General features: G+C 68.3%; 49 protein-coding genes (1 of these 49 running past the window's edge). 17 read left to right on the plus strand and 32 right to left on the minus strand.

What is annotated here, in order from left to right:
• The 3 genes from AC5Y5E_RS21825 to AC5Y5E_RS21835 all read right to left on the minus strand — a co-directional run.
• Positions 1 to 404 carry the 5' portion of a peptidoglycan endopeptidase gene (locus AC5Y5E_RS21825; RefSeq protein ID WP_499904924.1) on the minus strand. It extends 139 nt beyond the left edge of the window, so the window shows 404 of its 543 coding nt (coding positions 1-404); the start codon lies at positions 402 to 404; its stop codon lies beyond the left edge, outside the window.
• Positions 405 to 540: 136 nt separating this feature from the next.
• Positions 541 to 1,038, minus strand: a complete 498-nt coding sequence (locus AC5Y5E_RS21830) for a nitroreductase family deazaflavin-dependent oxidoreductase (RefSeq protein WP_499904925.1) — start codon at positions 1,036 to 1,038, stop codon at positions 541 to 543.
• On the minus strand, positions 1,035 to 2,192 hold the full coding sequence (locus tag AC5Y5E_RS21835; RefSeq protein WP_499904926.1) for an aromatic ring-hydroxylating oxygenase subunit alpha: 1,158 nt from the start codon (positions 2,190 to 2,192) through the stop codon (positions 1,035 to 1,037). Before AC5Y5E_RS21835 ends, AC5Y5E_RS21830 begins: the two co-directional genes overlap by 4 nt.
• A gap of 66 nt (positions 2,193 to 2,258) precedes the next feature.
• Here AC5Y5E_RS21835 and AC5Y5E_RS21840 point away from each other — a divergent pair, with 66 nt between their 5' ends.
• A complete protein-coding gene (locus AC5Y5E_RS21840; protein WP_499904928.1) occupies positions 2,259 to 2,867 on the plus strand; it encodes a TetR/AcrR family transcriptional regulator in 609 nt (202 codons plus the stop codon).
• Positions 2,868 to 2,892: 25 nt separating this feature from the next.
• Here the strand turns inward: AC5Y5E_RS21840 and AC5Y5E_RS21845 are convergent, their stop codons facing one another.
• The 3 genes from AC5Y5E_RS21845 to AC5Y5E_RS21855 all read right to left on the minus strand — a co-directional run bounded on the left by AC5Y5E_RS21845 (position 2,893) and on the right by AC5Y5E_RS21855 (position 4,135).
• On the minus strand, positions 2,893 to 3,291 hold the full coding sequence (locus tag AC5Y5E_RS21845) for a VOC family protein (protein WP_499904929.1): 399 nt from the start codon (positions 3,289 to 3,291) through the stop codon (positions 2,893 to 2,895).
• 77 nt (positions 3,292 to 3,368) lie between these two features.
• Entirely contained in the window at positions 3,369 to 3,731 is a 363-nt protein-coding gene (locus tag AC5Y5E_RS21850; protein WP_499904930.1) for an Mtp family mycobacterial-type pilin, read from the minus strand.
• A gap of 14 nt (positions 3,732 to 3,745) precedes the next feature.
• Positions 3,746 to 4,135 carry a hypothetical protein gene (locus AC5Y5E_RS21855; protein WP_499904932.1) on the minus strand — a complete coding sequence of 130 codons (390 nt, stop codon included), beginning with the start codon at positions 4,133 to 4,135 and terminating at the stop codon, positions 3,746 to 3,748.
• Between the two features lie 119 nt (positions 4,136 to 4,254).
• Between AC5Y5E_RS21855 and AC5Y5E_RS21860 the strand changes: the two genes are divergently transcribed.
• Entirely contained in the window at positions 4,255 to 4,734 is a 480-nt protein-coding gene (locus tag AC5Y5E_RS21860; protein WP_499904934.1) for a hypothetical protein, read from the plus strand.
• A gap of 13 nt (positions 4,735 to 4,747) precedes the next feature.
• Here the strand turns inward: AC5Y5E_RS21860 and AC5Y5E_RS21865 are convergent, their stop codons facing one another.
• From AC5Y5E_RS21865 to ychF, 3 genes are all read right to left on the minus strand, one after another.
• Complete coding sequence (locus AC5Y5E_RS21865; protein WP_499904936.1) at positions 4,748 to 5,176, minus strand: hypothetical protein; 429 nt, start codon at positions 5,174 to 5,176, stop codon at positions 4,748 to 4,750.
• Between the two features lie 142 nt (positions 5,177 to 5,318).
• Positions 5,319 to 5,855 carry a nuclear transport factor 2 family protein gene (locus AC5Y5E_RS21870; protein ID WP_499904937.1) on the minus strand — a complete coding sequence of 179 codons (537 nt, stop codon included), beginning with the start codon at positions 5,853 to 5,855 and terminating at the stop codon, positions 5,319 to 5,321.
• Positions 5,856 to 5,870: 15 nt separating this feature from the next.
• Positions 5,871 to 6,944, minus strand: a complete 1,074-nt coding sequence (ychF, locus tag AC5Y5E_RS21875; RefSeq protein ID WP_499904938.1) for a redox-regulated ATPase YchF — start codon at positions 6,942 to 6,944, stop codon at positions 5,871 to 5,873.
• Positions 6,945 to 7,075: 131 nt separating this feature from the next.
• Here ychF and AC5Y5E_RS21880 point away from each other — a divergent pair, with 131 nt between their 5' ends.
• Complete coding sequence (locus AC5Y5E_RS21880) at positions 7,076 to 8,227, plus strand: DUF6542 domain-containing protein (protein ID WP_499904940.1); 1,152 nt, start codon at positions 7,076 to 7,078, stop codon at positions 8,225 to 8,227.
• On the opposite strand, the gene AC5Y5E_RS21885 is transcribed toward AC5Y5E_RS21880, so the two are convergent.
• Positions 8,224 to 9,222, minus strand: coding sequence for a 4-hydroxy-3-methylbut-2-enyl diphosphate reductase (locus AC5Y5E_RS21885; RefSeq protein ID WP_499904942.1), 999 nt, complete (start codon positions 9,220 to 9,222; stop codon positions 8,224 to 8,226). The two genes, AC5Y5E_RS21880 and AC5Y5E_RS21885, sit on opposite strands and share 4 nt — an antisense overlap.
• 65 nt (positions 9,223 to 9,287) lie before the next feature.
• Between AC5Y5E_RS21885 and AC5Y5E_RS21890 the strand changes: the two genes are divergently transcribed.
• From AC5Y5E_RS21890 to AC5Y5E_RS21905, 4 genes are read left to right on the plus strand one after another with little or no spacing between them, the layout of a single operon-like run.
• Entirely contained in the window at positions 9,288 to 9,878 is a 591-nt protein-coding gene (locus AC5Y5E_RS21890) for a lipid droplet-associated protein (RefSeq protein WP_499904944.1), read from the plus strand.
• On the plus strand, positions 9,875 to 11,125 hold the full coding sequence (gene xseA, locus AC5Y5E_RS21895) for an exodeoxyribonuclease VII large subunit (protein WP_499904945.1): 1,251 nt from the start codon (positions 9,875 to 9,877) through the stop codon (positions 11,123 to 11,125). Before AC5Y5E_RS21890 ends, xseA begins: the two co-directional genes overlap by 4 nt.
• Positions 11,115 to 11,360, plus strand: coding sequence for an exodeoxyribonuclease VII small subunit (locus AC5Y5E_RS21900; RefSeq protein WP_499904947.1), 246 nt, complete (start codon positions 11,115 to 11,117; stop codon positions 11,358 to 11,360). The genes xseA and AC5Y5E_RS21900 overlap by 11 nt, the downstream gene beginning before the upstream one ends.
• 48 nt (positions 11,361 to 11,408) lie before the next feature.
• Positions 11,409 to 12,494: a 3-beta-hydroxysteroid dehydrogenase gene (locus AC5Y5E_RS21905; protein ID WP_499904948.1), complete on the plus strand. Its 1,086-nt coding sequence runs from the start codon at positions 11,409 to 11,411 to the stop codon at positions 12,492 to 12,494.
• Here AC5Y5E_RS21905 and AC5Y5E_RS21910 read toward each other — a convergent pair.
• A complete protein-coding gene (locus AC5Y5E_RS21910) occupies positions 12,491 to 13,834 on the minus strand; it encodes an adenylate/guanylate cyclase domain-containing protein (protein ID WP_499904949.1) in 1,344 nt (447 codons plus the stop codon). The two genes, AC5Y5E_RS21905 and AC5Y5E_RS21910, sit on opposite strands and share 4 nt — an antisense overlap.
• Before the next feature lie 195 nt (positions 13,835 to 14,029).
• Between AC5Y5E_RS21910 and AC5Y5E_RS21915 the strand changes: the two genes are divergently transcribed.
• A complete protein-coding gene (locus tag AC5Y5E_RS21915) occupies positions 14,030 to 15,160 on the plus strand; it encodes an AI-2E family transporter (protein WP_499905051.1) in 1,131 nt (376 codons plus the stop codon).
• Here AC5Y5E_RS21915 and AC5Y5E_RS21920 read toward each other — a convergent pair.
• The 3 genes from AC5Y5E_RS21920 to AC5Y5E_RS21930 are packed head-to-tail and all read right to left on the minus strand — an operon-like array spanning position 15,157 to position 18,201.
• The gene (locus AC5Y5E_RS21920; RefSeq protein ID WP_499904951.1) at positions 15,157 to 16,692 is read right to left on the minus strand and encodes a carboxylesterase/lipase family protein; all 1,536 of its coding nucleotides are present in this window, start codon (positions 16,690 to 16,692) and stop codon (positions 15,157 to 15,159) included. The two genes, AC5Y5E_RS21915 and AC5Y5E_RS21920, sit on opposite strands and share 4 nt — an antisense overlap.
• Positions 16,693 to 16,706: 14 nt before the next feature.
• Complete coding sequence (locus AC5Y5E_RS21925) at positions 16,707 to 17,504, minus strand: dienelactone hydrolase family protein (RefSeq protein ID WP_499904952.1); 798 nt, start codon at positions 17,502 to 17,504, stop codon at positions 16,707 to 16,709.
• 13 nt (positions 17,505 to 17,517) lie between these two features.
• On the minus strand, positions 17,518 to 18,201 hold the full coding sequence (locus AC5Y5E_RS21930) for a DUF4245 domain-containing protein (RefSeq protein ID WP_499904954.1): 684 nt from the start codon (positions 18,199 to 18,201) through the stop codon (positions 17,518 to 17,520).
• A 56-nt stretch (positions 18,202 to 18,257) separates the two neighbouring features.
• On the opposite strand from AC5Y5E_RS21930, the gene glpX reads away from it, so the two are divergent.
• Genes glpX through AC5Y5E_RS21945 form a run of 3 tightly spaced genes read left to right on the plus strand, consistent with a single transcriptional unit; the run spans position 18,258 to position 21,784 of the window.
• Positions 18,258 to 19,292, plus strand: coding sequence for a class II fructose-bisphosphatase (gene glpX, locus AC5Y5E_RS21935; protein ID WP_499904956.1), 1,035 nt, complete (start codon positions 18,258 to 18,260; stop codon positions 19,290 to 19,292).
• Between the two features lie 42 nt (positions 19,293 to 19,334).
• On the plus strand, positions 19,335 to 20,741 hold the full coding sequence (locus tag AC5Y5E_RS21940; RefSeq protein WP_499904958.1) for a class II fumarate hydratase: 1,407 nt from the start codon (positions 19,335 to 19,337) through the stop codon (positions 20,739 to 20,741).
• A 17-nt stretch (positions 20,742 to 20,758) separates the two neighbouring features.
• Entirely contained in the window at positions 20,759 to 21,784 is a 1,026-nt protein-coding gene (locus AC5Y5E_RS21945) for a hypothetical protein (protein WP_499904960.1), read from the plus strand.
• Position 21,785: 1 nt separating this feature from the next.
• On the opposite strand, the gene AC5Y5E_RS21950 is transcribed toward AC5Y5E_RS21945, so the two are convergent.
• The 5 genes from AC5Y5E_RS21950 to glyA all read right to left on the minus strand — a co-directional run bounded on the left by AC5Y5E_RS21950 (position 21,786) and on the right by glyA (position 28,109).
• On the minus strand, positions 21,786 to 23,258 hold the full coding sequence (locus AC5Y5E_RS21950; protein WP_499904962.1) for an adenylate/guanylate cyclase domain-containing protein: 1,473 nt from the start codon (positions 23,256 to 23,258) through the stop codon (positions 21,786 to 21,788).
• Between the two features lie 95 nt (positions 23,259 to 23,353).
• Positions 23,354 to 24,229 carry a polysaccharide deacetylase family protein gene (locus AC5Y5E_RS21955; RefSeq protein WP_499904964.1) on the minus strand — a complete coding sequence of 292 codons (876 nt, stop codon included), beginning with the start codon at positions 24,227 to 24,229 and terminating at the stop codon, positions 23,354 to 23,356.
• A gap of 133 nt (positions 24,230 to 24,362) precedes the next feature.
• Positions 24,363 to 25,664: an RNA 5'-3' helicase PhoH2 gene (gene phoH2, locus AC5Y5E_RS21960; RefSeq protein ID WP_066941045.1), complete on the minus strand. Its 1,302-nt coding sequence runs from the start codon at positions 25,662 to 25,664 to the stop codon at positions 24,363 to 24,365.
• 251 nt (positions 25,665 to 25,915) lie between these two features.
• Positions 25,916 to 26,743 (minus strand): acyl-ACP desaturase, encoded by an 828-nt coding sequence (locus AC5Y5E_RS21965; protein WP_499904966.1) that lies wholly within the window; start codon positions 26,741 to 26,743, stop codon positions 25,916 to 25,918.
• Positions 26,744 to 26,828: 85 nt separating this feature from the next.
• The gene (glyA, locus tag AC5Y5E_RS21970; protein WP_499905052.1) at positions 26,829 to 28,109 is read right to left on the minus strand and encodes a serine hydroxymethyltransferase; all 1,281 of its coding nucleotides are present in this window, start codon (positions 28,107 to 28,109) and stop codon (positions 26,829 to 26,831) included.
• A gap of 116 nt (positions 28,110 to 28,225) precedes the next feature.
• Here glyA and coaA point away from each other — a divergent pair, with 116 nt between their 5' ends.
• Positions 28,226 to 29,164 (plus strand): type I pantothenate kinase, encoded by a 939-nt coding sequence (gene coaA / locus AC5Y5E_RS21975; protein ID WP_499883016.1) that lies wholly within the window; start codon positions 28,226 to 28,228, stop codon positions 29,162 to 29,164.
• A 30-nt stretch (positions 29,165 to 29,194) separates the two neighbouring features.
• On the opposite strand, the gene AC5Y5E_RS21980 is transcribed toward coaA, so the two are convergent.
• The 4 genes from AC5Y5E_RS21980 to AC5Y5E_RS21995 all read right to left on the minus strand — a co-directional run bounded on the left by AC5Y5E_RS21980 (position 29,195) and on the right by AC5Y5E_RS21995 (position 33,136).
• Positions 29,195 to 29,611, minus strand: a complete 417-nt coding sequence (locus AC5Y5E_RS21980; protein WP_499904968.1) for a hypothetical protein — start codon at positions 29,609 to 29,611, stop codon at positions 29,195 to 29,197.
• A gap of 140 nt (positions 29,612 to 29,751) precedes the next feature.
• On the minus strand, positions 29,752 to 30,837 hold the full coding sequence (locus tag AC5Y5E_RS21985) for a methyltransferase (RefSeq protein ID WP_499904970.1): 1,086 nt from the start codon (positions 30,835 to 30,837) through the stop codon (positions 29,752 to 29,754).
• Between the two features lie 111 nt (positions 30,838 to 30,948).
• Complete coding sequence (locus AC5Y5E_RS21990; protein WP_499904972.1) at positions 30,949 to 32,328, minus strand: hypothetical protein; 1,380 nt, start codon at positions 32,326 to 32,328, stop codon at positions 30,949 to 30,951.
• Positions 32,329 to 32,347: 19 nt separating this feature from the next.
• Complete coding sequence (locus AC5Y5E_RS21995; RefSeq protein ID WP_499905054.1) at positions 32,348 to 33,136, minus strand: (2Z,6E)-farnesyl diphosphate synthase; 789 nt, start codon at positions 33,134 to 33,136, stop codon at positions 32,348 to 32,350.
• Between the two features lie 136 nt (positions 33,137 to 33,272).
• Here AC5Y5E_RS21995 and trhA point away from each other — a divergent pair, with 136 nt between their 5' ends.
• Positions 33,273 to 34,025, plus strand: coding sequence for a PAQR family membrane homeostasis protein TrhA (trhA, locus tag AC5Y5E_RS22000; RefSeq protein ID WP_499904974.1), 753 nt, complete (start codon positions 33,273 to 33,275; stop codon positions 34,023 to 34,025).
• A 9-nt stretch (positions 34,026 to 34,034) separates the two neighbouring features.
• On the opposite strand, the gene AC5Y5E_RS22005 is transcribed toward trhA, so the two are convergent.
• The 4 genes from AC5Y5E_RS22005 to mca are packed head-to-tail and all read right to left on the minus strand — an operon-like array spanning position 34,035 to position 37,608.
• Positions 34,035 to 34,418 carry a nuclear transport factor 2 family protein gene (locus AC5Y5E_RS22005; RefSeq protein ID WP_499904976.1) on the minus strand — a complete coding sequence of 128 codons (384 nt, stop codon included), beginning with the start codon at positions 34,416 to 34,418 and terminating at the stop codon, positions 34,035 to 34,037.
• A 22-nt stretch (positions 34,419 to 34,440) separates the two neighbouring features.
• Complete coding sequence (locus AC5Y5E_RS22010) at positions 34,441 to 36,465, minus strand: thioredoxin domain-containing protein (protein WP_499904978.1); 2,025 nt, start codon at positions 36,463 to 36,465, stop codon at positions 34,441 to 34,443.
• The gene (locus AC5Y5E_RS22015; RefSeq protein WP_499904979.1) at positions 36,452 to 36,739 is read right to left on the minus strand and encodes a hypothetical protein; all 288 of its coding nucleotides are present in this window, start codon (positions 36,737 to 36,739) and stop codon (positions 36,452 to 36,454) included. The genes AC5Y5E_RS22010 and AC5Y5E_RS22015 overlap by 14 nt, the downstream gene beginning before the upstream one ends.
• On the minus strand, positions 36,736 to 37,608 hold the full coding sequence (gene mca, locus AC5Y5E_RS22020) for a mycothiol conjugate amidase Mca (protein WP_499904981.1): 873 nt from the start codon (positions 37,606 to 37,608) through the stop codon (positions 36,736 to 36,738). Before mca ends, AC5Y5E_RS22015 begins: the two co-directional genes overlap by 4 nt.
• Before the next feature lie 138 nt (positions 37,609 to 37,746).
• Here mca and AC5Y5E_RS22025 point away from each other — a divergent pair, with 138 nt between their 5' ends.
• Positions 37,747 to 38,181: a DUF4307 domain-containing protein gene (locus AC5Y5E_RS22025; protein WP_499904983.1), complete on the plus strand. Its 435-nt coding sequence runs from the start codon at positions 37,747 to 37,749 to the stop codon at positions 38,179 to 38,181.
• A gap of 221 nt (positions 38,182 to 38,402) precedes the next feature.
• Complete coding sequence (gene greA / locus AC5Y5E_RS22030) at positions 38,403 to 38,897, plus strand: transcription elongation factor GreA (protein WP_067011431.1); 495 nt, start codon at positions 38,403 to 38,405, stop codon at positions 38,895 to 38,897.
• A gap of 98 nt (positions 38,898 to 38,995) precedes the next feature.
• On the opposite strand, the gene AC5Y5E_RS22035 is transcribed toward greA, so the two are convergent.
• The 4 genes from AC5Y5E_RS22035 to AC5Y5E_RS22050 all read right to left on the minus strand — a co-directional run bounded on the left by AC5Y5E_RS22035 (position 38,996) and on the right by AC5Y5E_RS22050 (position 43,509).
• A complete protein-coding gene (locus AC5Y5E_RS22035; protein WP_499904984.1) occupies positions 38,996 to 40,162 on the minus strand; it encodes a cystathionine gamma-synthase in 1,167 nt (388 codons plus the stop codon).
• Positions 40,163 to 40,222: 60 nt separating this feature from the next.
• Positions 40,223 to 40,876, minus strand: a complete 654-nt coding sequence (locus AC5Y5E_RS22040) for an RDD family protein (RefSeq protein ID WP_499904985.1) — start codon at positions 40,874 to 40,876, stop codon at positions 40,223 to 40,225.
• Between the two features lie 106 nt (positions 40,877 to 40,982).
• The gene (locus AC5Y5E_RS22045; RefSeq protein ID WP_499904987.1) at positions 40,983 to 42,389 is read right to left on the minus strand and encodes a cystathionine beta-synthase; all 1,407 of its coding nucleotides are present in this window, start codon (positions 42,387 to 42,389) and stop codon (positions 40,983 to 40,985) included.
• 40 nt (positions 42,390 to 42,429) lie between these two features.
• Positions 42,430 to 43,509 carry an alpha/beta hydrolase gene (locus tag AC5Y5E_RS22050; protein WP_499904988.1) on the minus strand — a complete coding sequence of 360 codons (1,080 nt, stop codon included), beginning with the start codon at positions 43,507 to 43,509 and terminating at the stop codon, positions 42,430 to 42,432.
• 243 nt (positions 43,510 to 43,752) lie between these two features.
• Here AC5Y5E_RS22050 and AC5Y5E_RS22055 point away from each other — a divergent pair, with 243 nt between their 5' ends.
• Both AC5Y5E_RS22055 and AC5Y5E_RS22060 read left to right on the plus strand, forming a co-directional pair.
• On the plus strand, positions 43,753 to 44,718 hold the full coding sequence (locus AC5Y5E_RS22055) for an SGNH/GDSL hydrolase family protein (RefSeq protein WP_499905055.1): 966 nt from the start codon (positions 43,753 to 43,755) through the stop codon (positions 44,716 to 44,718).
• A 74-nt stretch (positions 44,719 to 44,792) separates the two neighbouring features.
• Positions 44,793 to 46,010 carry an acetyl-CoA C-acetyltransferase gene (locus AC5Y5E_RS22060; RefSeq protein WP_499904989.1) on the plus strand — a complete coding sequence of 406 codons (1,218 nt, stop codon included), beginning with the start codon at positions 44,793 to 44,795 and terminating at the stop codon, positions 46,008 to 46,010.
• Here the strand turns inward: AC5Y5E_RS22060 and AC5Y5E_RS22065 are convergent.
• On the minus strand, positions 46,007 to 46,416 hold a 410-nt coding region (locus AC5Y5E_RS22065; protein ID WP_499904991.1), incomplete at its 5' end, for a nuclear transport factor 2 family protein. The two genes, AC5Y5E_RS22060 and AC5Y5E_RS22065, sit on opposite strands and share 4 nt — an antisense overlap.

Below are 46,416 nucleotides of genomic sequence, written 5' to 3' on the forward strand. Positions count from 1 at the left end.
GCGTCGGGCGGCGGCGCCAGCGCGACGTCGCCGTCCGGCATCGGCAGGAACATGTGGTGCGTGAATCCGGCCTGGTAGGCCCCCGCACCACCGATGCGCACGCCACCGCGTTCACCGCTGGACACGGGCGTGCCGTCCGGCAGTGTCACGGCGGTGTGACCGCCGTTCCAGCCGATCACCAACGCGTTGGGGGCGGTCCCGTACTGGAAGCCGCGCTGCAACAGGGCGGATTCCTCGTTGCCGGTGTTGAACCTGCTCCCGAAGACCGGCCTATCGGTCGCCGCGTTGGCGACCCAAGAAGCGAGCCCAGAGCAATCGGTCCCGGCGGGAGAATCTCCACCCGGAATATAGGGCGTCCCGGAGACCTGATTGATGAGCGACATCAACGTTGCTAAAACAACCATGGGCAGGCACGCTAGCAATTACATTCAATGCGAGCCAAAATTTGTGGCCTTCGTCATGCGTAAATTCGACAATGGCGTGCGCCACATCGATAGCGAACCGATAACGAGCCAGCAAATTTCTAGAAGAGAAACTCGGTCAGCCGGCGGGGCTCCCCGAGCGCGGCCGCAAGACCACGACCGGAATCTCGCGTTCGGTCCAACTCTGATAGGTGTCGAAGTCCGCGTAGAGCTCGACCAGTCGCGGCCACAGGCGGCTGCGCTGCGCTACGTCGGCGGTCACCGCGCGCACCGGCCGCCGCTCGCCCCCGATTTGCACGGTCGTATCGGGGCCGGCGACCAGATTGCGATACCACTGCGGATGGTTCGGCAGCCCCCCTTGGGAGGCGACCACGACCACGTCCGGTCCATCGCGTAGATAGAGCAGCGGCACCGTGAACAGCTTGCCCGATTTGCGGCCCCGGTGTTCGAGCAGCAGCGTCGGCACCGGTTTGCGGAAGCCGGCGCCAATCCGCCACTTGCCCCCGATGCGGCCCTTCGTCTTGCGGTACACCCACACCTGCGCTCTGCTCATGTGGCGGAAGATGACCGGCAGCAGCGCCGAATCCAGCTGCTGGGGCCGCTTGGGTGCCGTCATTGCAGCGCCACGCCGAGTTCTTGGCCGAACACTTTGATCATGTGCTGGACGCCAATCTCGTTGCGGCCGATGATCATGTGGTCGTGCTGGCCGCGCCGGACGCCCTCGCCGCACTGGGGCAGCATCGCGAAGTCCTCGTCGCGAACGGCCGCGTGCACCCCTTCGTAGACCGCGTCGTAGCCGGCCCTCATGTCGTCGTCGGTTGCCGGGACGCGGGCCATCCAGCTGTGCCGGACCGTGCAGCGCGTCGGCTCGCCATCGGGCAAGATGTCGATAATTTCCACGCCCACAGGGCTGTTCGCGAGGATGAGGTTCGGATAGACCCAATAGATCACGCCCATGTTCATCAGCGGTTCCGTCGACACGGTGGGGTCGGCGTCGACGTTGGTGATCCAGTTGAACGGGAAGCCGATGCGGTGATGCTTGCCGAACTCGTCGTAGACCATGGTATTGGCCAGCGTGTTCTGTCCGATGAGGCTGCCGCCGTGGACATAGGGAAAGTGGTATCCCTCGGCGAACGCCTCCAACGCGCCCTTCCATGACACCTCGGATGTGAACTCGCGCTGCGTGTGGTACCCGTAGGCCTCGTAGTTCCACAGCGCCAGCTCGGCGTCGAGGGCGCCCAGGTGCGCGTCGACGTCGATGGTCGCATCGGCGGCCAGCACCGCCCAGATGAAGCCGTGGCGCTCCTCGGACGGCAGTTCGACCAACCCGTATTCCTTCGGATCCATGGAATCGAAGCCGGCCTTGCCCGGAACCATGAACAGCTCGCCGGTGTTCCGGTATGTCCAGGCGTGATAGGGACATACGAATCGCGACGCGTTGCCCGATCCGCACGCGGGCATGGCCCCGCGGTGGCGGCAGTAGTTGAGCAAGACGTGGCTGGCGCCAGTGCGGTCCCGGGTCACCAGCAGCGAATCGCCCAGCACCGAGCGGACCACGTAGTCGTTCTTCTCCGGCACCTGCGCCGACGGAACGATAGCCAACGGCACCCTGCGCAGGATCTGCGACTCCTCGATCTCGGTGATCTTCGGATCGCGGTAATAGTGCAGCGGCACCCTCAGTTCCCGATCGGCCAGGTCCGTCGTGCCATCCAGGGCGTGGCGCAGCCCGCGCCGTGTCAGAGTCTCGTCGGTGCTACTCACAGGAGCCATCTGACCATACAATCATGACAGTTTGTATTGTCAAGCCTCGAGGCCCCGTTGTGCGACGATCACGCAATGCGACGACACGGCTGGTCGGGAGACATCCCGGCGGACGACGACGAAGCGGTCGCTCGCATCATCGACGCGGCACGGACCGCCATCGACGAGAGCGGCACCGTGAGCGTCTCCGAGGTCGCCCAAAGCCTGGGCGTCACGCGTCAGACCGTCTATCGCTACTTTCCTACCCAGGAGGCGCTCTTGGGTGCGACGGCCCTTTCGGCCGTCGAGGGATTCCTGGATCGGCTTGCCGCCCATCTGGGGTCGATCACCGACCCCACCGAGGCCGTCGTGGACGGCATCGCCTACACCTACGAGCAGATCGCCCACGACAAGTACCTCAGCCTGGTCATGCAGCCTGGTAAGGCCAGCGCGCTGACGGCCGGGGTGACCTCGGACATGGCGATCTCGTTCGGTCGGTCGATCTTGCAGCGGTTCGAAGTCGATTGGGCTGCAGCGGGATTCGCGGAAAGCAAGCTGGATGAACTCGTCGAGGTCATGCTGCGCGTGCTGCAGTCGCTCATCGTGGACCCCGGACGCCCCGCACGCACGGGAAGGAGGCTCCGCAGCTTCCTCGAGGACTGGATCGCCCCGTCGGTGCGTGCGCATGCCGCCAAGCGGCGCTGACTCGTCGAAACCTATTGCGCGACAGTCACACTCCGAACTTGGCGCGGGCCGCGTCCGTGACGGGCGTGAACAGGTTGACCAGATTGCCGTCCGGATCGCGGAACAACAGCGCCCGGTTTCCCCACGGCATGGTCGTCGGTTCGGTCACCACCTCGCCGACCCCGCCGCGAAGCCGCTCGTATTCCGCGTCCACGTCCTCGACCAGGAATTCCACGATCGCGCTGCGGTTGGCCGCCGGCTCGGCGGATCCCGCCCCGAACAGCGGCACCGTCTTGTCGCTGCCGATGGCCAACGTGCCAACCGGGGTCGGAATCTCGGCGAAAAGCTCGTTCGCCCATGCCGCGGACACCCCGGTGACCATTTCGTAGAAGTTGACGAGCCTGTTGACGTCGGCGGTGATGATGCGGGTCGAAACGAACTTCATGGAGCCCTCCCTGTGGCGATCGGCGCGCGGTGTTCTGCGTCGACGGCAAGGCTAGGCGGAGGCCCCGACAATTACGGCTAGATCGAGGTCCAGACCCCGTTGTTCCAGAATCCCCAACTATTGAGCGTCGGATTCCACATCAACCGAGCCCCGGGCGCCCAGGACGGTGGGGGCGGCTGCGGCGGTGCCCACCCCGGCGGGGGGCCCCATGGTCCCCAGCCGGCCGGATCCGGCAGGCCCTGCCAGTCGTGGCAGTGGTTCCAGTCCCAGTTGTAGGCGGTGCCCCAGCCCGGGTCCCACGGATCGCCCGGGCACCAGTGATTGCCGGGGACGGGGGCCGGGGCCGCCTGGGCCGACGGGCTCGGGCCGGCGGTCAGTCCGAAGGCCAAGAAGGCCAACCCGCCCAGCGCGCCCGCAACCCACGGTTCTACGTTCGCCATGCCCCAGGAGCCCACTATTTCGCGTTCCCTTCCTCCAGCGACGACGCGAGATGCTGCAGGCCCCGTCGTGTCTCGGCAACCGCACGCCTGATTTCGGCGTTCTCCCGTTTGGCGGCGGCGCGCTCGCGCTCCGCCCCTTCGTCGACGCGGCGCAGTCGCGCGCGCTCGCGCTGCGCGGTCGCACCCTCGCGTTCGTCCGCGCGCACCTCGCGGTCGTCGGCCGCCTGCTCACGATCGTCGGCGATGCGGTCCCGCTCGTCGGCGACGCGATCGCGCTCGTCGGCGACCCGCTCGCGCCTGGACAGCTCGCTCTCGCGCCGCGCGAGAGCCTCTTCGCGGTTATCCAACTCGGCTGCACGCGGTCCGAGTTCGCCCAACGCCTCGGCGCCGCTGTCTACGACCACGCCTTACCTTAACGCCGCATTCCGCGAATGCCGATCGCAGCAAACCCATTCCCGGGCCTGTTTTTTCCGCTGACATGGTCGTATCGTGCTGCCGGAGGGCTACCAAGTTAGGAATGCCGATGAGGAAGATCCGCGTAACGACCGTCGCGCTGGCCGCCATGGCTATCCCGCTCGCGGCGCCTGCATCGGCCGACCCGGTGATGGCCGCCGACGAGGTGGTGAACGGGATGTATACCGTCCACTTCGTCGACGGAAGCCTGCAGGATCTGACATTCAAGGCCACGTCGTGCGGTATCGGCTGCACCCAAGTCACTTTCTCCAACTCCTCGGGCCGGGCCCAGTTCTACGCCGATCGGTGGCATCTAGCCCTTCCGCCGAATCCCGCGGCGTGGCGGTGCAATGACGGCACGACGCATCGGGGCTTCGAAGAATGGACGTGGGACCCCAGCGCGGGGACGGGCACGATGGTCGTCGTCCGCACCGAGGCCGCCTGCGGATATACGGACCACAGCAGCCAACCCATTGCGCACCGCTTTACCCTGACCAAGACGAGTAGCCAGTCGGGGGAGCCAAGCGTTCTTCCGCCCGCCATCGCGTAGCGGCACCGTAGGATTACTGCTGCCCTTCCAACAGATGGGCATACGGGTCCGCTTCGGCACCAACGGATTCCGGCATCGGATAGTACGTCTTGATGAGCAGGTTGCCGTCGTCGTCCCAGGCAAACGTCTCGATGCTGTAAGCCATTTGGACGTTCGGCTCGGTACCAAAGTGGTTCTCGCAAACCCAGGCCATCTCGTTTCCGTTGACCTGCACCGTGATCATCTTGATCGTCAAGATCGACTGGAACATGTCGAAAGCCTCCGAGGTGGCGGTGGCGAAACCGTGCTTCTCCTCGGTGCCGACGGGGTCGAACATGCGGACCTCACCGGGGCAGATCGTGCGCCACGACGCGACCCACTCGTCCTTCTTGCCCTGATTCCACAGGTCGGCGTGTTTGGAAGCGTGCGCCAAACGAGCCTCGCGGCTCGGAACCTTGCTCATCTCAGACCGTCTCCGCTCACATCAACGTGAAGGTCACGATAGCTGGACACCTGTCCAGTTGGAAGGGCCTACTTCTTGGGCCACTGACTAGACGTTGAACCGGAACTCCACCACGTCGCCGTCAGACAGTACGGTCGCGGCTTTACCAACTGATATCGGGCCGCCACATTTCGTAGCCGTTTTCCCGAATGATCAGTCCATCTTGGATGTGAAAGTTGTGCACGACCCTGAGCGCAATCCGGGTGCCAACCGGCAGTGGGTGATTGGGAAACCCTTCGCCATCGATCAGCTTGAAGGTCATCTCGAGATCGTCGAACACGCGCTCGGGTGTGCCATAGCGTTCGACCGGAACGACCTTCGGCTCCGCGCAACTCGCGAAGATCTTCGCATAGTTTTCCAGCACGTCCTTCTTACCGCGGTGAATCACTCGGCGGGAGGGAACCTCCCACACGATCTCGTCGTGGTAGAGCTGTTCGAGCATCGGCAGCTGGTCTGGGTTCTCGAACTGAAAGTGCCAATGAGCGAGCCAGAGCGCGTGCTCGGTGGTGCCGAGTGGCGGTGGTGAGTCCCAGTCGCTGACGCCGACTATTGATGATTCGCTTTCCATCGCGCCTTCCCAGAAGAGATGCCCTGGCGAAATGTTCGCATGCAGGGACGACAGCTGGAGGCCCTTCTGCATTACTTCTTGGGGCGACTAGACGTTGAACCGAAACTCCACCACGTCGCCGTCGGCCATCACGTAGTCCTTGCCCTCCATGCGGACCTTGCCGGCCGCTTTGGCCGCCGCCATGGACCCCGCGGCGATCAGGTCGTCGTAGGACACGATCTCGGCCTTGATGAAGCCCTTCTCGAAGTCGGTGTGGATCACCCCGGCGGCCTTGGGCGCGGTGTCGCCCTGATGAATTACCCACGCCCGCGCCTCTTTTGGCCCCGCCGTCAGGAACGTCTGCAGCTTGAGCGTGTGAAATCCCGCTCGGGCCAGCGCGTCGAGGCCGCGCTCGGTCTGCCCGATCGACTCCAGCAGCTCGGCGGCCGACTCGTCGTCGAGCTCGACCAGCTCGGATTCGATTGCGGCGTCGAGGAATACGGCGTCGGCCGGTGCGACGAGCTGGCGCAGCTGGGCGACCCGCGCGGCGTCGGTCAGCACCGCCTCGTCGGCGTTGAAGACGTACAGGAACGGCTTGATGGTCAGCAGGTTCAGCTCCCGCAGCAGGGAGACGTCAGCCCCCGCGGCGAACAGCGTCTTGCCCCCGTCCAGCACCGACTGCGCGGCGACGGCCGCGTCGTGCACGGGCTTGCGCTCCTTGCTGGTGCGCGCTTCCTTCTCCAGCCGCGGCAACGCGCGCTCGAGGGTCTGCAGGTCGGCCAGGATCAACTCGGTCTCGACGACCTCGATGTCGGACTTGGGATCCACCTCGCCTGCGACGTGGGTCACATCGTCGTCGGAAAAGACCCGCACCACCTGGCAGATGGCGTCGCATTCGCGGATGTGGGCCAGGAACTTGTTGCCCAGTCCGGCCCCCTCCGACGCGCCCTTGACCAGCCCGGCGATGTCGACGAACGTGACCGGCGCCGCGACGATGCGCTCGGAGGAGTAAAGCTCCGCCAGCTTGGCCAGCCGCGGGTCGGGCAGCGAAACCACACCCTCGTTCGGTTCGATCGTCGCGAACGGATAGTTCGCCGCCACCACGTTGTTGCGGGTCAGCGCGTTGAACAGCGTCGACTTGCCGACATTGGGCAGGCCCACGATTCCAAGGCTGAGGCTCACGGGGAACCAAGTCTAAGGGGCCGGCCGTGGCGGTTCGTTCGTGCGTGCGGCTTTGATATTGCGGGGGCACGCCAGCCGTCGCTAACAAGGTCTTTACGAGCGTTTCGGCTCATTCCCGGTACGGTCTACATGTGTCAGCACAGCGGGAAAGATCGGCGGTTGCGGCCAACCACCGCTCGGTCCACCCCGGGATCCCAGGTGTGCCGTGGTGGGCGGCCCTGCTCATCGCGGTGTCCACGACCGCCATCGGTTACGCGGTCGACGCCGGAATGGGTCACAAGGACCTGACGCACATCTTCGCGGCCTTCTATATAGCCGGTTGCGTGGCCGCGGTGCTGGCCGTGCGGCAGGAGGGCGTGTTCACCGCGATCATTCAGCCACCGCTGATTCTTTTCTGCGCGGTCCCCGGCGCCTACTGGATGTTCCACGGACGCAAGCTCGGCAACCTCAAGGACCTCCTGATCAACTGCGGCTATCCGCTCATCGAGCGCTTCCCGCTGATGCTGGGCACCGCCGGCGGGGTGCTGCTGATCGGCCTGGTGCGCTGGTATTTCGGGAAGTCGCAGGGCACGTCGGTCGCCGCGGACGACGCCGCGGGAGCGGCTAACGGATCCCCGTCGTTTGTCGGAGCCGTTGGGGCGAAACTGAATTCGTTTTTCGGCGTCAGTGCTCGCGAGGACGATGCCGAGGACGCACCGGCCACGCCCAAACGAGCCCGGTCCGCCAGGGCCTCCGCCCGGGACGGCCGGACGACCGCGCGCGGCAGGCGGTCCGGCACACGGTCCAGCCGAAGCCACTCCCGGCACGGGCGCCCGCCGCTGGAGGACGACCACGCAGATCCCACGACGGAGCGGCCGCGGCGCCGGCGCCCGGCACCGCCCCGTGACTTCGATCCCGCCGAGCCCCCGCCGCGGCCGCGGCGCCGCCCCAGGCCGCCGGGCGATCCCGACCCGCGGGTCCAGCCGCCGCGCGACACCCGCCGCGAGTCCCGCGCCCGCCGCGATCCCTACGACCGGCCGGCGCCACGGAGCAGCCGGTTCGACGGCTACGAGCCGTACGAGCCGCCCGGCGCGCCCGAGCGCTTCGACCGGTACCAGTCGTACGAGTCGTACGAGCCCCGGCGTCGTCGTCCCGCACCGAGCGGTAATGGCAATTCGACACACCACCCGATCTCACGGGTGCGCTACCGCGGGGATGCCCCGCTGGACGAGGACGCGGTTCAGCCGCGTTCCGAACGCCGGAGCCCTACACGGTCGGCACGACCCTGGGAGTACGAGGGCTAGCGGCGCGACCGGATTTCCCGGGGCAGCGCGAACACCAACGTCTCCTGGGCCGTCGTCACCGGCTGCACCACGTCGAAGCCGCAGTCGGCGAGCCGCTCCAGCACACCGCGCACCAGCACCTCGGGCACCGACGCACCGGAGGTGACGCCGACCGTCGTGACGCCCTCCAGCCACGCCGGGTCGATGTCGTCGGCGCAGTCGACCAGGTGGGCGGCCGCCGTGCCGCCGCCCAAAGCCACCTCGACCAGCCGCACCGAATTCGACGAGTTGCGCGACCCGACGACGATGACCAGCTCGCACTCGGGCGCCATCGCCTTGACCGCGACCTGGCGGTTCTGGGTCGCGTAGCAGATGTCGTCGCTGGGCGGGTCCTGCAGCTTGGGAAAACGTTGCCGCAGCCGCTCGACAATCTCCATCGTTTCGTCGACCGAGAGCGTGGTCTGCGAGAGCCACACCACCTTGTTCTCGTCGCGCACCGTGACGTCGTCCACGGCGGCCACGCCGTCGACCAGCTGCACGTGCTCGGGCGCCTCGCCGGCCGTCCCGATGACTTCCTCGTGCCCCTGGTGGCCGATGAGCAGGATGTCGTAGTCGTCCCGCGCGAAGCGCCTGGCCTCGTTGTGCACCTTCGTCACCAGCGGGCAGGTGGCATCGATGGTCTGCAGGTTGCGTTCGGCGGCCGCGGCGTAGACGGTCGGCGCGACGCCGTGCGCGGAGAAGACGACGATGGCGCCCTCGGGGACCTCGTCGGTCTCCTGGACGAAGACAGCGCCGGCCTTTTTCAGCGTGTCGACGACGTGCCGGTTGTGCACGATCTCGTGGCGCACGTAGACGGGGGCGCCGTGCTTCTCCAGGGCGCGCTCCACCGTCTCGACGGCCCGGTCCACGCCCGCGCAGTAGCCACGCGGCTCCGCCAGGAGCACCCGTTTGCCGATCGGGTCGCTGGCAACCGAGCTGGCTGCACCGGGAATTCCCATGTCAACGGTCGGCGGCATGACATTCAGGGTACCGGCCGGCGGTCGGCTTGGACTTATCCGCCGGTTGAGGCAGTCTTGGACCCATGGCTACTGCACCGTACGGAGTTCGGCTGATAGTCGGCGCGGCGACAGTCGCTGTCGAGGAGACCATGAAGCTGCCGAAAACCATCCTGATGTACCCCATGACGCTGGCCAGCACGGCGGCGCACATTGTGATGCGGTTTCAGCAGAACCTCGCCGAGCTGGTGATCAAGGGCGACAGCACCCTAGAGTCGATCTTTCCGCCCAAGGACGAGAAGCCGGAGTGGGCGACCTTCGACGAGGACCTGCCCGAAGACGACGGGATCCCAGCGGCGGACGGCGACGAAGCCGACCGGCGCGCCGAGGGCCGGTTCGCGCTGTACTCGGTGGCCGATGCCCACGAGGACGCTAGCGCGCTCGTCAATCCCGCGAAGCAAGCCAAGAAGCCGGCGGCGAAGCCCACGGTCGCGCAGCCCGCGGTGGCGACCGAACTCGACTACCCGGCGCTGACGCTGGCCCAACTGCGCGCCAGGCTGCAGTCGCTGAGCGTCGACGAGCTCGAGGCCCTGCTGTCCTACGAACAGGCCACCAAGGCCCGGGCGCCGTTCCAGACGCTCCTCGCCAACAGGATCACCCGCGCGAACGCGAAGTGACCCGAGCGTCTGGTCCCGAACCCAACTCCGCGGAGAACCCCTTTCCGGTGCGCGCGGTGGCGGTCCGCGTCGCGGGCTGGATCGACAGGCTGGGCATCGTCTGGGTCGAGGGGCAGCTGGCCCAGATCACGATGCGGCCCGACTCGAAGACGGTGTTCATGGTGCTGCGCGACCCGGCGGCCGACATGTCGCTGACCGTGACGTGTTCGCGCGACCTGGTGGCAAACGCACCGGTGAAACTCGCCGAAGGCACCCAGGTGGTGGTCTGCGGCAAGCCGTCGTTCTACACCGGCCGCGGCACATTCTCGTTGCGGCTCAGTGAGATTCGCGCGGTCGGCATCGGCGAACTGCTGGCCCGCATCGACCGGCTCCGCCGGCTGCTCGACGCCGAAGGACTGTTCGACCCTCGACTCAAGCGACCAATCCCCTTCCTGCCCAACATGATCGGGCTGATCACCGGCCGGGCCAGCGCCGCCGAACACGACGTGACGACGGTGGCCGCCGCCCGCTGGCCCGGCGTGCGTTTCGCCGTGCGCAACACCGCCGTGCAGGGGCCCAACGCGGTCGCGCAGATCGTCGAGGCGCTGGCCGAACTCGACCGCGACGCCGACGTCGACGTGATCGTGGTGGCCCGGGGTGGCGGCAGCGTGGAGGACCTGCTGCCGTTCTCCGACGAGACCCTGTGCCGCGCGATCGCTGCCTGCCGCACCCCGGTGATCAGCGCGATCGGGCACGAGCCCGACAACCCGCTGTGCGATCTGGTCGCCGACCTGCGGGCCGCGACCCCCACCGACGCCGCCAAGCGGGTGGTGCCCGACACCGCCGCCGAACAGCGGCTGATCGATGACATGCGCCGGCGCAGCGCGCAGGCCCTGCGCAACTGGGTGTCCCGCGAACAACGCGCGCTGACCCAGCTGCGCAGCCGCCCCGTGCTGGCCGAGCCACTGACGGCCCTGGCCACCCGTGCCGACGAGATCCACCGCGCCCGCTCGGCGGTGCGCCGCGACATCAGGCGCCTCGTCGCGGCCGAGGCCGACCGCGTCGGACACCTGGGCGCGCGGCTGGCCACGCTGGGCCCGGCGGCGACCCTGGCCCGCGGCTACGCCGTCGTGCAGGCCGTCCCCCAAGCGGGACCCGCGGCGGTGCTGCGTTCGGTCGCCGACGCGCCGCCGGGAACGCGGCTGCGGGTGCGGGTGGCCGACGGCGCCGTGGCGGCGGTGAGCGAGGGGGTTTCTGATGGCGCCTAACGATGAGGAATCGGTCGAATCAATTACTCCCATTAGTCAGCTTGGCTATGAGGCGTGCCGCGACGAGCTGATCGAGGTGGTGCGGCTGCTGGAGCAGGGTGGGCTGGACCTCGACGCGTCGCTGCGGCTGTGGGAAAGGGGCGAGCAGCTGGCCAAAAGGTGCGAAGAGCACTTAGCTGGCGCGCGCAAGCGGGTCGAGGACGCGCTGGCGGCCGGCGAGCCCGGCGAGGGCTGAGGGCGCCCGACACTGGAACACGTTCCAGTGGACTATGCTTCGCGAACTATGGGTGATCCATCACTGACAACCGAACTCGGGCGCGTCCTGGTCACCGGCGGCTCGGGGTTTGTCGGCGCGAACCTGGTGACCAGCCTGCTCGACCGCGGATACCAGGTGCGTTCCTTCGACCGCGCCCCCTCGCCGCTTGAGGCGCATCCGCAGCTGGAGGTCCTGCAGGGCGACGTCACCGACGCGGGCGTCTGCGCCGCGGCGGTCGACGGCATCGACACGGTGTTCCACACCGCCGCGCTGATCGAGCTGATGGGCGGGGCGTCGGTCACCGACGAATACCGTCAGCGCAGTTTCGCGGTCAACGTCGGCGGCACGGAGAACCTGGTGCACGCCGGGCAGCGGGCCGGGGTGAAGCGGTTCGTCTACACCTCGTCGAACAGCGTGGTGATGGGCGGGCAGAACATCGCCGGGGGTGACGAGACGCTGCCGTATACCAACAGGTTCAACGACCTCTACACCGAGACCAAGGTGGTCGCCGAGCGATTCGTGTTGGCGCAGAACGGTGTTGGGGACATGCTGACCTGTGCTATCCGGCCCAGCGGCATCTGGGGCCGCGGCGATCAGACGATGTTTCGCCGGCTGTTCGAAAGCGTGATCGCCGGGCACGTCAAGGTGCTGATCGGCCGAAAGTCGGCGCGACTCGACAACTCTTACGTGCACAACCTGATTCACGGTTTCATCCTGGCCGCCCAGCACCTGGTCCCCGGCGGGACGGCGCCCGGTCAGGCGTACTTCATCAACGACGCCGACCCGATCAACATGTTCGAGTTCGCCCGGCCCGTGGTGGAGGCCTGCGGCGTGAACTGGCCCCGGGTGCGCGTGAACGGCCCGATGGTGCGCGCGGCGATGAGCGGTTGGCAGCGGCTGCATTTCCGGTTCGGGATACCCGCGCCGCTGCTGGAGCCGCTGGCCATCGAGCGGTTGTATCTGGACAACTACTTCTCGATCGACAAGGCACGGCGCGACCTCGGATACGAGCCGCTGTTCACCACCGACAAGGCGATGTCCGAATGCCTCCCGTACTACGTGGACCTGTTCGGCCAGATGAAGAGTCAGGCCGCGGCGGGCGGAAAGAACTAGCCTGGGCCGCTTGTCGGTGCGGTGAGCCGGTAGACGTCGACCTCTTCCGGTAGGCCTTTGAGGCGTTGTGGTCCAAGGCTTTCGAATGTAAGGCCCGATCCGGCGGACAGATCGCGGACGGTGCGGCTGGCCAATACCTCACCCGCGCCCGCCAACGCGCCGATCCGCGCGCCGGTGTGCACGGCCATGCCGCTCCACTCATTGCCGCGTCGCTGGCATTCACCAGTGTGCACACCCGCCCGGATGCGGATGCCGCGCGTGGCGAGGGCCGGCACCATTTCCAACGCGCAGCGGGCCGCCTTGGTCGGCCCGTCGAAGAGCGCGAAGACCCCGTCTCCCGTGTGCTTCTCTCGGCGGCCGCCGTACTTCTCCACCAGCCAGTCGACGGCTTTGTCATGCGCATCGAGCTGGCGACGCCAGTGAGCATCGCCACGAGCGCTGAGCAGCTCGGTGGAACTGGCGATGTCGGTGAACAGCACCGTCTTGACCACACGTTCGTCGACGGCGACACCCGATGTGCCGCAGACGAAGTCGAGGATCGCCGCACCCACCACCTCGTCCACCTGGGAATGCGGCCCCTCGGGCAGTGTCTTGAATTCGGCCCCGGGAATGGCAGCGGCCAACGCCCGCGCGCCCTCCAATGGAGAAATGCGATCACCGGGCCTCGCCAGGACTAGCGTCGGGGCGCGAACGGTACCCAGTATGGCGCGGACATCGATCTCCAGCAGCGCCTGCCACAGCCACGCGGCCATCGTGGGGCTCGCGCTCGCCCGCTGATACCGGCCGTAGAGTTCGCGAAATCCCGGTAGGCCGGCGAAGTCACCGAAGAATAGCTCAGCGAGCGCGCCCTCACCCCAGTGACTTTCGATATCTTCCAGATGGCGGGCCTTCTCTTCGGCGGTAAACCCAAAGGGCCAATCCGGCAACTCTTGGGAGAACCGCGCCGACACGCCGTACATCACCAGTGAATGAACGCGTTCGGGGTACGTCGCCGCGAACAAGAGGCTCATCGGGCCACCCTCGGACATCCCGAAAAGGGACGGACGTTCGGCCTCTGCGGCGTCGAGAACGGCATGGAGGTCATCCATTCGCTCGTCGAGCGGGGGGACGTGGGAGGCCGGATCGGAGAGGCCGGTGCCCCGTTTGTCCCACACGATGAGCCGCGTGACCTCCGCCAGCTGTTCTACCACAGAGATAAGCGGACTTGCCGGTTCGTCCGCAAGGTCGACATTGCTGAACCAACCGGGGTTCCAAACGAGCGTGGTGTCGCCCTCGCCGAACTCGCGATACGCCAGCCGGACGGAGCCATTACGTGCGTAGCGAACCCGCCGGTCGGCCATACCGACATCTTGGCACCGTCGAGGCGTTGGCGTCAGCGCATCGGCATCGCGCTTTCTGCCAGAAGTAGTCGCCGGCGCGCGTAGTAGCGGAAGCTCACCCTCTCGGCGCCCAGGCGGCGCGGATGCTGACGAGACGCCCCGCCCGGCGTTAAGGTGCAGCTCAGCAGCGACGACGCGGAGGGCGGCCCGGTTCGCATGAACACCGAATTCACGCTCACTCAAAAACGCGCCCTTGCGGTACTCACGCTGATCGCCCTGCTGTTCGGTGCGTATTTCCTGCGTAACTACTTCGTGCTCATCGTGGTGGCCGCGGTCGGGGCGCATTTGTTCACACCGCTGTTCAATTGGTTCAACAAACGTCTGGGCACCGGACTGTCGGCCACCTGCACGCTGCTGTCGGCGTTGGTCGTCGTCATCGTGCCGGTCGGGCTCCTGGTGATCCTGGCGTTCGTGCAGATCCGGCGCATGGTCGACAGCATCGCCGGGTGGGTCAGGACGACCGATCTGAGTGGGCTCGGCGACCGAGTCCTGCATGCGGTCAACGACCTGCTGGCCCGGGTTCCCTTCGCACACACCACGGTAACCGCGGAGACGCTCCGCAAGGCAATGGTCACCGTGGGCCGCAACGTCGGCGAATGGCTCCTTCATTTCTTGCAGGGCGCCGTCGGCGGCATCGCCGGCGCGGTCACGTCGGCCATCATTTTTCTGTACGTTTTCCTCGCGCTGCTGGTGAATAGGGAGAGGGTGCGAACTTTGATCGGCCAGCTCAACCCGCTGGGCGACGAGGTCACCGATCTGTACTTGAGGAAGGCCGGAGCGATGGTGCGCGGCACCGTCAGCGGCCAGTTCGTGATCGCACTGTGTCAGGGTGTCGCCGGCGCCGCGTCCATCTACGTCGCCGGCTTTCACCACGGCTTCTTCATTTTCGCGGTTCTGCTGACCGCGTTGTCCATCATTCCGCTGGGCGGCGGAATCGTGACGATTCCGTTTGGCATCGGAATGATCTTCTACGGCAACATCGTCGGCGGCGCCTTCGTCGTCTTGTGGCACCTCATCGTGGTCACCAACATCGACAACTTCCTGCGGCCCATCCTGGTTCCCCGCGACGCGCGCCTGAATCCGGCCCTCATGCTGCTGGCGGTGTTCTCGGGAATCGCCATGTTCGGCCCGTGGGGCATCGTCATCGGCCCGGTGCTGATGATCCTCATCGTCACCACCGTCGACGTCTACCTCGCGGTGTACAAGGGCATCGAACTCGATGCGCCCGACGACGAACCCGTGCGCCGCAATTGGTTTCCCTGGCGGAGGGCGAACACCGCGACTTAGCGGAAACTCACCATCTCGGTGCCCCAGGCGGCCCGGATCTGCGCGTCGAGATCGGTGGCGATCGTGTCGCGCTTGTCGATGATCAGGCAGGCCCGATCGGCCTCCTGGTAGGGCGTCCACTCCGGCTCGCCGTCGGAGCCCGCGGGCTTCCCGTAGGTGGCGAAGTTGACCCACCTGGTGCGCACCCGTTTCGAAACCGCCTTGGCGGTCTTGGCACCGCCGAGCTTCAGGGTCGGGTCCTTTGGTGCCCCGAGATTGCCCCATATGTAAGGCAATTCGGTGGCGTGCGCGGCGTTCACCAGCAACAGCTTCAGCAATGGCGTCGAATAGTCGAACCGGTACAGATATACCGGCGCGACGCTGCTATGCCCCTCGGCCAGCCACACCGACGGCATCCGGAAACCGACGTCGGTGGCGATGCTCAAAAACCTGGCCTTGCGCCGCAATCCGGAGTAGGCCGACACGATCTGCTCCTGGGTGGGCAATTGCAGGTCGGGCTGTTCGGCGGCGATCTGGGTGAACATCGACGTGATCGCGTGCGGGGTGATCGGCATCAGCGGCGAGCGCATCAGCCGGAAGAGCGCCGCCTCATGCTTGTTGGTGCCGATGATCAACGGCACCGGGTGCGAGCGGCCCTGCTGCGCCAGTTTGACCGGGTAGTCGTGCAGCAGGTCGCCGTCGACGATCGGGACGAACGCGAGCAAGCCCGGATTACGCACTGGCACTTCGTCGAACACTTGCTGCGACGCGGCCAGGATCGCTTCGATCGGCGCGTCGGGCAACGCGGCCGGGTCGATTCGCAGCTTGTCGAGGAAGCTCACGGCGACGCGCTCGGCCCGGTCGCGGTCGTACACCGATGTGGCCGGCGAACTCTGGGCGATCGCGCCGGCGAACAGGCCCTCGGCCGCGGGGGCGCCCAGCAGCGTGGTGACGATCCCCGCACCGGCGGATTCGCCGAACAGCGTGACCCTTTCGGGGTCACCCCCGAACGCCGCGATGTTGTCGCGCACCCAGCGCAACGCCGCCAGCACGTCGTGCAGCCCGATGTTCGAATCGAAACGGCGCCCCGCGGTGGAAAAGGACGACAGGTCGAGAAAGCCCAGCGCCCCAAGGCGATAGTTGACCGTCACGACGATCACGTCGCCGCCCGTGACCAACCGGTGGCCCTCGTAGAGCGGCTGGCTGGCCGATCCCAGGACGTAGGCGCCTCCGTGCAGCCACACCATCACGGGTTTGGCGTCGCCGGGCGCGGTGCCCGCCGGCGCGAAGACGTTCAGGCGCAGGCAGTCTTCACCCTGCGGCGCACCGAGTTCCAGCGGCATGTTGGGGAAGGTGGGTTGCGGGCACGCGGGGCCGTAGCTGGTGGCGTCGGCGATCTCCGCCCACCGCTGCGGGGGCTCGGGTCGCCGGAACCGCAGGTCGCCGACGGGCGGCGCGGCGTATCGGATGCCCCTCCAGGTCCTGACGCCCCCGTCGTCAGCGCCCCGGACCGGGCCGTGGGTGGTTTCGACCACGCGGTCGTCGCTCGCCATGATCTCGAACTTCCCTAGGTGAGCCGCTCGGTTAGGAACTCGACTACCCGTTTGCGCGCCTCGTAAGCAGGTTGGCCGTCGACCTCGCGGACCTCGTCGGTCAGCACCGAGTGCGCCATCCTGCCGAAGCCACCCTCGTTGCCTGGGCGCGAGTCGATTTCGATGACCTCGAACGCGTCGCCGAGGCGCGCTTTGAGCGCCGCGAACCGCTCCCTCGGCACGACGCTGTCCTCGCTGAAGCGCAGGCCCATCGCGCACAGGCCGTCGTTGGCGCACCGGTCGGCCACGGTGGTCATCTCGGATTCGCTCAGGCCGGTGTCGGCGCGGCGCGCGCGGCCCAGCGGCATCGGTACCGACGGCTGGGAAAGCACCGGGGCCAAAACGCTGTCGTCGACTGCGGCTGCCAGCGCGAAGCCGCCGGTGAAGCACTGGCCGATGACGCCGACGCCCTTGCCCGGCGTCGACGCGTTGAGGTCGCGGGCCAGCGCGCGCAGGAACAACGACACCGGTCGCTCCTTGTTGGTGGCGAAGGCCGCGAATTCCCTTGCGACACAGGCCCGGGTGATGGAGCTGATGATGTAGCCGAGCGTCTTCGGCTTGCCCGGCTCACCGAACAGCGACGGCATGGCGACGGTGAAGCCGTTGTCCACCAGGTGATTACCGAGGCCCAGCACGGCGGGATGGATGCCGGGGATCTCCGGTATCAGCACCACGCCGGGGCCGGTGCCCTTGCGGTAGACGTCGTGGGTGTAGCCGCCTCCGGTGAACGGTGCCACCGACCATCCGGACAGGTCTCCTTGGGGTGCGGTCACGCGGTGCCTTCTTTCAGCGCGCGGGTAACGGCGACGCTGATTGCGTCGCCGAGGCCAGGGTACGGAATTCGTCGGCGCTGCCGGCACCGGTTATCGCGATCTGGGTGGCGCCGCCCGGGCCGGTGAGCCTGGTGGTCCATACCGGCTCGGCGGCTCCCTCTGCTTGCGCGCCCTGCGCGCTGCCGTGGTAGACGACCCAGTTGACGCCGTCTACGCCGACCGTCCCGGTCGGATACGCCGACGGGTGGACCGACCCGACGAGCTTGTCCTCGTCGGCGTTGCTCTGGGTCAGGCCCAGGTACATGCCCGTCGGGCTGATGTAGCCCACCGTCGAGGTGGCCGCGTGCAGCCGCTGACCCGTCGCGGGGTCGGTTCGGCCGTTGTCGATGCCGCCGCGGCCGCCGGAGTTGGAGTGCCAGCCGGCGGGTAGCCGGGGCAGCCGAATCGGAAAGCCCAGCGCCTGGGCGTCCGCCCGCAGGGCCGCCGCCGCGTCGTAGGACGGGACCGCGCCCTTGTTGGTCCCGACCGGCTGAAACGAACACATCCCGACCAGGCCGGCCAGCAGGATGCAGCCGACGACCAGCGGCATCAGCGACCAGAACATGTCGCGACCGTCCTGCAGCAGCCGGGGCTTTGCCGGTTTGGGTGCCGGCGCCGGCTCGCCTACCTCGGCGTTCGGCTGCGGCTCGTCGGTCATGAGCTCGAGTATCCCAGTTCCCGCAGACCGATCCGCTTCTGGGACAATCGGCAACCATGAGCGATCGCCCCCAACGCCGTGAAGCCCCCGACCGCAACCTGGCGATGGAGCTGGTCCGGGTGACCGAGGCCGGCGCCATGGCGGCCGGCCGCTGGGTAGGCCGTGGCGACAAGGAGGGCGGCGACGGCGCGGCCGTGGACGCCATCCGCGAGCTGGTCAACACCGTGTCGATGCGCGGCGTGGTGGTGATCGGCGAAGGCGAGAAGGACCAGGCGCCGATGCTCTACAACGGCGAAGAGGTCGGCAACGGTGACGGCCCGGAGTGCGACTTCGCCGTCGACCCGGTGGACGGCACCACGTTGATGAGCAAGGGCATGCCCAACGCCATCTCCGTGCTGGCGGTGGCCGACCGCGGCGCGATGTTCGACCCGTCAGCGGTGTTCTACATGAACAAGATCGCCGTCGGCCCCGAGGCCGCGAACGTGCTGGACATCACGGCCCCGATCGCCGAGAACATCAAGGCCGTCGCCAAGGTCAAGGCCCTGTCGGTGCGCGACATGACGGTGTGCATCCTGGACCGGCCGCGGCACGCGCAGCTCATCGAAGACGTTCGGGCCACCGGGGCCCGGATCCGGCTGATCACCGACGGCGACGTCGCCGGCGCCATCTCCGCGTGCCGGCCGGAGTCGGGCACCGACATGCTGGCCGGGATCGGCGGCACGCCGGAGGGCATCATCGCCGCGGCGGCGATCCGCTGCATGGGCGGGGCCATCCAGGCGCAACTGGCGCCCATTGACGACGCCGAGCGCCGCAAGGCGCTGGACGCCGGCTACGACCTGGACCAGATATTGACCACCGAGGACCTGGTGTCCGGCGAGAACGTCTTCTTCTGCGCGACGGGGGTCACCGAGGGCGACCTGCTCAAGGGCGTCCGGTACTACCCCGGCGGCTGCACCACCCAGTCGATCGTGATGCGCTCGAAGTCCGGCACCGTGCGCCTGATCGAGGCCTATCACCGGCTGTCCAAGCTCAACGAGTACTCCGCGATCGACTTCACCGGCGACAGCTCTGCCGCCTATCCCCTGCCCTGACCAACCTGACCCGACCCGCAACGAAAGAGGAACACCAAATCTATGGCCACTGACGACGCCGAGTACCGCATCGAGCACGACACCATGGGCGAGGTCCGGGTGCCGGCAAAGGCCCTGTGGCGCGCGCAAACTCAGCGCGCGGTCGAGAACTTCCCGATCTCGGGCCGCGGCCTGGAGCGCACCCAGATCCGGGCGCTGGGGCTGCTCAAGGGCGCGTGCGCGCAGGTGAACAAGGACCTGGGGCTGCTGGCGCCGGAGAAGGCCGACGCGATCATCGCCGCCGCGGCCGAGATCGCCGACGGCCGCCACGACGACCAGTTCCCCATCGACGTCTTCCAAACCGGTTCGGGGACAAGCTCGAACATGAACACCAACGAGGTGATCGCCAGCATCGCCGCCGCCAACGGGGTGACGGTGCATCCCAACGACGACGTCAACATGTCGCAGTCGTCCAACGACACCTTCCCGACGGCCACCCATATCGCGGCGACCGAAGCGGCGGTACGTCACCTCATCCCCGCGCTCGAGGTGCTGCACGACGCGCTGGCGAGCAAGGCGCGCGAGTGGCACACGGTGGTCAAGTCCGGCCGCACCCACCTGATGGACGCCGTCCCCGTCACGCTGGGCCAGGAATTCAGCGGGTACGCCCGCCAGATCGAGGCCGGGATCGAACGGGTCCGGGCCACACTGCCGAGGCTGGGTGAGCTCGCGATCGGGGGCACCGCCGTGGGCACCGGCCTCAACGCACCCGACGGGTTCGGCGTCAAGGTGGTCGAGACCCTGGTCGCTTCCACCGGCCTGAGCGAATTGCGCCCGGCGGTCAACTCTTTCGAGGCCCAGGCCGCCCGCGACGGACTGGTCGAGGCCTCCGGCGCGCTGCGCACCATCGCGGTGTCGTTGACCAAGATCGCCAACGACGTCCGCTGGATGGGATCGGGCCCGCTGACCGGCCTGGCCGAAATCCAGCTGCCGGACCTGCAGCCGGGCAGCTCGATCATGCCCGGCAAAGTTAATCCCGTTCTGCCGGAAGCGGTTACGCAGGTCGCCGCGCAGGTGATCGGCAACGACGCCGCCGTCGCCGTCGGTGGGTTGTCCGGCGCCTTCGAGCTCAACGTCTACATCCCGATGATGGCCCGCAACATTCTCGAGTCCTTCAAGCTGCTCACCAACGTCTCGAGGCTGTTCGCGGAGCGCTGCATCGTCGGCCTCAGGGCCAACGTCGAGCATCTGAGCGAGCTTGCCGAGTCGTCGCCGTCGATCGTGACGCCGCTGAACTCGGCCATCGGCTACGAGGAGGCCGCCGCGGTGGCCAAGCAGGCGCTCAAGGAGCGCAAGACCATCCGACAGACCGTCATCGACCGCGGCCTGATCGGTGACAAGCTGTCGCTCGACGAGCTGGACCGCCGCCTCGACGTGTTGGCGATGGCCAAAGTGAAGCCGGAGGAATAGATGAGAGCGGTTCGGCGATGACAAATCCCCCCGGCGGTCCCCCCGGCAGCCCCTACGGTCAGGATCCCTACGGGGCGAATCCCTATGGGCAGGGCCCGTATTGGGGTGGCCCGGGTGGCCAGCCACCGGCCGGTCCGCCACCGGGTGGCCCCCCGCCGGGCGGTCCGCCGCCGGGCGGCGGATACCCCTACCCCGCGCCGGGTGGCCCATACCCGGCGGGCCCCTACCAGCCCCAGCAGTTCCCGCCTCCCGGCCAGCAGGTTCCGCCGGGCTGGCCGGGAGGGCCGGGCGGGCCGTACCCGCCCGGGCCGCCGCCGGGGCCACGCTCCAAGGCGCCGTGGCTGGTCCTCGCCGGTATCGCGGTGCTGGGCGTCATCGTGCTGGTGGTGCTCGTGGTGATCGGGCTCAACAGCGGAAGCAAGCCCAACAGGGCGGGCCCCTCGACCAACCCGTCCGTTCCGTCCTCCACGAGCGCCCCCTCGTCGTCGCCGAACAGCTCCCAGCAGACGGCGACCGGCTGCACGCCCAACGTGTCCGGCGGCGACAAGCCCTCCGGCGACACGATCAGCGCGGGCAAGCTGTCGTTCCCGGCCAGCGCCACCCCCGGTTGGCAGGGTTTTTCGGATGACCAGTCCCCCAACCTCATCGGCGCGGTCGGCGTGGGGGCGGAGGTGCCCGGCGCCAACCAGTGGATGATGCAGGCGGAGGTCGCCGTCACCAACTTCGTCTCCAGCATGGACGTCGCCGCGCAGGCGTCGAAGTTGTTGGACTGCGTGGCCAACGGACCGGGCTACGCGAACGCCACGCCGACCCTGGGCCCGACGAAGACGTCGTCGCTCACGGTCGACGGCGTGAAGGCCGCCCGCGTGGACGCCGACATCGCGATCGCCGACCCGGCACGCAACGTCAAGGGCGACTCCGTGGTCATCATCGCGGTCGACACGAAGCCGGTCACCATCTTCATGGGCGCGACGCCCATCGGCGACGCGGCTTCGGCGGGCATCATCAACAAAGTCGTTGCGGCGCTGAAGGTAAAGAAGTAAGTCAGGAACTAACTGGCCCCGCCGGCGCCGACACGTGGGTGGCCTCGGAGCGCCCGCGTAACACGGTGGAATAGCACTCGGCCCAGTGCGCGCGCTCCGCGTCGTCGGCCCGGTCGATGGCCGCCGCCGAACAAAGGATTCGCCGCTCGGCGGTTTTGGCAAGGTCGGCCAGCCGCGCCGCCTCATTGACCGCGTCGCCGATCACCGTGTATTCGTAGCGGTTTTCGGCGCCGACGTTGCCGGCGAAGACACGGCCCGCCGAAACGCCGATGCCGAAATCGACGACGGGTAGCCGGCGCAGCCGGCTGGCCAACGCACGCGCCGTCGCCAGTGCCGCCGACGCCGGTTGCGGCGTGCGCAACGGGGCACCGAAGACGGCCAGTGCGGCGTCGCCGGCGAATTTGTTGATCAGCCCGTTGTGTTCGTCGACCGCGTCGACCACGATCCGGAAGAAGTCGTTGAGCACCTCGGCGACCTCTTGTGGGGGGCGGCTTTCCGCGAGTTGCGTGGAGCCGACCAGGTCGATGAAGAGGACCCCCGCCTCGACCACGTTGCCGGACAGCGACGCACCCTCTTGAATGGCGCGTTGTGCGACGTCGGTTCCGACGTGGCGCCCGAACAGGTCCCGCAGCCGATCCCGCTCGGCCAGCCCGGCGACCATTCGGTTGAATCCCGTTTGCAGGCGCCCGATTTGGGATCGCTCGTAGGCGCCCACCTTGGTTTCCATGCGGCCGTGTTCGACCTCCGCCATCGCGTCGACGACCTCGCTGAGGGGATCGGAAATGGAGCGCGACGTCAGAATCATCGTCGGCAAACCGAGCAGCACCGCCGCCAGTGACACCACCAGCACGGGCACGTCCAGCGAGGCGGACTTCTGGATCAGCCAGCCGTACGAGCGAAGGACGACCAGGGCCGCGATCACCCCGACCGGCAGCGCGCTGCACAAAAACCACAGCAACACCAGGCGCGCGAACACGCTTGGCACCACCATGCGCGGCTCGCGGCCGAGCGTGGCGGCACCCATGATGGGACGCAAAGTGCGTTGCGCGAACAGCATCCCCATGCCGGCGGCCGCCGGCGCACCCAGCAGCACCCCGAGAACGATGGGCAGCATCAGCTCGGGCCCCCCGGCCAGGTTCATCGCCGCGAAGATCGCCCCCGCCCCGCCCCAGGCGAGCAGGAGGATGGCCGACTGGCGACCGGGGATCCTCATCGCCGCTTCCCGTTGCGCGTCGGTCGGTTCGTCCCCGGCGGCGTACCACCGCAGCGTGGGAGCCAGGTTGCGGACGCCGGCCAGCACGACCCCGACGACGCCCACCGCGATCAGCGCCAGCACCAGCGCCGTGTTTCTTTCCGCGATGTCTAGGTCAGCCGCGGCGGACGTGTGTCCGCGCAGCGGGATCAGGATGGCAGCGGCATCGGCGACGGCCACGACGTACGCGAGCGTGAGGTCGATCGCGTACTGGATCGCCAACCTGCGAGCGGATTTTCGCTGCCCCGCCGCTGGAGCCCGAAGCCAGCCCAGCCTGAACACCCTATAAAAATAGCCGCGCGCCGACCCAAAGCCTGCTAGGCACCGTTGTTCGGCCCGCCCGAGTTCTGGTCCGGGATGTCGGTAATCGGGAAGTTCGGCATCGGCTTGGGTGAGGACGTGTTGGGCAGGGCCGGGATCTCGCCGGGCGGAATGTCGCGCAATTGGTTGGCCGGTGGCCCGTTTTCGCGGCCGCCGTACGTGCTCCCCGGCGCCCGCGGCCCCAGCAGTTCGCTGACCGTCACCAAGCGGTAGCCGTTGGCCTTGAGCACCGGGATGAACTGGTACACCAGGTCGACGGTGCTCGAGTAGGTGTCATGGAACAACACCACCGAGCCGGGCTTGATGTACGTCATCAGCATGTACCGCGTCGCGGCCGTGTTGGAGTCATTGATCCAGTCGAAAGGGATGACGTCCCAGAGTATTTCGGCCAGCCCGAACTTTCCCGCGGTCGCCCGCACGGCGTCGTTGGACAGCCCGCCGGCCGGACGCCACAGCGACGGGGCCCGGCCCGTCGCGGCGGTGATCGCGTCGTTGCTCCGGGAGAACTGGCCCGCGATGTCCCCGGGCGGGATGGTGGTCATGTTGGGGTGTTCCCAGGTGTGGTTGCCGAACTCCATGCCCGCGTCTGCGACGCGCTTGGCGCCCGCCGGGTTGGCGGCGACCTTGTTGCCGATCAGGAAGAAGGTGGCCTTGGCGTCGGCGTCCTTCAGGATTTGCAGCAGCCGGTCGGTGTAGGGCCCCGGCCCGTCGTCGAACGTGAACGCGACACACTTGACGACCGCGCAGCTGAGGTTGTCGGCCCGCGTCACGTGACCGGTGAGGGCGCCGATCACCAACACCGCGGCGGCCGCCACGACGCCCAAAACGGTCCGCCAATAGCGCCAGGCCTGGCTGTCGGGTCGTTTCGGCACGTAGGAAGCCTACCCGGGGTTGGGCGTGCCGCCGCCGCGTTGACCGTGTAACCAGGGCTTTCAGCGTCGCACCAGGGTGAGATTCGCGCGGGTTTTCCGCCCTGACGTGACAGTCAATGCCAAGGATTCACACTCAGTGCGGTCCGGCGATCTCCTCGAGCATCTCGGTGACCAGCGCGGCGATTGGCGAGCGCTCGCTGCGCAGCAGCGTGATGTGGGCGAACAGGGGATGCCCCTTGAGCTTCTCGATCACCGCCGCGACCCCGTCGTGGCGGCCGACGCGCAGGTTGTCGCGCTGGGCGATGTCGTGGGTCAGCACCACCCGCGATCCCGTGCCCAACCGGGACAGCACGGTCAGCAGCACGTTGCGCTCCAGCGACTGCGCCTCGTCGACGATCACGAACGAGTCGTGCAGCGAGCGGCCTCGGATGTGGGTCAGCGGCAGCACCTCGAGCATGCCCCGGGACAGCACCTCCTCGAGCACCGCCGGGCTGGCCAGGCCCTCGAGGGTGTCGAACACGGCCTGCGCCCACGGGCCCATCTTTTCGCTCTCGCTGCCGGGCAGGTAGCCCAACTCCTGGCCGCCGACCGCATACAGCGGACGGAAGACCACCACCTTGCGGTGAGTGCGCCGTTCGAGCACCGCCTCGAGGCCCGCGCACAGCGCCAGCGCCGACTTGCCGGTGCCGGCCTTGCCGCCCAGCGACACGATGCCCACCGACTCGTCCAGCAGCAGGTCCAGCGCCACCCGCTGCTCGGCGGAACGCCCGCGCAGCCCGAACACCTCGCGGTCGCCGCGAACCAACTGGACGCGTTTTGCCGCGTTGACCCGCCCGAGCGCGTGAGAGCTGCCGCCCAACAGCCGAATCCCGGTGTGGCAGGGCAGGTCTCTGGCTTCGACCAGATCGATCTCACCGTCGGCGTAGAGCGCGTCGATGTCGTCGGTGCCGGTCTCGATCTCCTGCATCCCCGACCAACCGGAGACGATGACGTCCTGCGCGTGGTACTCGTCGGCGGCCAGGCCCACCGCTGCGGCCTTCACCCGCAGCGGAATGTCCTTGCTGACCAACGTAACTCGCTTGCCCTCGGCGGCGAGGTTGGCGGCGCAGCTAAGGATCCGCGAGTCGTTGCTGTCGGTGCGAAAGCCGGCGGGCAGCACCGACGGGTCGGTGTGATTCAGTTCGACGTGAAGCGTGCCGCCTTGTGTCCCAACGGAAATCGGCTGATCCAGCCGTCCGTGCTCGAGCCGAAGATCATCGAACAGGCGCAACGCCTGACGGGCGAACCAGCCCAGTTCGTGGTGGTGGCGTTTGGCCTCCAGCTCGCTGATCACCACCAGCGGCACCACCACCTCGTGTTCGGCGAACCGGCTGCACGCCCACGGGTCGGACAGCAGCACGGAGGTGTCGAGCACATAGGTCCGGAGATCGGTCACGAAGCGCTCCTCGAGCGGGTAAGCCCGCGCGGACCCGCACAGGCATGTCGGCGGGAGCCGCAGCACCAGGACCGGGGCCGGTCCTGCCCTTCTCGTGACGGGAGGTGCCGCCCTGGCAGCAGATCTTGTCGCTGGCCATCGGGAACGACGCTACTCTCGTGGCCGCTTCGGCGCCGCGCAGGCGCGCCGAGACCGACACGGGGACACCAAAAACCGGCCGCGGGCCGCGGCCGGCTCGGGTGACGTTCGGCTTAACTTATGACGAACTGCTGCAGCGCGGGTTCGCCCGCCACGCCCCATTCGGTGATGCGGTCGGAGATCGCCTGCCGTAGGTCCTGCGGGGTGAATATGCCCGCGTCCGCGACGTTTCGCACCTTGTCCGCGTAGGCATCGATGTCGGCGCCCACCGTCTGCAGGTCGGCCGCCCGCGCGGCGATCGCGGCGATGGTCTCGTCGCGGGTGTAGGAGAGGCAGTGCGCGACGAGGCTGGCGAACATGTGCTCGTGGCGCTCTTCGTCCCTGCGGATCCGGTCGATGAGGCCGGCCAGGACGGGCTCCTCGATCGCGGCCGCCAGGTTGCGGCAGTAGACCGCGTGCGTGCGCTCGGTGAGCGCCATGTAGACGAGGGTTTCGACTTGCGAGTAGGTGTCGCCGCGGTAGCCCTTCATCACGTACTGGACGCGGGCCTCCTCGTTGGCGGTCGGGTCGACCTCCCGGGTCACCACCAGGTATTCGCGCAGCGCGATGGCGTGCAGGTGCTCCTCGGCGGTCCACCGGCCCAGCCAGCGGCCCCACCACTCCTCGAGGATGAAGTGCTCGACGAGCTCGCGGTGGTGTGCGGCGAGGTTGTCCTTGAGCAGCAGCAGGATCTCGCAGGCGTCGGTGATGGTCCTCGGCAGGGTGGTCTGAGACGGATCCCAGTCGCGTCCGCCCAGGAACGCGAAGTTCTCGCCCTGCTCGAAGGGCACGTAGTCGTGGGCGAACCACAGGTCCTCGGTGTTGAGGTGGTGGTCCATGAGCCGCTCGACCACGGGCTCGAGTTCGAGGGTCAGCGTGTTAGGAACAGGTTTCTGTGCCATGCGGTTACTGTAACTTCTAGGAACAGGTTCTGTGAAATTGTTGGGGCGTGTCGCCGCCGAATGGTGACTTTGGTCCCTAACCCGCTCAGCGGTCGACGAGCGTCCAGTTCTCCAGGCCCTCGTAGAGCGGGAAATCCCTGGCCAGGCGCGTCACCCGTTGCCGCAGCGCCGAGACGTCCGCGGCAGTCCCGGCCGCGAGCGCGGTGGCGATGATGTCGGCGACCTCGGTGAATTCGGCGTCCCCGAAACCGCGGGTGGCCAGCGCCGGCGTGCCCACCCGCAGCCCCGACGTCACCATCGGGGGCCGGGGGTCGTTCGGGACCGCGTTGCGGTTGACGGTGATGCCGATCTCGTGCAGCAGGTCCTCGGCGGCCTTGCCGTCGAGCGGCGAGTCGCGCAGGTCGACCAGCACCAGGTGCACGTCGGTGCCGCCGCTGACCACCGAGACGCCGGCCTTGGCGACGTCGGCCGCCAGCAGCCGGTCGGCGACGATGCGCGCCCCGGACAGCGTGCGCTGCTGGCGGTCGGCGAACTCGGGCGTGGTGGCGATCTTGAGCGCGACCGCCTTGCCCGCGATGACGTGCATCAGCGGCCCGCCCTGCTGGCCCGGGAACACCGCCGAGTTGATCGCCTTGGCGTACTCCTGCTTGCCCAGGATCATGCCGGAACGGGCACCGCCCAGCGTCTTGTGCACGGTCGTGGACACCACGTCAGCATGCGGCACCGGCGTCGGGTGCAGGCCCGCGGCGACGAGCCCGGCGAAGTGCGCCATGTCCACCCACAGCTTGGCGTCGACCTCGTCGGCGATCGAGGCGAACGCGGCGAAGTCGAGGATCCGCGGGTACGCCGACCAGCCGGCGATGATGACCTTGGGGCGGAACTCGAGCGCCCGGGCCCGCACGACGTCCATGTCGACCAGATGCGTCTTCGGGTCCACGCCGTAGAAGCCGGCCTCGTACAGCTTTCCGGAGAAGTTCAGCTTCATCCCGTGGGTGAGGTGGCCGCCGTTGGCCAGGTCCAGGCCGAGCAGGTGTTCCCCGGGTGACATCAGCGCGTGCAGCACGGCGGCGTTGGCCTGCGCCCCGGAATGCGGCTGGACGTTGGCGAACTCGGCGCCAAACAACGCCTTGGCCCGGTCGCGGGCGATGTTCTCCACGACATCGACGTGCTCGCATCCGCCGTAGTAGCGCCGACCGGGCAGTCCCTCGGCGTACTTGTTGGTCAGGACGCTGCCCTGGGCCTGCAGCACCGAGCGGGGCACGAAGTTCTCGGAGGCGATCATCTCCAGCGTGTCGCGTTGCCGGTGCAGTTCCTTGTCCAGCAACTCGGCGATGTCGGGGTCGACCTCGGCGAGCGGGGCCGACATCACAGAAGAGGCGGTACGGGCGTCGGGTGCGGCAGTCACGGCCGCCAGTCTATCCGCGGCGCTTTTCGCCAGCCCAGCCGTCGGGCGCGCGTTTGCCCCTGCCACACTTGAGCACTATGCCGCGGCCTAGCGAGCCGAGCCCTTATGTGGAGTTCGACCGAAAACAGTGGCGTGCGCTTCGCATGTCGACGCCGCTGGCCCTCACCGAAGAGGAACTGGTCGGGCTGCGCGGTCTCGGTGAGCAGATCGACCTGCTGGAGGTCGAAGAGGTCTACCTGCCGTTGGCCCGGTTGATCCACCTTCAGGTCGCCGCGCGCCAGCGGCTGTTCGCCGCCACCGCGGAGTTCCTCGGGGAACCGCAACAGAATCCGGACCGGCCGGTGCCATTCGTCATCGGCGTGGCGGGCAGCGTGGCCGTCGGCAAATCGACGACGGCCCGCGTGCTGCAGGCGCTGCTGGCCCGCTGGGATCCCCACCCCCGGGTGGACCTGGTGACAACCGACGGTTTCCTGTACCCGAATGCCGAGCTTGATCGGCGAAACCTGATGCACCGCAAGGGTTTTCCGGAAAGCTACAACCGCCGGGCGCTGATGCGATTCGTGACGTCGGTCAAGTCCGGCGCGGATTACGCGTGCGCGCCGGTGTATTCGCACCTGAAGTACGACATCATCCCGGGGGCCAAGCACGTCGTCCGCCACCCCGACATCCTGATCCTCGAGGGCCTCAACGTCCTGCAGACCGGTCCGACCCTGATGGTGTCGGACCTGTTCGACTTCTCGCTCTATGTGGACGCCCGGATCGAGGACATCGAGCAGTGGTACGTGTCGCGGTTCCTGTCGCTGCGCACCACGGCGTTCGCCGACCCGGAGTCACACTTCCACCACTATTCGGCGCTGAACGACACCAAGGCGGTCGCCGCCGCCCGCGAGATCTGGCGGTCGATCAACCGGCCGAACCTGGTCGAGAACATCCTGCCGACCCGGCCCCGCGCGACCCTGGTGCTGCGCAAGGACGCCGACCACTCCATCAATCGGCTGCGCCTGCGCAAGCTGTAGCGCGGGTGCCGGGCCGGAGGCGCGGACAAGTTAGGCCGCGAGGCGACGCACTCCCAGGTACTGCAGACCGGCGAACGCCGCGGTGTAAACGCCGGTCGCCAGCGTCGCGGCCACCCCGGTTGCGGTCAACATCGGCACTGCCTCGGCGGCCACGATCGCGGCCAGCGTGAAGACGACGTTGGCCACGACGATGCCGTTCCCGACGCGGCGCAGGTCCGGCGCCGCGGCGAGGCTGAACACGACGAGGCCGGCGAGCACGAAGAACGCGCCGATTGCGTACTCCTGGCCGGACGTGAGCCCGGTCAGCGACGAGATCGGGTCGGCGAAGAAGGCGACGGCCAAGCCGCACAGCCCCGTCAACGTGGCGTCGGCGCGCATGGCGAAACGCAGCAGCGAGTCGTTCGAGTCGTACAGGGGGCGGGTTGGGAGACCAGAAACGGCGGTCATGTGATTACTCCTAGCGATGGCGGAGGGGGTCGATCTGGTTTGAGCGTGCCGCCAGAGCACTGCCATATCGATGCGTGGCGCTGCCAACTGCTGCCACGGATACAAAGACCAGGTGTTTCTTCGGGCTATTCCCGGTTGTCCTAAATTGCCCGGCCCTCGACAACGCTGAACGGCGATGCCGTTTCGACCACCCGCGTCATTTCGAAGCCGGCCCGGCTCAGCAGTCGGCCGTATTCGGCGGCCGAGCGCTCCCGGGCGTCGAGCGCCATCAGCATTTCCAGGTCCAGCCAGTTGCCCAGGTATTCACGATTGTGCTTGGGAATGATGAGCTCCACGAGCAGGACGTTCTTGCCGGTGCCCGCCGCGGCGCGCACGTTGCGAAGGATGTGCACGGCGTCCTCGTCGGGCCAGTCGTGAATCACGTTCTTGAGGATGTAAGCGTCGCCGCCGTCGGGTACCGAGTCGAAAAACGATCCTTCGACAATCCGGACGCGGTCGTCGACGCCATGCTCGGACAGGGTGGCCGGGGCCCCCGCCACGACCTCGGGCCGGTCGAAGAGGATCCCGCGGGCCCGTGGAGCGGCGCCGAGGATGGCGGCCAGTAGCCGGCCGTGCCCACCGCCGACGTCGGCGATGGTCGCGAAGCGGCCGAAGTCGTAGCCGGCGATCAACGGTGCGATGGCAAGTTCGGATCCGCTGGTCATCGCCTGATTGAAAATTTCGCCGAGTTCGGGCTCGCCGGCCAGGTATTCGAACGTGGGCTTTCCGCGCAGTTCGGGAATGACGGCCCGGCCGGTGCGGATCGCGTCGGTGAAGTGGCTCCAGTGCTCGCGGTGCTGGGGCGAACCCAGCCAGCGGGCCCACCCGGCGACCGATACCTCCGCATCCCGGCGAAGCGCGTCGGCGAGCGGGGTGAGGTCGTAGCGGCCGTCGCGACGTTGCCGAAAGATGCCGCGCGCGATCAGTGCCCGCAGCAGTCGGCGCAGGGCGTCGGCGTCGGCGCCGACGGCCGTGGCGAGATCGTCGGCCGACAAGGGTCCTTTGGCGAGCGCGTCGGCGATGCCCAGATCGGCGGCCGCGGTGATGGCCTGGGCGGCCCACCCGTCGACGACCATCTCCATCACCGAGATCGGCGCCGGGACCAGGCGTCGGTGCAGTTGAGCGATTCGATGTCGGACGAGCTCTATGGCCCGCACGACCCTGACAGGCGGAACGTTCGACGCCATCTGACTTCCTCCCTGGCTTTCAGACCTCTGTCCGCCTATTCGACGCCGCGGGCGGGAATGACGGATTTTCGTGCCCCCGGCGCCGCGACACATAAGCGGCTGGGGCCGTGACTAGTCGCTAGGGACCGGCACCCGCCCGCGCAGATCCGCGGCGATGAGCCGGGCGGCGGCGTTTTGCCAGTTGTGCAGAGAACGCTGCGGTACCTCGGTGACCAGCCACTGCCAGGCCTGCCGGGCGGTGGGATCCAGGCCGGCCGCGGTGGCGTTCTGCGCGTATGCGCGCACCCCGACGACGTACGGGAAGTAGAGCGAGTTGTAGTAGCGCCACTCCTCGGTGGTTCCGAAATCGCCCGCGTCGCGGGGTTTGAGCCGGGCGATGCCGTCGGCCAGAACGGCCTTGAGCTCGTTGGCCCGCTCCACCGGGTGATCGGGGGCGCCGCGCGCGGCCAGTCGCTCGTCGATCACGGGCAGCGCGGTCAGCGGGCTGGCGACGAGCTTGGTCAGGTCGGCGTAGTGGCCCAGCGCGCGGCGGGTGAGCCGGGCAAAGGTGTCGTCATCGATGTGCTGGAGCTCCTTGCGGGGATCGACCGAACGCAGCGGCAGCGCCGCCCCGGTGTGGCGCAACGCGGCCCGGTCGGCGCGCAGCGTGGGTGACCTGGAGAACGCAAGCCGGTCCAGCACGCCGGCCAGCGGGTCGGCCAGCACCTGCACCGCGATCGCGATCGCAAGCGTGCTGAACAGCAGCACCGTCAGCACGGTCTGCGCGGTGGGCTCCCCGCGGGTCAGCGCCAGGCCGATCAGCGCCTGGCCGCCGAACAGCACCGCCACCGCCATCGAACCGGCGAACGAGCGCAGCATGTCGGCGCGCAGCGCCTGGCCCTCGTCGAAGGCGTCCCACAGCGCCACCGCCACCCCGAGCGTCAGGACGTCGCACCCCGTCGACGCCAGGGCCAGCCAGCTCGGCACGATGCCCAGCGGGATGATCAGGATGGCGTTGGCCAGCGCGAAGAACAGCGTCGCCACGACCACGACGCCCACGACCGAGGTCGGCTGGGCGGGCCGCCGCACCGCGAAGACCATCGCCCCCAACGTGGACGTCGAGATGACCGCCATCATCAGCAGGTGACCCGGCCGCAGCGGCCCTTCGACGCTGCCGGCCAGCGCCGCGCCGAGCAGGATGAGTGCGCCGACACCGCCGACGAGCAGCAACTCACCGGTGCGCGCCCGCCAGCGGTCGCCCGGCCGGGACAGCTCGACGAGCACCGCGAACCACGCCACGCTGGGCACGGCGGCCAGATAGATCTCGAGCCGGCTGAGCAGCGCGAGGTGGCCGACGCCGGCCGTGCGCACCGCGTCCAGCGCGACCACCAGCGCGAAACCGCACAGCCCGATCGCCGCCAGCGCGAGCACCGGCTTCCGCGGATCGCGGGCCAGCAGATACAACCCCAGCCACCCGCTCAGCGTGAACACCACCGCCGACAGCGCAGCCATGCATCCAGTGTGGCACGGGTTACTTCCCGTACCTCCGATGCCGTTGGCTGTAGTCACGCAGCGCGCGCAGGAAATCGACGCGGCGGAACGCGGGCCAGTGCGCCTCGGTGAACCACATCTCCGAATAGGCGCTCTGCCAGAGCAAAAACCCCGACAGCCGCTGTTCCCCCGAGGTGCGGATCACCAGGTCGGGGTCGGGTTGCCCTGAGGTGTAAAGGTTTTCGGAGATGCCGTCAACGGTCACCGCGTCGATGAGCTCCTCGGCGGTGGCTCCGTTGGCGAGCTCCTTGTTCAGCAGCGCCCGCACCGCGTCGACGATCTCCCGGCGCCCGCCGTAGCCGACGGCGACGTTGACGTGGAACGGCGCGACCGCCGGCGTCGACTCCACCGCGTCGCGCAGCCGGCGGGCCTGGTCCTCGCCGATCAGCCCGAGGTCCCCGACCGTGCGCACGCTCCAGTGATTGGCCGGGGCGCAGATCTCCTCGACCACGTCGGTGATGATCTCGATGAGGCCGGCCAGCTCGTCGGGATCGCGTTGCAGGTTTTCGGTGGACAGCAGGTACACGGTCGTCATCTCGATGCCGGCCTCTTGGCACCAGCGCAGCATCTCGGCGATCTTGACCGCACCCATCCGGTAGCCGTAGCTGACATCGTCGTAACCGGCGTTGCGCGCCCAGCGCCGGTTCCCGTCGCACAGCACCGCGATGTGGCGGGGAAGTTCGGATTTGGTGGCCGCCAGACCCTGCCTCAGCCGCAGCTCGTAGACGCGGTACAACGGCTCCTTGAGCCGCGGCGGGATGATCTCCACGAAGCTCCACCCTACTGTGAGCGACACCAAAATCCGGTTTGGATTTGCGCAAGCCCACCGCACGTCCAACACCGGGCCGTGATCATTCGCGGTTACTGTTGCTTCTAATGGCCGCAAGGCGAGGCAACAGGGAGACATGAGCAGCAAAACCAGCACGCCCACCAACCCGGAGCCCGAGGCGATCGCGCCTGGCAATCCCGTCGAACAGCTCGTCGAGGGTGCCGCCGGGGCCGTTTCCAAGCCCCGTATGCGCGGCTGGATTCACTTCTACTCCGCATGGCTGGCGGTCGTCTGCGGCGCGAGCCTGGTGTCGGTGTCGTGGGCGGTGGCATCCACCCGGGCCGGGCTGACGACGTTCGCCTACGCCCTGGCCACCGTGGCCATGTTCGCGGTCAGCGCCACCTACCACCGCGTCAACTGGAAATCCGACAAGAGCCGCAACCTGATGAAGCGGCTCGACCATTCGATGATCTTCCTGTTCATCGCCGGCAGCTACACACCGTTCGCGATGCTGGCGATGCCGCCCGCCGACGGGCGAACCGTGTTGTGGATCGTGTGGGGCGGGGCGCTGGCCGGCATCGTGCTGAAGGTGTGCTGGCCGACGGCGCCGCGCTGGGTGGGCGTGCCGCTGTACCTGCTGCTGGGCTGGGTGGCGGTCTGGTACGCGCCGACGATCATCCACGTCGCCGGGGTGGCCGCGATGGTGCTCCTCGCCGTCGGTGGCGCGTTCTACAGCATCGGCGGGCTGCTCTACGGGCTGCGCTGGCCCGACCCGTGGCCGAAGACGTTCGGCTACCACGAGTTCTTCCACGCCTTCACCGCGATCGCGGCGATCCTGCACTACATCGCCATGTGGTTCGCGGTCTTCTACGTCGGCAACCCGGCCTGACGGCCCGCGCTAAAGCTGCGTGACGTCGGCAGCCGACCAGTAGGCCTTCATCGCGGTGACCTTGCCGCGGTCGTCGAACACCATGACGTCGATCGGCTCGATCACCATCCGGTGCTCCCCCGCGGTGACGGTCAGGCGGAACTGGAACGCCGCCTCGTTGCCGGCCACCCGCAGTGACACCAACTCGCATTCGCGCTGCATGTCGTTGACCGCGGAGTAGAAGCCGTGGATCGCCTGGCGGCCGATGTGCACCTCGCCCCCGACCGGATCCTCGACGGTCGCGTCGTCGGCGTACAACTCCACCAGGTCGTCGGCGCTGCCCTTGGCGACGAGCTCGATGTAGCGGTTGACGGTGTCCGTGATCGCGTGGACCCGGTCCGAGGCGTTTGGCATGGGACGCAGGGTAGCCTCCCGGCTACCCTCCCGAAACATCCAGGGCCGCCGCCAGTTCGGCCGCCCCGGTCACCGGCAGGTCGCAGAGCCGGCCGCGGCACACGTACGCCGCGTCGGCGCCGCCGACCCGGTCCCGGCCGACCAGCGGCGCCGACGAATCCTTCTCGCCGCCCACCACGATCGCCCCGCCGGGCGCCAGCCGGCGCGCCTCGGCCAGCAGCGGGGACCGCTCGGGTCTTGAAGGGTCGCAGGCGACCGCGATCTGCAGCGGCCCGCGGACCGCAGCTTCGGCGACGGCCAGCCAGTGCCCGGCCGACCGCGGGGCGCGCTCCAGCAGCAGCGAATGCGCCGCGAGGGCGTCACCCGCGGCCCGCAGGTACCGTTCCGCGCGTTCCCCGTCGACGAGGTGCGCCGCGGTCAGCAACGCTTCGGTGATCGACGACGCGCCCGACGGCGTGGCGCCGTCCAGCGGGTCGGCGGGCCGCAGCACCAACCGCTCGGCGTCGTCGGCGGTGTCGAACCAGCGGCCCGGCTGCTCAGGGTCGGCGAAGCGGCGCAGCGCCGTGTCAAGCAGGTCGCTGGCCGTCGTCAGCCACGACTCCTCGGCCGTCAGCTGATACAGCGCGAGCAGGCCGGTGGCAAGCATCGCGTGATCCTCCAGGATGCCGGGGCTGTCGCCGACCACCCCGCCCAGGCTGGCGCGCCGCAACCGACCGTCGACGACGTGCAGGCCCAGCAGCGAAAGCGCGCAACGCCTTGCGGCAGCGGCCAATTCGGGTTCGTCCAGCGCCACGCTTGCCTCGGCCAGCGCGGTGATCGCCAGGCCGTTCCACGACGTGACGACCTTGTCGTCGCGACCGGGCTGCGCCCGGGTAAGCCGCGCGGCCAGCAGCGCGGCGCGGACCCGTTCGGCCCGCCGCGGGTCGTCCGGGTCGGCGGGCAACTGCAGCACCGAGCTGCCGTGTTCGAAGGTGCCGGACGGGGTGACCGCGAAAAGCTCTGCCGCCCAAGGGCCGTCGTCGGCGCCGAGAGCCTCCGTCAGCTGCGCCGGCGTCCATACATACGTGGAACCCTCACGGCCGTCGGCGTCGGCGTCCAGCGACGAGACGAACATGTCACCGTCGGTCAGGTCGCCGAGCAGGAACCCCGCGGTCTGGGCGGCGACTCGGCGCGCCAGCGGGTCGCCGGTGCGCCGCGCCCAATGCGCGTACGCGCGCAGCAGCAACGCGTTGTCGTACAGCATCTTCTCGAAATGCGGTACCACCCAGGCGTTGTCGACGCTGTAGCGGGCGAAGCCGCCCGCGAGTTGGTCGTAGATGCCGCCGCGGGCCATCGCGTTGGCCGTGCGCGCGACCGCCTCCAACGCCGCCGGCGACGCGGTGCGCTCGTGATTGCGCAGCAGCGCCTCGAGAATCGCCGACGGCGGGAACTTGGGGGCGCCCCCGAACCCGCCATGGACCAGGTCCTGGTCGCCGAGCACGGAGGCGACGGCGTGGTCGCACAGCTGCGGCGCCACGTCCGGGCCACCACCGGGCAGGCCACCGGCCATCTTGCGCAACTCATCGGCGATGTGGTCCGAGGCCTCCTCGACCTCGCCGCGACGGTCCCGCCAGGTGGCCGATACGGCCGAAAGAAGTTGCAGGAAACCGTCTTTGGGGTAGTACGTGCCGCAGAAGAAGGGTCGGCCGTCCGGCGTCAGGAAACACGTCATAGGCCATCCGCCGTGCCCGGTGAGCGCGACGGTGGCGTTCATGTACACCGCGTCGATGTCGGGCCGCTCCTCGCGGTCGACCTTGATGCAGACGAATCCCGCGTTCATCACCGCGGCCACCTGGTCGTCCTCGAACGATTCGTGGGCCATGACATGACACCAGTGGCAGGCGGCGTAGCCGATGGAGAGCAGGATCGGCACGTCGCGCGCCGCCGCGTCCGCCAGCGCCTGCGGCGTCCACTGCTGCCAATGCACCGGGTTGTCGGCGTGCTGGCGCAGATACGGGCTGGTGGCCAGGCCGAGGGTGTTGGTTGCGGCGGATTCAGCCGGGCTCATCACCGGGTCCTGGGGCCCGTGTCGGCCCGTTCGCCGGGCCGGACTCCTCGCCGACCGTGTCGGTGCCCTCGTCGGCGGCCTGATCGGGCTCGGGGTGCTCCGGGTCGAATGTCTTCGGAACCTTTTTCAGCTGCCGGCTCATCGACCGCAACAGGAACAGCGTCGCGATCACCAGCAGCACGACCACGAGCAGCCCGACCGGGCTGGCCTTGCCGAAGTCGGGCCCATGGTTGTGCGGGCCGTCGGCGATCACCCGGAGGAGATGGTGCGTCACCCGTCGTCCTCGATTCCGGCGAACAGGTGGTCCTCGGGCAGCTTGACCGGCACACGCGAGCGGGCCAGCTCGAATTCCTCGGTCGGCCAGAGCCGCTGCTGCCATTCGATGGGAGCGGCGAAGAATTCGGCGTTCGGGTCGATCTGCGTGGCGTGCGCGCGCAGGGCGTCGTCGCGCTGGCTGAAATACGCCGAGCACTCGACCCGCGTCGTCACCCGAGACTCGAACGGGTCGTGCTCGGGATCCCAGTGCTTGAGCCACTTTTGGAACGGGCCCTCCTGGCCGCGCTTGACGAATTCGTCGTGCAGCAGCTGCATCCGTGCCCGCAGGAAGCCGTGGTTGTAATACAGCTTGGACACCGCCCACGGCTCGCCCGCGTCCGGGAAGCGGGCATAGTCGGCGGCGGCCTCGAACGCGCCGACCGAAACCTGGTGGCAGCGAATGTGGTCGGGGTGCGGGTAGCCGCCGTTCTCGTCGTAGGTGGTCATCACGTGGGGGCGGAACTCGCGGACCACGCGCACCAGCGCCTCGACGGATTCCTCCAGCGGCGCCAGCGCGAAGCAGCCCTCGGGCAGCGGGGGCGGCGGATCGCCCTGGGGCAGGCCGGAGTCGACGAAGCCCAGCCAGGTGTGCTCCACGCCGAGGATCTCCGCCGCCTTCGCCATCTCGTCACGGCGGATTTCGGCCATGTGCTCCAGCACGTCGGGCAGGTCCATCGCCGGGTTGAGAATCTCGCCGCGCTCGCCCCCGGTCAGCGTGACCACCAATACCCGGTGACCCTCATCGGCGTAGCGGGCCAGGGTGGCCGCACCCTTGCTCGACTCGTCGTCGGGGTGGGCGTGCACCGCCATCAACCGCAGTTCGCTCACGTGCCCCCTTCTCCGAGTCGGTTCGCTGGTCGCCCCTGAAGGGCTAGAAGTGCTAGAAGCGACCTTATAATTCCAGTTCCGATCGTTGCATCCCGCCGGCCGGCGGCCGGCAGCCCAACAACCCAGGCATACCCAGGCATGACCGAAACCTCCCTTCCGCGCCCCGAGGCCCGCTACGGCCGGTCGCGACTGTCGCGCGTGTCCCGCCGCCGGGTGGCCATCGGTCTGGCCGTGCTAGTCGTCGCCGTGGGCGTCGTCGTCGCCGTCGTCGGCTACCAGCGGCTGGGGACCAGCGACGTCACGGGCTCGCTGGCCGGCTACCAGGTGATCGACGACGAGACGGCGTCGGTAACGATCAGCGTGACGCGATCCGACCCGTCGCGCCCGGTTGATTGCATCGTGCGGGTCCGGGCCAAGGACGGCAGCGAGACCGGCAGACGCGAGGTGCTGGTGCCGCCGTCCGACCAGGCCACCGTTCAGGTGACGACGACGCTGAAATCGGTCCGGCCGCCGGTGATGGCCGACATCTACGGCTGCGGGGCCGATGTGCCCGGCTACCTGCGTCCGGCCTGACCGCGCGATCAAGACCAACGACGAATATTGAGTCATCATCTGTTTGCGCGGTGGTAACATGGATGAATGCACGGTTCCCGTAGGGACCGTGTATTGCTGCATTAAAGGCCGTCGGAAGAACGGAGCGGCGGTAGGCGGGGCGGGACCCGGATACCCCCGGCAGCGGGGTGCAAAAACTTGCGCGAATACGCGAAACGAGAAAGAAATACGAGGACGACGAGATGACGGATACTCAGGTGACCTGGTTGACCCAGGAGTCACATGACCGACTCAAGGCCGAGCTCGACCAGTTGATCGCGAATCGTCCGGTCATCGCCGCGGAAATCAACGACCGCCGCGAAGAGGGTGACCTGCGCGAGAACGGCGGCTACCACGCCGCCCGCGAAGAGCAGGGTCAGCAGGAGGCCCGCATCCGCCAATTGCAGGATCTGCTCAACAACGCCAAAGTCGGCGAGGCGCCCAAGCAGTCCGGCGTCGCGCTGCCCGGCTCGGTGGTCAAGGTCTACTACAACGGCGACAAGTCCGACAGCGAGACCTTCTTGATCGCCACCCGCCAGGAGGGCGTCAACGACGGCAAGCTCGAGGTGTACTCGCCCAACTCACCGCTGGGCGGCGCCCTGATCGACGCCAAGGTCGGCGAGACCCGCAGCTACACGGTGCCCAACGGCAACACCGTCGAGGTCACCCTGGTCAGCGCGGAGCCCTACCACTCCTGATTTCCTCTGACGGTGTTCGCCGGGCCCTGCCCGGCCACCAGACGCAAAATCGCACTCAACCCGCCTTCGGCGTGCGATTTTGCGTCTGGTGGCGGTACTCAGCCTAGGGCCTGCTCGAGGTCGGCCAGCAGGTCGGCGACGTCCTCGATGCCGACCGAAAGCCGCACCAGGTCGTCGGGCACTTCCAGTTGCGAACCGGCGGTCGACGCGTGCGTCATCGCGCTGGGCAGCTCGATCAGCGACTCCACCCCACCCAGCGACTCGGCCAGGATGAACACCTCGGTTCGCGCACACAGCTCCTCGGCGGCCCGCCGGCCCCCGCGCATGCGCACCGAGACCATGCCGCCGAAGCCGCGCATCTGGCGCGCGGCGATTTCGTGGCCGGGGTGGCCGGGCAGGCCCGGATACAGCACCGCACTCACGGCAGGATGTCCGGCGAGGAATTCCGCTACTGCGCAAGCGTTTTCGCCGTGCCGCTGCATCCGCAGCACCAGGGTCTTCAGGCCGCGCATCGTCAGGTAGGCGTCGAACGGGCCGGGTACTGCGCCGGCCCCGTTCTGCAGGAACGCGAACGCGTCGTCCAGGTCCTGATCGTTGGTGATCAGCGCGCCGCCCACCACGTCGGAGTGCCCGCCGATGTATTTCGTCGTCGAGTGCAACACCACGTCGGCGCCCAACGTCAACGGCTGCTGCAGCGCTGGCGACGCAAAGGTGTTGTCCACCAATACCTTTGCCGAGTGTTGCCGGCCCAGTTCCGCGATCCCGGCGATGTCGGCGATGGTCAGCAACGGGTTGGTTGGCGTTTCGACCCAGATCAGCCGGGTCCGCGCGGTGATCGCGCCCGCGACGGCGTCCAGGTCGGACAGCGCCACCGGCGTGTACTGGACGTTCCACTTGGTGAACACCTTGTCGATCAGCCGGAAGATGCCGCCGTAGGCGTCGTTGGGAATGACGACGTGGTCGCCGGGCCGCAGCATCGCGCGCAGGGCGCAGTCGGTGGCGGCCATCCCGGAGGCGAACGCGCGCGCGAAGGCGCCCTCCTCGACCGCCGCCAGCGAGGCCTCGAGCGCTGCCCGGGTCGGGTTGCCGGTGCGCGCGTACTCGAATCCGCCGCGCAGGCCGCCGACACCGTCCTGGGCGAACGTGCTGCTGGCGTAGATCGGGGCGTTCACCGCCCCGGTTGCCGGATCGGGGCGGTAGCCGGCGTGGATCGCCTTGGTGGCCAATCCGTTGAACTTGTGGTCTCCGCTACGGTCCTCGCTCATCGCCGACCAGCCTAGTGACGCCACCGCGGCACCGTCCCGCCGACCGAAGGCCGCCCGGATTCAGGCCGCGGCGCCCTCTTCGATCGGCAGGCACACCGTCGTCATGATCTTGTCCGCCAACGTTTGCCGCTTGGCGTCCCACAGCGGGAACAGGTAGCCGATGTAGCAGATGATCTGGTCGACGAAGTGCGCGATCTGGCGCACCACCGACATCCCGAAACCGATCGGCTGGCCGGTGACCTCGCTGACCACCTTGAACTTCATCACCGACTTGCCAATGCTCGAGCCCGTGGTGCCCTGGCGGTAGCCATAGTTCCAGACCAGGTAGGCCACCGCGGCCAGCCACGCCAACCAGAACGCCATCGTGCCGATGGCGCTGGGCTGGTTCACGCAGTACTGGTTGACGCTGTACTGGGTGATGTCGCTGACGCACGACTGTTGCGTGGTAAGCGCCTGAATGATCGCGCCGATGCCCACCAGGACGCCGGCCGGGATGTTGTCGATCAGGAACGCCAGCACCCGGGTGACCCACGGCGTGTAGGACTCCGTCGGCAGTGCGCGGATCGCCGGTCCGGGCGGGGGCGGCGCGTATCCGCCCGACGACGGGGGCGGCGGCGGGTAGGAACCGCCCGGCGGGGGCGGCGGAGGGGGTTCTTGGCCGCCAGCCCCAGGGGGCGGTTGATAGGAGTCGCCGGGCGACGGTTGATCGGACATGGGCAACCCTCCACTGCGTTAGCTGAACCAAGCCGAATTACAGTACCTGCCGGGCTCGCTGAGCGGTATATGCGAGATTTGCGGCATCCACGCGCGGCCCGCGCCGCTAACGCCGGACCGTCGATGCGCGGGGCGGCTCCGACAGGAATCCCAACACGTCGTGGCGGGTGATCACGCCCACCGGTTTGCCCTTCTCCACCACCATCAACGCGTCCCAGTCGCGCAGCGCCTTGCCCGCGGCGCTGACCAGCTCACCGGCGCCGATCATCGGCAGCGGCGGGCTCATGTGCAGCGCGACGGCGTCGGCCAGCTTGGCCCGGCCCTCGAAGACGGCGGACAGGAGCTCGCGCTCGGAAACGCTGCCCGCGACCTCCCCCGCCATCACGGGAGGCTCGGCGCCGACCACCGGCATCTGCGACACCCCGTACTCGCGCAGGATGCCGATGGCGTCGCGCACCGTCTCGGACGGATGGGTGTGCACCAGGTCGGGTAGCTCGCCGGATTTGCGGCGCAGCACATCGCCGACGCTGAACTCCTCGGTGGACCCGTCGAGGCGGCCGCGCAGGAACCCGTACGACGACATCCAGGCGTCGTTGAAGATCTTCGCCATGTAGCCCCGCCCGCCGTCGGGCAGGAGGACCACCACCAGCGCGTCGGGTCCGGCCTCCTCGGCCACCTTGAGCGCGGCGACCACCGCCATCCCGCACGACCCGCCGACCAGCATCGCCTCCTCGCGGGCCAGCCGCCGGGTCATGTTGAACGAGTCGGAGTCCGACACCGCGATGATCTGGTCCGGCACCGTGCGGTCATAGGCGTCCGGCCAGAAGTCCTCGCCGACGCCCTCCACCAGGTAGGGCCGACCGGTGCCGCCCGAGTACACCGAGCCCTCCGGGTCGGCGCCGATGACCTTGACCCGCCCGCCGGACACCTCCTTGAGGTAGCGGCCCGCGCCGGTGATCGTCCCGCCGGTGCCGATGCCGGCGACGAAATGGGTGATCTTGCCGTCGGTGTCGGCCCAAATCTCCGGGCCGGTGGTGGCGTAGTGACTGGCCGGTCCCTCCGGGTTGGCGTACTGGTCGGGCTTCCAGGCCCCGTCGATTTCGCGGGTCAGCCGGTCGGAGACGCTGTAGTAGCTGTCCGGGTGGTCGGGCGGCACCGCCGTGGGGCACACGACCACCTCCGCGCCGTAGGCGAGCAGCACGTTGCGCTTGTCCTCGCCGACCTTGTCGGGGCAGACGAACACGCACTTGTATCCGCGCCGCTGAGCCACCAGCGCGAGGCCGACGCCGGTGTTGCCCGACGTGGGTTCCACGATGGTGCCCCCGGGCTTGAGCTGCCCGCTGGCCTCGGCGGCGTCGATCATCTTCACCGCGATCCGGTCCTTCGAGCTGCCGCCGGGGTTGAGGTATTCGACCTTGGCCGCGACGGTGCCGGCGCCGTCGGGAATGACGGAGTTCAGCCGAACCAGCGGGGTTCCACCGATGAGGTCACTGATGTGCTGCGCGATCCGCATGCGTTCATGGTCTCAGGCGCTTTCGAGAGGCGCACACTCGCTAGCCGGTGGCCTCGCGGATGTAGTCGCCGATCTGGCGCAGCGAACGAATCGCCTCCGGAACCAGCGGCGCGGCCAGCTGGAAGTCGTGGACCTGGCCGGGCCAGACCCGCACCTCGGCCGGCACACCGACGGCCGCCAACCGCGACGCCGCAAGCTGCGCGTCGTGCAGCAACACCTCGGATCCGGAAACGTGGATGAGCGTCCGCGGCAGGCCCGGCTTGATGTGCTCCAACGGCTCGTAAATCTCTTCCGGTTTGCCGTCGACGATGTTCTTTTCGGCGGCGCTAGCAACCAACGCGACGAGCGCGTCGAACGCGTTCGCGGGGAACATCGCGTCGCTCTTGATGTTGGGGTGCGCCTGCTTGCATTCCTTTGCTAGCTGCAGCAGTGGCGAGATCGCCACCAGGGCCGCCGGCATGTCCGAATCCCCGTGTGCCTCCTGCTGCAGGCGTTGCGCCAGGGCCAGCGCGAGGTACCCGCCCGCCGAGTCACCGGCCAGCACGATCTGGTCCGGCTCGAAGCCGCGCTCGCGCAACCATTGGTAGGCGTCGTGACAGTCGTCCAGGGCCATCCCGACCGAGTGCTTGGGCAACAGCCGGTAGTTGACGACCAGCACCGGCGAGTCAGCAAACTTCGACAGCGTCTCGACCAGCCGGCCGTGGGAGTTTGCTCCACAGGTCAAAAACGCGCCGCCGTGCAAGTAGACGATCACCCGGCGGGTGCCGTCCGCGGGCAACACTCCGGGGGCGCGCACGAGCTGCGCGGAAGCATTGGGCAAGTTCACCGTCTCGCGGACGGTGGCGGAAACCGGGAGCAGGACCCGGGCCGCGACGTCGATCAAACCCCACGGCCACGGCAGGTTGGGAACGTGGCTGCCGACGGCCAGCACCGGCCGGATCGTCAGCCGGGACGCGACGTTAGCTACCCGCGCAGCAACGCTGGGACCGGACTCGAGTACCTCGACCGGTGCGCCGTCGCTGATGGCAAATCTGCGTGCCTCAACTCTACGTCGCTTGAGGACCTCATGTGGCCGAACGGTATTCCGGGGGGAACCGGATACCTTGCTAGGTGCGGTCATGCTCAACACTTCCTACGCCGTTGTAGTCCGATACAGCATGTGACGAGGCGGCCAAGCGTCCGGTTCAGCCCGCTTTCCAGGGCGTTCAGCCAACCCTTGAAACTTAGCTTGACAGCCTTTGCTGGGTAGAACGTTTGAAGAATCTGATTTGATACCACATTTGATTCACAACGTGACCACATTGTTCACAAGCCGCCCGCGCAAACCCCGAAGCGGATCTAAACTGATTTCGTGACCATCCGGGTGCCGCGTCGTTCGACAATCGCCCTGGCCACAGCCGGTGCGCTCGCCTCGACGGGTACCGCCTATCTGGGCGCACGCAACCTGCTGGTCGGCCAGGCGGCGCACACGCGCACCATCATCCCGAAGGCCTGGGACATCCCACCGCGCGCCGACGGCGTGTACGGCCCCGGCGGCGGGCCCGTGCAGCGGTGGCAGCGCGGCATGCCCGTGGACGTGCACCTGATGATCTTCGGCGACTCCACGGCCACCGGGTACGGCTGCATGAGCGCCGAGGAAGTGCCCGGCGTGCTGATCGCGCGCGGACTGGCCGAGCGGGCGGGCAAGGCCGTCCGGCTGAGCACCAAGGCCATCGTCGGAGCCACGTCGAAGGGCGTCGCCGGTCAGGTCGACGCGATGTTCGTGGCCGGCCCGCCGCCGGACGTGGCCGTGATGATGCTGGGGGCCAACGACGTCACGGCCCTCAACGGCATCAGCCAATCGGCGCAACGGCTGGCCCTGACCGTGCGCAAGCTGCGCTCCCGCGGTGCGGTGGTGATCGTCGGCACCTGCCCCGATCTAGGGGTCGTAACCGCGATCCCGCAACCGCTTCGCTCGCTGGCGCACGCGCGGACTACGCAGCTGGCCCGCGCGCAGACGGCCGCCGTCCGCGGCGCCGGCGGCGTCCCGGTCGCGATGGCCCAGCTGCTGGCGCCCCGATTCCGGACCCAGCGCGAGGAGATGTTCTCCGCCGACGGGTTCCACCCCTCACCCACCGCGTACGCGCTGGCCGCCGAGGCGCTGCTGGTCGCGGTGTGCGACGCGCTGGGGATCGAGGTCGAGAGCCCGGCGCCGGACGTTCCCGTCGCCGCCGTCGCACCGAGGCTCGACGAGTCCCCCGCGCGGTTGACCCTCGTGACGCGGCTGTGGCGGCGCCCTGGGACCGCATCCCCCGCCCCGTCTGAGTCCCAGCCGGTCGCCACCGACTAGATTTGTTCTAGCCCGTCGGGGTGACAAAACACCCCTCTTACGAAGCGAGCCCGCATCCGCTGGAAGGAACAGCCATGCCCGAAGCCGTCATCGTCTCAGCCGCCCGCTCGCCGATCGGCCGCGCCATGAAGGGGTCGCTGGTGTCCATGCGGCCCGACGACCTGGCCGCCCAGATGGTGCGCGCCGCGCTCGACAAGGTGCCCGCGCTCAACCCGCACCAGATCGACGACCTCATCCTGGGCTGCGGCCTGCCGGGCGGCGAATCCGGCTTCAACATGGCGCGCGTCGTCGCCGTCGAGCTGGGCTATGACTTCCTGCCGGGGACCACGGTCAACCGGTACTGCTCGTCGTCGCTGCAGACCACGCGGATGGCGTTCCACGCGATCAAGGCGGGCGAGGGTGACGCGTTCATCTCGGCGGGCGTGGAGACGGTGTCGCGGTTCGCCAAGGGCAACTCCGACTCGTGGCCCGACACCAAGAACCCGCTGTTCGACGAGGCCCAGGAGCGTTCGTCGGCCGCCGCTGCGGGCGCCGACGAATGGCACGACCCCCGCGCCGACGGGAACCTGCCCGACGTCTACATCGCGATGGGCCAGACCGCCGAGAACGTCGCCATCCTCACCGGCATCAGCCGCGAGGAGCAGGACCGCTGGGGGGTGCGCAGCCAGAACCGCGCCGAGGAGGCCATCAAGAGCGGCTTCTTCGAGCGGGAAATCACCCCGGTGACCCTGCCCGACGGCACCACCGTCACTACCGACGACGGCCCGCGCGCCGGCACCACCTACGAGAAGATCAGCGAGCTCAAGCCCGTGTTCCGGCCCAACGGCACGGTTACCGCCGGCAACGCGTGCCCCCTGAACGACGGCGCGGCCGCACTGATCATCACCAGCGACACCAAGGCCAAGGAATTGGGCCTCACGCCGCTGGCCCGCATCGTGTCCACCGGGGTCAGCGGCCTCTCGCCGGAGATCATGGGCCTCGGGCCGATCGAGGCATGCAAGAAGGCGTTGGCCCGCGCCGGAATGTCGATCGGCGACATCGACCTTTACGAGATCAACGAGGCCTTCGCGGTGCAGGTGCTGGGCTCGGCACGCGAGCTGGGCATGGACGAGGACAAGCTGAACGTGTCCGGTGGGGCGATCGCCCTGGGACACCCGTTCGGCATGACCGGCGCGCGCATCGCCACCACGCTGCTCAACAACCTGCAGACCCACGACAAGACGCTGGGCCTGGAAACCATGTGTGTCGGCGGCGGCCAGGGCATGGCGATGGTGATCGAGCGGCTGAGCTAGCCGCGCCGAACCCCATCGGCAACGGCGTGCAGCTTGTCCGGGTTGGCCACGTTGTGGATGGTGACGATGCGCCCGTCTGCGTCCAGTTCGACTGTGAGCGTGGCGATCACGCGGCCCGCGGCCGAGAAGACGATACCCGGCCCGCCGTTGACGTCGACGACTTCGGCTGTCATGTCGGCGATCTCGACGCCTTCGTAGGGGCGCTTGGTGACCCCGGCGAGCCATGCGGCGACCTTGGCCATGCCCTCGACCGGGCGCAGCGCCTGGCGCACCTTTCCGCCGCCGTCCGTCCATAGCGTGACGTCGGGGGCGAGCAGTTGCATGAGATCGTTGATGTCTCCGCCGGTCGCCGCGGCGAAGAAGCGTTCGGTGACCGCGCGTTTCTTGCCGCGGTCGGCCTCGAACC

It is taken from the genome of Mycobacterium sp. NGS54, assembly GCF_059812465.1.

What these genes read in the sequence shown, in the direction of transcription:
- AC5Y5E_RS21830 (WP_499904925.1), bottom strand. Translation starts at nt 1,038, where the DNA reads ATGACGGCACCCAAGCGGCCCCAGCAGCTGGATTCGGCGCTGCTGCCG.
- AC5Y5E_RS21835 (WP_499904926.1), bottom strand. Translation starts at nt 2,192, where the DNA reads ATGGCTCCTGTGAGTAGCACCGACGAGACTCTGACACGGCGCGGGCTG.
- AC5Y5E_RS21840 (WP_499904928.1), top strand. Translation starts at nt 2,259, where the DNA reads ATGCGACGACACGGCTGGTCGGGAGACATCCCGGCGGACGACGACGAA.
- AC5Y5E_RS21845 (WP_499904929.1), bottom strand. Translation starts at nt 3,291, where the DNA reads ATGAAGTTCGTTTCGACCCGCATCATCACCGCCGACGTCAACAGGCTC.
- AC5Y5E_RS21850 (WP_499904930.1), bottom strand. Translation starts at nt 3,731, where the DNA reads ATGGCGAACGTAGAACCGTGGGTTGCGGGCGCGCTGGGCGGGTTGGCC.
- AC5Y5E_RS21860 (WP_499904934.1), top strand. Translation starts at nt 4,255, where the DNA reads ATGAGGAAGATCCGCGTAACGACCGTCGCGCTGGCCGCCATGGCTATC.
- AC5Y5E_RS21865 (WP_499904936.1), bottom strand. Translation starts at nt 5,176, where the DNA reads ATGAGCAAGGTTCCGAGCCGCGAGGCTCGTTTGGCGCACGCTTCCAAA.
- AC5Y5E_RS21870 (WP_499904937.1), bottom strand. Translation starts at nt 5,855, where the DNA reads ATGCAGAAGGGCCTCCAGCTGTCGTCCCTGCATGCGAACATTTCGCCA.
- AC5Y5E_RS21885 (WP_499904942.1), bottom strand. Translation starts at nt 9,222, where the DNA reads ATGCCGCCGACCGTTGACATGGGAATTCCCGGTGCAGCCAGCTCGGTT.
- AC5Y5E_RS21890 (WP_499904944.1), top strand. Translation starts at nt 9,288, where the DNA reads ATGGCTACTGCACCGTACGGAGTTCGGCTGATAGTCGGCGCGGCGACA.
- AC5Y5E_RS21900 (WP_499904947.1), top strand. Translation starts at nt 11,115, where the DNA reads ATGGCGCCTAACGATGAGGAATCGGTCGAATCAATTACTCCCATTAGT.
- AC5Y5E_RS21905 (WP_499904948.1), top strand. Translation starts at nt 11,409, where the DNA reads ATGGGTGATCCATCACTGACAACCGAACTCGGGCGCGTCCTGGTCACC.
- AC5Y5E_RS21910 (WP_499904949.1), bottom strand. Translation starts at nt 13,834, where the DNA reads ATGGCCGACCGGCGGGTTCGCTACGCACGTAATGGCTCCGTCCGGCTG.
- AC5Y5E_RS21915 (WP_499905051.1), top strand. Translation starts at nt 14,030, where the DNA reads ATGAACACCGAATTCACGCTCACTCAAAAACGCGCCCTTGCGGTACTC.
- AC5Y5E_RS21920 (WP_499904951.1), bottom strand. Translation starts at nt 16,692, where the DNA reads ATGGCGAGCGACGACCGCGTGGTCGAAACCACCCACGGCCCGGTCCGG.
- AC5Y5E_RS21930 (WP_499904954.1), bottom strand. Translation starts at nt 18,201, where the DNA reads ATGACCGACGAGCCGCAGCCGAACGCCGAGGTAGGCGAGCCGGCGCCG.
- glpX (WP_499904956.1), top strand. Translation starts at nt 18,258, where the DNA reads ATGAGCGATCGCCCCCAACGCCGTGAAGCCCCCGACCGCAACCTGGCG.
- AC5Y5E_RS21940 (WP_499904958.1), top strand. Translation starts at nt 19,335, where the DNA reads ATGGCCACTGACGACGCCGAGTACCGCATCGAGCACGACACCATGGGC.
- AC5Y5E_RS21945 (WP_499904960.1), top strand. Translation starts at nt 20,759, where the DNA reads ATGACAAATCCCCCCGGCGGTCCCCCCGGCAGCCCCTACGGTCAGGAT.
- AC5Y5E_RS21965 (WP_499904966.1), bottom strand. Translation starts at nt 26,743, where the DNA reads ATGGCACAGAAACCTGTTCCTAACACGCTGACCCTCGAACTCGAGCCC.
- glyA (WP_499905052.1), bottom strand. Translation starts at nt 28,109, where the DNA reads ATGTCGGCCCCGCTCGCCGAGGTCGACCCCGACATCGCCGAGTTGCTG.
- coaA (WP_499883016.1), top strand. Translation starts at nt 28,226, where the DNA reads ATGCCGCGGCCTAGCGAGCCGAGCCCTTATGTGGAGTTCGACCGAAAA.
- AC5Y5E_RS21980 (WP_499904968.1), bottom strand. Translation starts at nt 29,611, where the DNA reads ATGACCGCCGTTTCTGGTCTCCCAACCCGCCCCCTGTACGACTCGAAC.
- AC5Y5E_RS21985 (WP_499904970.1), bottom strand. Translation starts at nt 30,837, where the DNA reads ATGGCGTCGAACGTTCCGCCTGTCAGGGTCGTGCGGGCCATAGAGCTC.
- AC5Y5E_RS21990 (WP_499904972.1), bottom strand. Translation starts at nt 32,328, where the DNA reads ATGGCTGCGCTGTCGGCGGTGGTGTTCACGCTGAGCGGGTGGCTGGGG.
- trhA (WP_499904974.1), top strand. Translation starts at nt 33,273, where the DNA reads ATGAGCAGCAAAACCAGCACGCCCACCAACCCGGAGCCCGAGGCGATC.
- AC5Y5E_RS22005 (WP_499904976.1), bottom strand. Translation starts at nt 34,418, where the DNA reads ATGCCAAACGCCTCGGACCGGGTCCACGCGATCACGGACACCGTCAAC.
- AC5Y5E_RS22010 (WP_499904978.1), bottom strand. Translation starts at nt 36,465, where the DNA reads ATGAGCCCGGCTGAATCCGCCGCAACCAACACCCTCGGCCTGGCCACC.
- AC5Y5E_RS22025 (WP_499904983.1), top strand. Translation starts at nt 37,747, where the DNA reads ATGACCGAAACCTCCCTTCCGCGCCCCGAGGCCCGCTACGGCCGGTCG.
- greA (WP_067011431.1), top strand. Translation starts at nt 38,403, where the DNA reads ATGACGGATACTCAGGTGACCTGGTTGACCCAGGAGTCACATGACCGA.
- AC5Y5E_RS22035 (WP_499904984.1), bottom strand. Translation starts at nt 40,162, where the DNA reads ATGAGCGAGGACCGTAGCGGAGACCACAAGTTCAACGGATTGGCCACC.
- AC5Y5E_RS22040 (WP_499904985.1), bottom strand. Translation starts at nt 40,876, where the DNA reads ATGTCCGATCAACCGTCGCCCGGCGACTCCTATCAACCGCCCCCTGGG.
- AC5Y5E_RS22045 (WP_499904987.1), bottom strand. Translation starts at nt 42,389, where the DNA reads ATGCGGATCGCGCAGCACATCAGTGACCTCATCGGTGGAACCCCGCTG.
- AC5Y5E_RS22050 (WP_499904988.1), bottom strand. Translation starts at nt 43,509, where the DNA reads ATGACCGCACCTAGCAAGGTATCCGGTTCCCCCCGGAATACCGTTCGG.
- AC5Y5E_RS22060 (WP_499904989.1), top strand. Translation starts at nt 44,793, where the DNA reads ATGCCCGAAGCCGTCATCGTCTCAGCCGCCCGCTCGCCGATCGGCCGC.